Genomic DNA, 55,778 nt, shown 5'->3' on the forward strand with positions numbered 1-55,778 from the left:
GCCAGCGGCCTGTCGCGGGGTGCAAACCGCGGCAGGCCATTCCTCATGGAACAGGTCAAAGATAAACGATCGCGCTATTACAAGGGTGGGCAAAGCGCAGCGTGCTCACGCCTTGTTGCTCATGGACGGAGATCGTGGGCACGGCGCTACGCGCCTTTGCCCACCCTACGGCACTGCAGCTGGGATGTGCATTGGAGCATCGCGATGCCGCCCCTTGCTCCGTCATTGCGAGGAGCTCTTGCGACGAAGCAATCCAGAGTCTTTCGGAGGAATGACTGGATTGCTTCCGCCTTCGCCAAGGCTTCGGCGGACAAGTCGCTGCGCTCGCAATGACGGGCCGCGCGAAGAAAGCGCTCCAAAACAAAAAGCTGCAGCTTCGGCCCTGATTCGATCGGAACCGAAGCTGCAGCGAATGCCTTGTGCAGGCTTACTGCTTGATCTTCCCGTCCTTGTCGAACTGAGAGACATAGGCCCAGAGATTGTTGATCTCGGTCTCGTTCTTGATGCCGGCGAACGCCATCTTGGTGCCCGGGATCTTGGCCTTGGGGTCCTTGATGTATTCCTTGAACACGGCCTCGTCCCAGGTGATGCCGGAATTCTTGTTCGCGTCCGAGTAGCTGTAGCCCTCAGCCGTGCCCGACTTGCGGCCGTTGAGACCGTTGAGCTCGGGGCCGACCTTGTTCTTGGCGCCTTCGCCGATCGCGTGGCAGGCCAGGCATTTGTTGAACGATGTCTTGCCGGCCGCGACATCCTGCGCCATCGCGGCGGGTGCGGTGGCAATGACGGTGAGGATCGTCAGCGCGCCGAAAGTCAGTTTTGTCATAAGTGTGCTCTTCGTCTCTTCCCGGGTCAGATGGAGGGTCGTGGTTTTGGCAGGTTCGATGCAAGTGGACAAGCCGCGAAACTTTGACAGGTTTCCTGATAGCAGACTTGCCCCAGAGAGAACTTGCGCTGCAACAAAGCAATGAGACCTTCGGAGGACCTACCCAAAGACGGCAAGACATGATTGATTTGCCGAAACAATTCCATCCGTCGGACGAAGGCTCCATAAAATGGCCATCATGATGCCCGCAAGCGACCAGGCCGTGCTCGCGCGGCGTGCCGAGATCGTTGCTGCATTGCGCGCGATCGTGCCCGGCGAGGGGGTGATCGATACGCCTGCGGAGATGCGGGCCTATGAATCCGACGGGCTGACGGCCTATCGGCAGCCGCCGATGGTCGTGGTGCTGCCCGATACGACCGAGCAGGTCTCCCTCATCCTGAAATATTGTGCAGGGCAAGGTATCAAGGTGGTGCCGCGCGGCTCCGGCACATCGCTCTCAGGCGGGGCGCTGCCGCTCGAAGACGGCGTGCTGCTGGGGCTCGGCAAGTTCAAGCGCATCCGCGAGATCGATTTCGACAATCGCGTCGTCGTCACCGAGCCCGGCGTCACCAACCTCGCCATCAGCCAGGCGGTCGCTCATGCCGGCTTCTATTACGCGCCCGACCCGTCCTCGCAGATCGCCTGCTCGATCGGCGGCAATGTCGCGGAGAATTCGGGCGGCGTGCACTGCCTCAAATACGGCATGACCACCAACAACGTGCTCGGTTGCGAGATCGTGCTGATGAGCGGCGAGATCCTGCGCATCGGCGGCAAGGGGTGCGAGAACCCGGGCTACGATTTGATGGGCGTCATCACCGGCTCGGAAGGGCTGCTCGGCGTCATCACCGAGATCACGGTGCGCATCCTGCAGAAGCCGGAGACGGCGCGCGCGTTGATGGTCGGCTTCGCCGAGGTCGAGGCCGCCGGCGAATGCGTGGCGCGGATCATCGGCGCCGGCATCATTCCTGGCGGCATGGAGATGATGGACAAGCCCGCGATCCACGCCGCCGAGGCCTTCGTCCATGCCGGCTATCCGCTCGATGTCGAAGCGCTGCTCATCATCGAGCTCGACGGGCCCAAGATCGAGGTCGACGAGCTGATCACGCGCGTCGAGACCATTGCACGCGGCTGCGGCTCGGTAACGCTGCAGATCTCCAATTCGGAAGCCGAGCGCAATCTGTTCTGGGCCGGCCGCAAGGCTGCGTTCCCCGCCGTCGGCCGGATCTCGCCGGACTATCTCTGCATGGACGGCACCATTCCCCGCGGCGCGCTGCCGAACGCGCTGGCGCGCATCCGCGAGCTCGGCGAAAAATACCAGCTCGGCTGCGCCAACGTGTTCCACGCCGGTGACGGCAATCTGCACCCGCTGATCCTCTACGATGCCAACAAGCCCGGCGAGATCGAGCGCGCCGAGGCCTTCGGCGCCGATATCCTGCGCGCCTGCGTCGAGTTCGGCGGCGTGCTCACCGGCGAGCACGGCGTCGGCATCGAGAAGCGCGACCTGATGCCCGACATGTTCAGCGAGATCGACCTCAACCAGCAGCAGCGGCTGAAATGCGCCTTCGATTCGCAGGGCCTGCTCAATCCCGGAAAAGTGTTTCCGACCCTGCACCGCTGCGCCGAGCTCGGCCGCATGCATGTGCATGCCGGCAAGCTGGCGTTTCCGGATCTCCCGCGGTTCTAGTGTCGGTCGCTGCGCCTTCGCTGCAACCGCCAAATTTGCTTTCCGTTCTAAACTTGGATACCGGCTCAGTCGTGGATACGCTTAAGGTCAGAGACGCCAAAGACGTCGAAGAGGTGGTGCGCGCGGCGATTGCCAATGAGCAGCCGCTCGAGATTATCGGTCACGGCTCCAAGCGCGGCATCGGCCATGCCATGGCGACCAATGCCGTGCTCGACCTCTCCGCGCTGAACGCCGTCACCTCCTACGAGCCGAATGAGCTGATCATCACGCTCCAGGCCGGCGCGCCGCTGGCCGATGTGCTTGCGCTGATCGATACCAAGAACCAGCAATTCGCGTTCGAGCCTGTCAACACCGCGCCGCTGCTCGGCACGCCCGCGCTCGGAACCATCGGCGGCATGATCGCGGCCGGGCTGGCCGGGCCGCGGCGGATCAGGGCGGGCGGGGCGCGCGACCATCTGCTCGGGGCGCACGCCGTCTCGGGCTTCGGCGACAGCTTCAAGACCGGCGGCAAGGTGGTGAAGAACGTCACCGGCTACGACCTCTGCAAGCTGCTCGCGGGGTCCTGGGGCACGCTGTCCGTCATGACCGAGGTCACGCTGAAGGTGATGCCCAAGCCCGAGGCCGAGCGGACGCTACTGCTGCGCGGGTTAGATGATGCCGCCGCCAACAAGGCGATGACCGCGGCGCTCGGCTCGCCCTTCGACGTTTCCGGTGCCGCGCATCTGCCGAAATCGGCGTTCCGGACCAAGACCGACGGGCTTGGTGATCTCGCAGACCAGGACGAGTCGCTGACAGTGCTGCGGCTCGAGGGCATCACGGCCTCAGCCGCCCACCGCGCCAACTCGCTGCGGGAATTGCTGACGCCGTTCGGAACCGCGACGCTGATCGAGGACGCGGCGTCTGCCGCGCTGTGGGCCACGATCCGCGACGTGCTGCCGTTCGCGGCCAGCGGAGCGCTCGGCGCCTGGCCGGTCTGGCGGATCGTCTGCCCGCCGGCCTCAGGCGCTGCGCTCGGCTCGCAATTGGCGCGCGAGACCGGCGGCGACGTGATCTATGATTGGGGCGGCGGTCTGATCTGGGCGGCATTGCCGCCAAAGGGCGACGCGCATGCTCCGGCCGTTCGGATGCGTGCCAACGCCGTCGGCGGTCACGCCACGCTGATCCGGGCGGCCGAGGACGTCAGGCGCGAGGTCGACGTCTTTCATCCGCAGGCGCCGGGCATTGCCGCCCTGAGCGAGCGGGTGCGCGCCAGTTTCGATCCAAAGGCCATTCTCAACCGGGGCCGCTTGAGCCGAGGCGCTGTGGCATGAAGACCGAATTCTCACTCGCCCAGCTTGCCGATCCCGACATCGCGGAAGCCGACAAGATCCTGCGCGCCTGCGTCCATTGCGGCTTCTGCACCGCAACCTGTCCGACCTATGTGCTGCTCGGTGACGAGCTCGATAGTCCGCGCGGCCGCATCTACCTGATCAAGGAGATGCTGGAGAAGGACCAGGCGCCGACGGCGGAGGTGGTCAAGCACGTCGACCGCTGCCTGTCGTGCCTGGCCTGCATGACGACCTGCCCCTCAGGGGTGAACTACATGCATCTCGTCGACCAGGCCCGAGTCAGGATCGAGCAGCGCTATCAGCGGCCGCTGGCCGAGCGGCTGCTGCGCCAGGTGCTGGCCTTCGTCCTGCCGGATCCGCAGCGTTTCCGCATCAGCATGGTGCTGGCGCGGCTGGCCCGTCCGCTTGCCGTTTTCCTGCCGACGCCGCGGCCCTCGGCGACGCCCGGCCTGATCCAGCGCATCAAGGCGATGCTGGCGCTGGCCCCGCACCGGCTGCCGCCGCCGGGCCCCGCCGCGGGCAGCGTGTTCGCGGCGCTCGGCAAGAAGCGCGGCCGGGTCGCGCTGCTCCAGGGCTGCGCCCAGCAGGTCCTGGCGCCGCGCATTAACCAGGCGGCCATCAGTCTTCTCACCCGCCACGGCGTTGAGGTTGTCCTGGTCCGGGACGAGCAGTGCTGCGGCGCGCTGACCCATCACCTCGGCAACGATCAGGATGCATTGGCGCGGGCGCGAGCCAACGTTGCGGCGTGGCGGAAGGAAGCGGCCGGCGAGGGGCTCGACGCCATCCTGGTGACGGCGTCCGGCTGCGGCACAGTGATCAAGGACTACGGCTATCTGCTGCGCGAGGATGCTGCGTTCGCCGCCGATGCGGCGAGGGTGTCCGCGCTCGCCAAGGACATCACCGAATACATCGCCGGCCTCGCACTCGAGCCGACTGCGCGACATGACAACATCGTCGTCGCCTATCACTCGGCGTGTTCGTTGCAACATGGGCAGAAAATCACGGGCCTTCCGAAAGAATTGCTTTCCAAGAATGGATTCGTGGTGAAAGATGTACCCGAGAGCCATTTGTGTTGCGGCTCGGCGGGGACCTACAACATTCTCCAGCCCGAGCTTGCGGGCCGGTTGCGCGATCGCAAGGTCGCCAACATCGCAAGCGTCAAGCCGGACATGATTGCCGCGGGCAATATCGGCTGCATGGTGCAGATTGCCAGTGGCACGTCAGTTCCGGTCGTACACACGATTGAGCTTCTCGATTGGGCTACGGGCGGGTCGCGGCCGGCATTGAACGCGCAAGTTTGAGCTTTCAAGCCTGAGCTTTCCTCCGGAGGCGACGGTAGAACGACGCCCGATCGACCATTGTTCGTCGGCAACAGGAGGACCACGATGGCGAAAGCGAAGAAGAAAAAAAGCAAGAAGGCCAAAAAGGCGAAGAAGGCTGTAGCGGCGAAGAAGTCCGCGAAGAAGTCTGCCAAGAAATCCACGAAGAAAGCTGCCAGGAAAACTGCCAAGAAAGCTGGCAAGAAAGCTTCGAAGAAGGCCGCCCCAAAGAAGGCCGCCAAGAAGGCTGTGAAGAAGACAGCCAAGAAAGCAGCCAAGCCGGCTGCACCGAAGAAGGCCGCGAAGAAAGCGGCACCGAAGAAGGCGAAGGCAGCGCCCGCGCCGAAGCCGTCAGCGCCGGCGCCAGCTCCGGCTCCCGAGCCGGCCGCCGAGACGAGCTGGGCGATGCCTTCGTCTTCTGCGGAAGCGGCACCGGCCGAGGGGCAAAGCTAGCTCCCGTCCTGCGACCGCGATCGCCAACAGGGAAGGCCGCTGCGGTGACGCTGCGGCCTTTTTGCATCGCCGCAAGCACCTCCCCGAAGCCGTCTCTTCCCCCGCCAGCCTGATTCGTAGCCCGGTTGCCACGCTAGCTGCCTTCCCCGTACTTGCACGGTCCCTTCGTGCACTTTGGAATGCAAATAATGTGATCGAGAAGACACACCGGGCGATAACCTTTCGTGGAATCGTCAAAACGCCCAAAAAGTCGGCAGATGCCCGTGATTTTTGCTTCACGGTCCCCATCCCTCAATCCAGATTGTCGCAGTAACGCAATTTTGCAGACAAGTCGTTTGCCCCGGGGGGCTTCCGGGATCCGACTGGGTGAGAACTGACGATGGGGATCGAAATGAAGAAAGTGGCTTTGTTGGCAACGGCGCTGGCAATGGTGACAACGGGTTCGGCTTTCGCGGCAGACTTGCGCGTGAAGGCATTGAAGGCCCCGCCGCCACCCGCCTTCGACCCCTGGGATATCGCCTTCGGCGGCGCGATCATGAGCAACTACGTCTTCCGCGGTATCACCCAGTCGAACAACAAGCCGTCGGTCGCGGCTTATTTCGAGCCGCGCTACAACGTCACCAAGGACCTGCAGCTCTATGTCGGCGTGGCCGGTGAGAGCATCTCCTTCCCGAATCGCGCCGCGGCCGAGATCGACATCTACGGCGGTATCCGCCCGACCTTCGGTGCCTTCGCCTTCGACATCGGCGTCTGGGGTTACCTGTATCCGGGTGGGACCTGCTATTACGGCGCCGGCTTCGATACCGCCGGCAATCCGCTCAGCGCAGAATGCGCCGCCAACGCGTTGGCGAACGGAAACGTCATGAAGAAGGACGTCAGCTTCTTCGAAGTCTACGGCAAGATGACCTACACGGTGAACGACAATTGGGCGTTCGGCATCAACGAGTTCTATTCGCCGAACTTCCTCAACACCGGCGCCTGGGGCAACTACACCTCGGTCACGGCCAAGTGGACGGCGCCGAGCACGACGTTCGGTTCGAGCGGCGTCGGCATGTATGTGTCGGGTGAATTCGGCCGTCAGTGGTTCGGCACCTCCGACTCGTTCTACGGCACCGGCATCGCCAGCCCGCTCGGCGGCGGCCCGTTCCCGAACGGCATCAAATACGCTGACTACAACACCTGGAACGTCGGCGTCGGCTTCACCTACAAGGTGATGACCCTGGATCTCCGTTACTCCGACACTGACCTCTCGAAGGCTAACTGCAACGCCTTCACCAGCGACAACACCGCCACCTTCAGCAGCAGCTACAGCAGCATCAATCCGTCGGGCGTCGGCTCCAAGTGGTGCGGCGCGACCGGCATCGCCAAGCTCTCGTTCGACCTGACGGCGATGACCAACCTGAAGTAAGTTTGTTTCCCGAGACCATCTACGAGGGCGGCAGAGCAATCTGCCGCCCTTTTGCTTTGGGCCCGCGGGCCCGCCCTGGTAGTTCGAGATGCCGGCTGGCCCCTCAGCGCGCTGCGGTCGGCTCCGCCCGGGCCGGCTCGCCGGCTTTACCGAGGACGTGGATCTCGCCGTCCTCCACCAACGCCACCTTCCGGGTGTGGAAGGCGTCGAGCGTCGAGCGGTGGCCGATCGAGACGATGGTGGCCTGCGGCAGCTTCTCCGTCAGCAGCCGATAGAGCCGGTCCTCGGACGGCTCGTCCAGCGAGGCGGTCGCCTCGTCGAGGAAGAGATAGTCCGGCATGTGCAGCAGCGCACGAGCAAGCCCAAGGCGTTGCTGTTCGCCGAGCGACAATGTCCGGTTCCAGTGGCCGTGCTCGTCGAGCCGGTCCGCCAGCCGCGGCAGGCCGACGGCAATCAAGGCGTCGCGGATCTTCTCGGGCGGGACCGAGCCGTGCTCAGTCGGGTAGATGACGGCGTCGCCAAGCGCGCCGATCGGGAAATACGGCCGCTGCGGTAGCATCATCAGCTTCGACGTCTCGGGAATGGCGATCGTGCCGGTGCCGAACGGCCAGACGCCGGCGATGGCCCGGAACAGTGTCGACTTGCCGGAGCCCGACGGGCCGGTCACCAGCACCCGCTCCGACGGCTGGATCGTGAAGGCATCGGCTGCGACCAGAGGCGCGCCGTTCGGCAGTTTGACGAGCAATTGCTCGAGCGCGATGGCCTTGCCGTTCGCTGGTGCGATGTCGATGGACGGTTCGAGCGCTGCGCCGTGGGCGGCGGAGCTGACCGACATCTCGAAGCCATCGAGGCGGGCGATCACCGCGCGCCACTCTGCGAGCGAGCGATAGGCGGTGACGAAGAAGGACAGCGCATCCTGCACGCTGCCGAACGCCGAGCCGGTCTGCATCATGTCGCCGAGCTGGATGCGCTTGGCGAAGTAGGCAGGCGCCACCACCACATAGGGAAAGAGCGTCGCGGCCTGACCGTAGCTTGCCGTGAAGGCGGTCAGGCGCTTGGTCCGGCCCATGATCTCGTACCAATTGCCGATGACGAAGCCGAAGCGCCGCAGCAGATGCCCTCGCTCCGCGTTCTCGCCTTTCAAAAGGGCGATCTGCTCGGAATTTTCGCGCACGCGGATCAGGTTGAAGCGGAAGTCGGCCTCAAAGCGCTGCTGCTCGAAATTGAGATTGATGAGCGGGGCGCCGATCCAGTGGGTCAGCGCGGTACCCAGAATAGCGTAGGCCAGGGCGCACCAGACCAGAAAACCGGGCACGAGGATATCGGTGCCGTAAATGTACAAGGGGGCCTTGTAGGACAGGCCCCAGAGGATGACCACGAACGAGGCCAGCGTCACGATCGACGACAACAGGCCGAGGCCGATGGTCAGCGTTTGCTCGACGAAATTCTTGACGTCCTCGGTAATGCGCTGGTCCGGATTGTCGGCGGCATCGCCCTTGAGCTGCATGCGGTAATGCGTGGCGCCCTCGAGCCATTCGCCGAGATAGTGTTGCGTCAGCCATTGCCGCCAGCGGATCTGGAGCCACTGGTTCAGGTAGAGTTTGTAGACGGCCAGCGCGACGAAGGTGAAGGCAAGCCCAAGGAAGATCCAGACCTCCTTGACGAATTCGGGCAGATCGTAGGCCTGCAATGCGCTGTAGAACCGGTTCTGCCACTGATTGAGTAGCACGTTGATCGCGACCAGCACCAGCTCCATCGCGACGACGACGGCGAGCAGGCCGCGGCCGGCCCATTTGTCTTCCGACCGGAAATAGGGGACGGCGATTCGCCAGACGATCGCGAGCGTGGCGCTGATGTTCTTCACAGAGCGGGGTCTCCTAGGGGGATGTGCACAAATGCCCTGAGCCAACCACTTGAGGCAATGGCGAAAAGCGGCGCGCTTAGACTAAAGTCGCAAGGTCTGCAATTTGCGTTGTCTTGTCGCACCCCGCAACCCTAGCATGGGGTTCGACGGCGCGGGGTAGGGGTGCTCGGGGATTTCGCGAGCTTGTGAGCGGGACGGGAACCGCCGCATTCGCGAGGAATTCGCGTCCAGCTCGGGGTTATCGCTTCCAGCGTCAAGCAGGATCGGCTCTCCACGCGGGCCGTCTGCCGCAAACATGCGTGGGGAGGAAGACAATGTGGAATCAAGTCTATGATCCGCTGAACAGCCCGGTGCTGTCGACGATTGCGGCGGCGGTGCCCGTCGTCACGCTGCTGGTTCTGATCGCGAGCGGCCGCGTCCAGGCGCATATCGCGGCGGTCATCGCCGTGATCGTGGCCAATCTGATCACGATCTTCGTCTTCACCATGCCGGCGAACATGTCGATCCGCGCCTCGGTGCTGGGCATCGTCACCGGCTTTTTCCCGATCGGCTGGATCGTCCTCAACGTCATCTTCCTCTACCAGGTGACAGTGAGCACGGGACGCTTCGAATTGCTCAAGCGCGCCATCGGCGGCGTCACCGAGGACCGGCGGCTGCAATTGCTGCTGATCGCGTTCTCCTTCGGCGCGTTCTTCGAGGGCGCCTCGGGCTTCGGCACGCCGGTCGCCATCACCGGTGCCGTGCTGATCGGCCTCGGCTTCTCGCCGCTCGCGGCGTCTGGCCTGTCGCTGATCGCCAACACCGCGCCGGTCGCCTATGGCGCGCTGGGCACGCCGATCCAGGGCCTTGCCTCGGTCACCGGGCTCGATCCCTACATCCTCGGCGCCATGGTCGGCCGGCAATTGCCGGTCTTCTCGCTGATCGTGCCGTTCTGGGTGGTGTGGGCGTTCGCGGGCTGGAGGGGCATGAAGGATGTCTGGCCGGCGATCCTGGTCACCGGCGTGTCGTTCGCGATTCCGCAATTCGTGATCTCGAACTTCATCAACCCCTGGATCGTCGACATCGGTGCGTCGCTGATCTCGATGGGCGCGCTGATTCTGTTCCTCAAGGTCTGGCAGCCCAGGCAGCTCTGGCTGTCGCCGGCGCTGCGCGGCAGCGATGAATCGGCAGCCACCATGGCGGCGGCCAAACCGCTCGACAAGACGCCACTGACGCAGAGCGAACTGTTCGGCGCGCTGCTGCCGTGGATCATCGTCTGCATCGTGATGCTGATCTGGGGCAACGGGGCGTTCAAGGCCTGGGCGAATTCGATCTTCGTCTGGAACTATCCCGTGCCCGAGCTGCACCAGATGATCAACAAGATGCCGCCTGTCGCGCCAGCGCCGACGAAAGAGAGCGCGGTGTTCGGCTTCACCTACCTGTCCTTCACCGGCACCGGCATGCTGATCGCGGCGATCATCTCCGGTGTCCTGATGGGCGTCGGTCCCGGCAAGCTCGTAACCGAGTACGGCCGCACCATCCGGCTCTGCGCGATCTCGCTGATCACGATCTCGGCGATGCTGGCGATCGGCACCTTGACGCGGCTCTCCGGCGTCGACGCGACGCTCGGCCTCGCCTTCGCCGCAACCGGCGTGCTCTATCCCTTCTTCGGCACGCTGCTCGGTTGGCTGGGCGTGGCGCTGACGGGATCGGACACCGCCTCCAACGTGCTGTTCGGAAACCTGCAGAAGATCACCTCCGAGCAGCTCGGCCTGTCGCCGGTCCTGATGGCCGCGGCGAACTCGTCCGGCGGCGTGATGGGCAAGATGATCGACGCGCAGTCGATCGTGGTCGCCTCCACTGCCACCAACTGGTACGGCCACGAGGGCACGATCCTGCGCTTCGTGTTCTGGCACTCGATCGTGCTGGCCTGTCTCGTCGGCGTGCTCGTGACGTTGCAGGCCTATGTCTGGCCGTTCACGGCAATGGTCCTGAAGTAGCAGGCCAACTCCGGCTCGAAGGCAAATCCCCGCGAGGTTCCGCCCCGCGGGGATTTTTGCGCCCAATCAAATCTCATCGCGCTCCAGGTGGCGCGAACCTTCTCAATGGCGCCGCCGTCTTATAGAAGGTGCGGCAAATCAGGTCGGACGAGAGGTCTCATGGTTTCGCTCAAGCGATTGGTGTGTGCTGCGGTTGCAATGCTCGCGATGTCCGTTGTCGCGCGTGCCGAGGACGGCTTCCCGTTCGGCACCGAGATGACGCTGGAAGCGCTGCCGCAAGCAGGCTCGAAGCGAATTCCGAACATCGAGATCGGCGACCATGGCGAGGTCGTGCTCGAGCTCTGGTGCAAGGGCGGCAAGGGCCAGTTCTCGGTCGCCGGCAACACCGTGATCTTCGTCCCCGGCCAGATCCAGGATCGCTCCTGCCCGGCGGCAAGGGCGCAGGCCGACGACGATCTGGTCGCAGCACTGAGCAGCGTCGAGACCTGGAAACGTCAGGGCGACGTGCTCACGCTGATCGGCCCCAAGCCGCTGCGCTTTCGTACGACGGGGAATTAGCTCCGCTCTCGTGTCCCGGACGCGCTGCAGCGTGCAACGCTGCTGCGCAGAGCCGGGACTCAGACTCGATCGGCGACTGCGCGGGGCCTCTGGGCCCCGGCTCTGCAGCGCATCACTGACGTGCTGCGCAGCGTCCGGGGCACGAAAGCCTACTTCCACACCGATTTGTCGGCATCCCAGCGCTGGCCCCTAAGCTCCTTGGCGAGCGCCTCGACCGAACCGTTGTCGTCGGGCTGCTCGCCTTCCTCGTCGACCGACGTGTCGTCGGAGAGATTGAGCTTGGCGCCGCTGCTCTCGTCGGCGGTCGTCGTCGCGGGGCTGCCGATCCAGAGCATGAGCTTGTCGGTCGTGCCCGGCTTGTCGGGCGAGACGAGCCCTGCGACCTCGATCGTGTCGGTGAGATCGAGCGCGGGGAAGTCAGGGTTCGGCCGCTTGAAGACCAGCTTGAGCTTGCCCGTGGCGGGGTTGAAGCTCTGCGAGATCGGCTTTGCCGCGAGCGTCCGGCTCAAAACGTTCGAAACGGCCGCCGCGAGCTTGTCCTTGCTGATCTTGTCGCCGTCGCGCCAGTCGGCCGCGGCGAAGCGGATGGTGCGGTCCATCTCGGTCATGCCCGCAGTCCACCCCGCGGCGGTGACGCCCGGCGTCGCCTTGAATTTCGCCAGCAGCGCGCCGGCGCGCTCGGGATCGACCGACATGTTGATGGTCTGCTCGCCTGCGCGCAGGGCATCGCAGCCAACCGTGAGGCTCGCCAGCGTCACCTCGACCGCCTGGCCCTTCAGGCTCTTCAGGAAGTCGGTTGCAGCGTCGAGCTTGACCTTGACCGCGATCGCCTCCGGCGAGACGTCGGTGAAATCCTTCGGCTGCGGCGTGATGCCGTCGTCGGAGGTCTGGTTGTCCTGAAATTCCTTTTCGCTGAGATCGGAATTGTCGGGCGAGGTCACCTCGGTCACCACCTGGCCGATGCTGATCTGGCCGCGGAATTCGAAGGTGTCCCCGGCTTGCTTGCGCAGCAGCTTGACGCTGACGGGCGACTTCTCGCTGATGCTCTGCGTGGTGCCGGTCAGGGTCTGGCCCGCGACCTGCAGATTGACGACGAAGCGGTCCTTGCGGTCGGAATTCTTTGCGACGGGATAGCAGACGTCGAGCACGGCCGCCGTTACCGTCTTGCCCTGGCGCGTCTCCTTCAGGATCACGTCCGCATTGCCGTCCATCAGCCCGTCGATCGAGGTGAAATAGCGCGTCTCCGGACCGCCGGGCATCGTGGCCCTCGGCGACAGTTTCATCTGGGCGGAGGCGGGATGCGGAGAAGCTGCAAGCAGAGCCGCCAAAACGGCTGTCGAACAAACCAGAAGCGCACGCATCGATGAAATCCTCGCGCAACGGGCATGATCCGGAAAGGTGTGAAGCGGTTTTCCGAGAGGATCATGCCCAAACAATTCGAATCGGCGCGTCACCGTAGTGGGTTTTGGCCGACGGTTGAATCGGAAAGCGGAGGAGCAGGGTCGGCAAAAAAGAAGGCCGCCCGGAGGCGGCCTTCGCAACACTGTAACGGAACGGAGGCTTAGAAGCCGCCCATGCCGCCGCCGGCGGGCATCGCGGGCGGAGCTTCCTTCTTCGGCGTTTCGGCGACCATGGCCTCGGTGGTGACCAGCAGGCCGGCCACGGAGGAGGCGTCCTGGAGCGCGGTGCGCACCACCTTGGCGGGATCGATGATGCCCTTCTCGACCATGTCGACATAGTCCTCGTTCTGGGCGTCGAAGCCGAAGGTCTCGGACTTGTTCTCCAGGATCTTGCCGACGACGATCGAGCCTTCCACGCCCGCGTTCTCGGAGATCTGGCGGATCGGAGCTTCCAGCGCCTTCAGCACGATGTTGATGCCGGCCTGGACGTCGGCATTGGCGTTGGTGAGACGGCCCACCGCCTTCTTGGCGCGGAGCAGCGCGACGCCGCCGCCGGGGACGATGCCTTCCTGCACCGCGGCGCGGGTGGCGTTGAGGGCGTCCTCGACGCGGTCCTTCTTCTCCTTGACCTCGATCTCGGTGGCGCCGCCGACGCGGATCACCGCGACGCCGCCGGCCAGCTTGGCGAGGCGCTCCTGGAGCTTCTCACGGTCGTAGTCCGAGGTGGTCTCCTCGATCTGCGCCTTGATCTGGCCGACACGGGCCTCGATATCCGGCTTCTTGCCGGCGCCCTTGACGATCGTGGTGTTCTCCTTGTCGATCACGACCTTGCCGGCGCGGCCCAGCATCTTCACCGTGACGTTCTCGAGCTTCATGCCGAGGTCCTCGGAAATGAGCTGGCCGCCGGTGAGGATGGCGAGGTCCTCGAGCATGGCCTTGCGGCGATCGCCGAAGCCCGGCGCCTTGACGGCGGCGACCTTGAGGCCGCCGCGGAGGCGGTTGACGACCAGGGTGGCCAGCGCCTCGCCCTCGACGTCCTCGGCGATGATGACGAGCGGCTTGCCCGACTGCACCACGGCTTCCAGCACCGGAAGCATGGCCTGCAGGCCCGAGAGCTTCTTCTCGTGCAGGAGGATGTAGGCATCCTCGAGCTCGGCGGTCATCTTCTCGGGGTTGGTGACGAAGTAGGGGCTGAGATAGCCGCGGTCGAACTTCATGCCCTCGACGATGTCGACTTCGGTGTCGAGCGACTTGTTCTCTTCGACGGTGATGACGCCTTCGTTGCCGACCTTCTGCATCGCCTGGGCGATCATCTTGCCGATGGCGGCATCGCCGTTGGCCGAGATGGTGCCGACCTGGGCGACCTCGGAGGAGGCGGCGACCGGCTTGGCGCGCTTCTCGATGTCCTTGATGACCGCAGCAACCGCGCTGTCGATGCCGCGCTTGAGGTCCATCGGGTTCATGCCGGCGGCAACGGCCTTGGCGCCTTCGCGCACGATGGCCTGGGCCAGCACGGTGGCAGTGGTGGTGCCGTCACCGGCGAGGTCGTTGGTCTTGGAGGCGACCTCACGCACCATCTGGGCGCCCATGTTCTCGAACTTGTCCTCGAGCTCGATCTCCTTGGCGACGGTGACGCCGTCCTTGGTGATGCGGGGTGCGCCGAAGCTCTTCTCGATGACGACGTTGCGGCCCTTCGGGCCGAGCGTCACCTTGACGGCGTTGGCAAGAACGTCGACGCCGCGCAGCATGCGATCGCGCGCGTCTCCGGAAAACTTGACGTCTTTGGCAGCCATTTTAGCAATCCCTCGTGTGTGGTGATGTGTCTGCCGCTCGCCCGTCGCATCAATCCCGGATTCGTGGACCGAACCCGGCGGAATGATGGATGCCCGGATCGCCTGGATCCGGGCATGACATTCAGCGGCTGTTCAGGCGGATGGCCTTAGGCCAGTACGCCCATGATGTCCGACTCCTTCATGATCAGGAGCTCTTCGTTGTCTATCTTGACCTCGGTGCCCGACCATTTGCCGAACAGCACGCGGTCGCCGACCTTGAGGTCGATCGGGGTCAGCTTGCCGGTCTCGTCACGGCCGCCGGGGCCGACGGCGACGACCTCGCCCTGGGACGGCTTTTCCTTGGCGCTGTCCGGAATGATGATGCCGCCCTTGGTCTTTTCCTCGGCGTCGATACGTTTGACCACGACACGGTCATGCAGCGGACGAAATTTGGATTTAGCCATGACGTTTCCCTTTGGAGGCTCGCTTCGGAAGTAGTGAAGTGGGTGGGGCGGCGCTTCCGTCCGCCCCCTATCCCGAGGATCGAACGGCGTGCTTAGCAATCGGGCTTTCCGAGTGCTAATAGTGGGCCCGGAAATATGGCTTGGCCGCGATCCTGTCAAGCAAAGGTGGTTAAGCGATTGGTGAGGCGGATATAGGATGGTGGCACTGGAAACTTGTTCGGGGCGCCGACGTATTAAAGGACGTCATTGCTCCGGCAGCGGTTTTGCGCTTGGCTGCAGGAGGGGTGCGGCCATGGTCTTGTTCGGGGGAATGCCATGATCAGTTCAGCTCACGCGCGCACGGTTGCCAATCTGGCCGCCGCCTCTTGTCTGGCGCTGCTGCTGGGCGCCTGCGGCGGCGGCATGAGCCTGCCGTCCTTCTCGTCGTCCTCGCCGCCGCCCGAAGCTGAGCCGGGCGTCGCGCCCGAAATGCCTGCGACCATTCGCGCCGACGAGATCGTCGGACGCTGGGGCCTCGCCTCGTTCCAGAACCCGGCCGACCGCGCCCGCACCGAGGCTGCCGCCCGGGCCCAGTGCAAAAATCCCTACGTGATCACCGCCGGCTCCTCCGGCGGCGTGATCATGCATCTGGCCGACCAGGCGACGCCGCAGGAGCTGCGGCTGAAGGGCTCGCCGAGCGGCAAGAACTACATCGGACCGGCCGGTCCGACCCCCGGCGAGCAGGACCGCGAAATCATCTCCTTCGACGGCCGCGTCCTGATCACCCGCTTCATCGACAAGGACGCCGCCACCCGCTACGGCAACATGGTCTACGTCCGCTGCGCGCCGCGGGCGTAGCTTCTCGCCTACGTCATGCTCCGCGACAGCGGGGCATCCAGTACGCCGCGGCTTCTCGGTTCAATCACTGCTGCCTCTGGAATACTGGATCGTCCGGTCAAGCCGGACGATGACAGCGGAGAGGATGGTCCCAAAAAGCAAAAACGCCGGCCAAAGGCCGGCGTTTTGTTTTTCTCTATCTGGCGTCCGCTCAGTCGAACAGCGCGTCGATGTCGTCCTGCGAGGCGTGGCCGACGTCGCCGGCGAGCTTGGGGCCGTTGAGAAGCTTGTCGTCCTCGCTGCGATTGTCGACCGGCGGCACGACGTGCGACTTGATCGCGTCGACGCCGCCCCAGATCTCCATCATCGCATTGATGTGCTGCTCGATGAACTTCATCGTGGTCATGACCTTGCTGATGCGCTGGCCGGTCAGGTCCTGGAAGTTGCAGGCCTCGAAGATCGAGATGACGCGTTCCTGGATGTCGTCGGCGAGCCGCTTCTGCTGGTCGATCGAGTCCACCTTGGACATTGCGCTGGCGGCCTGGTCGATCGATTCCGCGGCTTCGAGGATCTGCTGGGTCGCCTGCTCGGTGCCGCCGACCACCGCGCCGAGCTCGCCATTGACCTTGGCCATTTCGCCGCCGTCAAAGCTCTTGCCGTGCAGCGTCGCGATTTCGCGCTTGGTGCGGTCGATGGCGTCATGGATGAGGTCGAGCTCGACCTTCAGCTTTTCGCACTGCTCGATCTGGGCCCGATAGGTTTCGAGCATGGTACGAGCCTCGGAGAGCTCGTGGGCGGTGGAGGCGTCGATCGCCGCCATGGCTGCGCTGCCGGACAAGGGCAAGGGCGCAGCGCCTTTCGCCATCTGTGCACGGATCGCACGTAGCTCGGCCATGATCTCGCTATGCATCGGGATTGCCTCTTCGGTTACGTCCAAAATCGGCATCTCGCCACCAGCGATATCCTCGACGCGAAAACGTTTGCGGTGAACAGCCATCAGGATACTCCCCCCCACCTCACTCACGCGTCTTTGTAGGCAGAAGCGATTTAACACGAAGTTCACGGCAGGAACTGTTGTGCGGCTGCGCGCGACGGCGCGCAAAGAAGCGATTAACCATGCGCGCGCGGCGTTCATCGAAAATAAACGCTGATCGCCAAATTGCGCCGCTGCTGACGACGTGGTGAATCCAAACGCCGTTTCTGTTTACCAAACAAAACGGCTTTTGCCTTTTATTGACCACGTCGAGGGGCGCGGACCAGCCATCAGCTCTCCACGGCGCATGTGATCTAGACGAAACAGTACAGAGTACGTCGATGTTCAAGAAAATGTCTGTCGCGCTGCTCGGCAGCGCTTGCACCTTCATTGCCGGCGCAAACAGTGCCAGCGCCTTCGACAATTCGGTGCCGAACGATCCGCCCGCGGTGCTCTACCAGCCGCAGGTGCCGCCGGCGCCGGTGCGCGTCGCCTCCAATGCGAACATGGGCGGCGGCTTCATCGAGTTCCTGTTCGGCGACGGTCCCGGCCGCGGTCCGGCCTACGCGCCCGAGCGGCCGGTCTATCAACAGCAGCCCGGCTATTACGACCAGCGCCGCCTGCCGCCGATGGGCGAGCCGCAGCAGGGTGGATATCAGCAAGGCGCGGTTCAGCAGGAGACGGTCGACCCGCGGCAGCGTCCGTTCGATCCGAGGTTCGAGAAGCAATCTGTTGACTATAGCGGCAAGGAAAGTCCCGGCACCATCGTGGTCGATACCCCGAACAAGTTCCTCTATCTCGTTGAGGGCAATGGCAGGGCGATGCGCTACGGTATTGGCGTCGGGCGTCCCGGCTTCACCTGGTCCGGCGTGAAGGCGATCACGGCCAAGCGCGAATGGCCGGACTGGACGCCGCCGGCCGAAATGCTCGCCCGCCGCCCCGATCTGCCCCGGCACATGGAAGGCGGCCCGGAGAACCCGCTCGGCGCCCGCGCGATGTATCTGGGCTCGACGCTGTACCGCATCCACGGCTCCAACGAGCCCTGGACCATCGGCACCAACGTCTCCTCCGGCTGCATCCGCATGCGCAACGAAGACGTCATCGACCTCTACGGCCGCGTCAATGTCGGCACCAAGGTCGTGGTGATGTAGCCCGGCGCTCGCTGCGAGCCGTCAACTCCGCGTGTCGCGCCGGCTCGCGACGCGCGGCATCGAAGGCGTTGCGTGCCGCCGGCGTACGTCCTCCGGCTAAGGTCTAGGCTGGCCGACGATGCCCCGTCGAAGCGAGACGAGGGGCAACAGAGCAGCGACGACGAGTTGATGAATGGGAAAGCGATGCGCGAGCGGAGCGCTTCAATCGCCGCGCCGACAGCTCGGCCTTCTTGACGAGCTCGTGCAGTCCCTCCAACTCCGACAACTCGGTGATGAGATGAGTTGTCACGTTGGTCAGGGTGGCGATGCGCTGCTGAAGTGGACTCATTTTTAAAACCCCGACTATAACCAAGAGAGGCAACCACATCGGTGTGTGGCATGAGCAACGTGTTCTTCCAGTTGAACACCCATGTCCGCATTTGGAAATCCGGGAGTCTACGGCTGCGCGTGTCAGATGCCGATTTGATTTGTCATGGTGAATTCAGGCGCGTCGGGTAACGTTCAGCCAGTCCAATGACGCTGCACATTAGTCATACTATATCGAACGTCCCAGCGGCTTGCCGTCGCACAAAAGGCGCTCGGGGCACGCTCTAAAGAAAACGGCCGCCGAGAGGCGGCCGTCCGCATCTTTCGGGCGAATTGCTCACGCGTAATCGCTGCCGCCATCGTCGTCGCCGCCGAAATCGCTGTCGTCGGCCACGTCCATATTGCCGTCGTCGTTGTTGTCGCCGTAGTTCTGGTCGTTGTCGTTACGATCGTTGTTCGCCTGGTCGGAGAAGCTCTGGCGAGACTCGCGGTTCGAGCCGATGTCGTTGAGGCCGGCATCGCGCGCGAGCGAGCCGCCGGACTGATCGCTGCCGCCCCAAGGACTTCCACCAGCGCCGCGGTCGCCGAGGGCATTGGTGTCGCCAAAGGCCTGCTGATGCGATCCGCCCATCATGCCGCGGATGCTCGAGAGCAGCAGCGAGCCACCGACGACGCCGGCGGCAGCTGCCGCCGCGGTGCCGAGGAACGAGCCGCCGCCACCGCCCATCGGCGGTGCGCCATAACCCTGGCCCGGGCCCTGACCTGGACCTTGGCCGTAAGGGGGCTGACCGTAGCCCGGTTGCGTCTGCTGCATCGCTCCGCCGCTGTTCCAGACCGGCCGCGCGTCACGCGGCGGCACGTTCGGAACCGAGCCGCGCGAGGGGCCTCCACCGAACAGCGTGTCGCGCATGGTGTCGAGGAAGCCGCCGGACTGCGCCTGCTCAGGCGCGTGGGCCGCTTCCAGCTCCTGGATGCGGTTATGGGCGCGCTTCAGCGCTTCGTCCTGCAGCAGCGTGGTCTGCACCAGCGCATAGATCGCGCCGGGTGCCTTGCGCAGCCCGTCCGAGATCGCGGCGATCGCGTCGGGATCGCGCGGTGCGTTTTCCAGTTTCGAAAGCCGGTCGAAAAGGTCGTCGACGAGCTGGCGTTCCTGCGGCGTCATGATCAGTCTCCCTCGCGCAAAACAAGCGCGAAGCAGATGTAGGGTTCCATTGTGGCCCCAACAGTGCCGGCCGGATTAAATTTCGGTATGCGACAAGCTGCCCCGCGGCTTGCTGTCATCCCAGCGTGGCGCGGCTGTCCGCCAGCAGACGCGCGAAGGCGTCGCCGGCCAGATAGGCGTGCTCGCGTTCGCGGACATCGGTCATCGGATCGAGGCCGGCGAGGACATCGTCGACGAAGCCGGGATGGCACATCACGAGGCCGCCATCCGGCAAGCCTTCCAGGAATTGCCGCATCAGCTCGCCAAAATCGGCCGCCCGCGTGAAGTCATAGGCGCCGGCAAAGCCCGGGTTGAAGCTGAGTCCGGCGCTGCCGGCACGGCGGCGGAATTGGGCGCTGAGGATGTCGAGCACGATGGCCTTGGGTGAGGCCAGCCGCTGCCTGAGCGGCAGGTCGCGGCCGCCCTGGCGCACCCAGGCGTTCGGCGCGCCTTCGCTGACCGCATCGACGAAGCCGTCGCGCACCTGCGGATAGAGCTGCACATGCTGATGGCCGTCGACGAAGTCAGGCGCGCACCCGAACGCTTCGGCAAAGGCGGCGAGCTGCGCCTTCACCTCGTTGCGGACGAATTCGCGGTCGAGCCGCCGCAAAATGCCCGCGCGCAGCAGCTTCGGAAACGGCATGAACATGTCGCCGTCGAGCGGACGAAAATGCATGGTGAGGGGGCGGAACGGCGCCGACAGCGTCACGTGCAATCCGATCGCGCAGCGCGGACTCGTCTTCGCCGAGGCCTGGAGCGCCTCGACCTCGCTGCGCGCGATCGCAGGCCCCACCATCATCACCGAGGTGGCGTTGAGACGGCCGCGTTCGATCAGGTCGCGGATGGCGCGGTTGACACCCGGGCTGATGCCGTAATCGTCGGCACAGAGCCAGATCCGCCGCAGGCCCGCGGCCGCGCTCATTCGGCGGCCGTCCTCTTCGCGGCATCGTCGGCTTCGAAGTGCTTTTCACTATGCTCGGCGACGAAGTAGATCGGGCGCGCCTTCAGCTCGGACAGGATCTTGCCGATATATTCGCCGACGATGCCGATCATGATGAGCTGCACGCCGCCGATCGTCATCAGGCCGATCACGAGCGAGGGATAGCCGGGCACCTGCTTGCCGGTCGTGAACACCTCCCAGAGGATCGAAAGGCCGAACAGGAAGGCGCCACCGGCGAGAATGACGCCGAGCAGGCTGGCAAAGCGCAGGGGGGCGACCGAAAACGAGGTCAGGCCCTCGATCGACAGGCCGAGCAGGCTTGCGGCGTTGAAGGTGGTGACGCCGTGGGCGCGCGCGGCAGGCTCGTAGTCGACGCGGATCTGGCGGAAGCCGATCCAGCTGGCGAGGCCCTTGAAGAACCGGTTGCGCTCGGGCAGCTGCCTGAGCGCTGTGACCGCGCGCGGTGACAGCAGGCGGAAGTCGCCGGCGTCCTCGGGAATCTTCTGCCGGGCCCCCCAATTGATCAGCGCATAGAAGCCGTGCACGGCGACCCGGCGCAGGAAGGTCTCGTTGTCGCGATGCGCCTTGGCGGTGTAGACGACGTCATAGCCGTCATCGATCCAGTGCCGCACCAGCTGTTCGATCAGCGCCGGCGGATGCTGGCCGTCGCCGTCCATGAACATGACGGCGCCGAGCCGGGCATGGTCGAGGCCGGCCATCAGCGCCGCCTCCTTGCCGAAATTGCGCGACAGCGACACCACCTGGACGTCGATCGCGTCGGCCGGCAGCGAGCGGGCGATCGCCAGCGTCGCATCCTTGCTGCCGTCGTCGACATAGACGACCTCGCAAGCCAGCCGATAGCGCTCCCGCAAGGTCTTTGCGAGATCGCAGATGCGCTGGTGCAGGGCGGCGAGGCCCGCCGCCTCGTTGTAGACGGGGACGACGATCGACAGTCCCTTCGCGGCTGCGGTGCCTGCGGTCGTCGTCATGCCGGAAACGTCAGAGCCCAGCGTCATCGATCAAGGTTCCAGAAGCGTTCAAAGTCATCTCAACAGCATATGGTAGCCGCCATTTGCTGTCGCAAAGCTGAACGAAAAGCCGAACGTCCCCGGGCTCACCGCCGCAGGAACGCCTCGAGCTTGGCGAACAGCGGGTTCTCCCGGTCGAACACGTAGTCGAGCGAAACCACCGAGACGGTTTCGGCGCCATGCTCGCGCAGGAAGCTTGCCAGCGCATAGAGCTGCCCCGGTGGGCAGTGCAGCGTCAGCATGCCTGACGAGGTCGGCCCGCCGAACGGAGCCTCGACGCCATACCGGCTGTGGGCTTCGCCGAGCAGGGCGGCGTCGCATTGCCGGAAGCGGGTGCGGACCTCGCGATATTTGTTGGCCCGCGCCCTTGCTGCGATGTGATCGAGGATGACGCGTGCGGTCTCCCGCGCCTGCGGCGTCCAGTCGGCCTCTTTCGAGGCGACCAGATTGGCCTGGCTGCGCAGGATCACGCCATCGTCGAGCACACGCAAGCCGTTGGCGGCAAGCGTCGCGCCCGTGGTGGTGATGTCGACGATCAGCTCGGCGCTGCCGGCCGCCGGCGCGCCTTCGGTCGCGCCGCTACTTTCGACGATGCGGTAATCGGTGATGCCGTGGCTCTGGAAGAAGGTGCGGGTGAGGTTGATGAACTTGGTCGCGACCCGCATCCGCATGTGATGCTGCTCGCGGAAGCCGGTGGTGACGTCGTCGAGGTCGGCCATGGTGCGAACGTCGATCCAGGCCTGCGGCACCGCGACGACGACGTCGGCATAGCCGAAGCCGAGCCCATCGATCAGCGACACGCGCTTGTCGGCGTCCGCGATGTTCTCGCGCACCAGGTCTTCGCCGGTGACGCCGAGATGCGCAAGACCGCGCGACAGTTGCGAGGCGATCTCGCTCGCCGAGAGATAGGCGACCTCGACATGGTCGAGGCCTGCAAGCGTGCCGCGATAGTCGCGGGCGCCGCCGGCCTTCGACAGCTTGAGGCCGGCACGGGCGAAGAAGGCTTCGGTATTTTCCTGAAGGCGACCCTTGGAGGGAACGGCCAGAACGAATGGCGCGCTCATGACTTAAGCTCCCACCTTGCGGCCGATCTTCGTCAGCGCGTCCACCCAGACCGAGAAGCCGACCGCGGGAATCGGTTCAGTCGATCCAAGCTGGGTCATCAGCCCGTCATAGCGGCCGCCGGCAACCAGCGGCTCGGCGCCGTTGCCCCGGTGATGCAGCTCGAATTCGAAGCCGGTGTAATAGTCGAGCCCGCGCCCGAACGCGGTCGAGAAGCGCGTCTGCTTCACGTCGATGCCGCGCGCCGCCATGAAGCCGACCCGGCTCTCGAACTGGTCGATCGCTGCCGTGAGGTCGAGCTTGGCGTCGGCAGTGAGCGCGCGCAGCTCGGCGATGGCGTCGTCGGGATTGCCTGCAATCGTCAGGAAGCGCTTGAGCACGGTGATCGCCTCGCGCGGCAATGCGCCGCCCTTCAGCGTCGATTGCTCGAGGAAGCGATCGGCGATCTCGGCCGTGGTGCGTCCCCCCACATTGGTGGTGCCGGCGATCGACATCAGATCGGTGACGAAGGCGAGCGCCGCCTTGCGGTCGGAGCCGGCGAGGGCGGCGAGCACGCCCTCATATTCGCTGCGGGTCGCGGTGGTCGCGGCCGCGAGCCGTTCCAGATCCTTTTCCAGGCTGATCTTGCGGTTGAAGTCCTTGACCAGGCGGCGGCGCCAGACCGGATAGAGGTCGAGCGCATCGAGCAGCGCATTGAACAGCGCCACGTCGCCGGTGCGGATCTCGACGTCGCGGACACCGAAGGCCGCGGTCGCTTCGAGCCCGAGCGCCAACGTCTCGGCGTCGGCCGCGGCACGGTCCTGGCGGCCGAATGATTCGATGCCGGCCTGCAGGAATTCGCTGGCCTGGCCGCTGCGGTAGCGGAACACCGGGCCGAGATAGCTGAACCCGGCCGGCTGGCCGGCACGACCGGAGCTCAGGTAGTCGCGCGCCACCGGAATGGTCAGGTCCGGGCGCAGGCACAGCTCCTCGCCCGTGAGGTCCGTCGTCAGGTATAGGCTCTTGCGGATGTCCTCGCCGGAGAGGTCCAGGAACGGCTCGGCCGGCTGCAGGATGGCGGGCTCGGCCCTGACGTAACCGGCCTGCGCGAACGACAACAGCAGCGTATCCGCCCAGGCGGCGGAGCCGGCAGCATTTGAGGTGGCAGTCGCGATCATAACTGGGGTCCATCGTCCCGGTGGAACCGGGCAGGCAAGGGGAGGCAAGCGAATTGCGCAGCCCTTAGCATGGTCGATGCGCGGTTTCGACCTCCAAAGGATCAATCGCTTAACAGGCGGGCAATGGACGTTCTCGACGCGCGAGGGGAGCCACCTGGGCCGCCGCGGGCTCGCTCAACCTCTCCCGCTTGCGGGGGAGGTCGGCGCGAAGCGCCGGGTGGGGGCTCTTTCCGCTAGGAGAATTTCTCCCTAAGCCTCAGACAATCCCGACGCGGAGGCACCCCCACCCCAACCCTCCCCCGCAAGCGGGAGAGGGGGCGCGTCTCCCCTGCGGCTGCCAATCGAGCCTTGTCAGGTGCCGGTCTTGCCACCCCAATCACCCAGCACCGCCTGCGCCAGCGCCAGCGCGGCGACGGCGGCGGTATCGGCCCGCATGATCCGCGGGCCGAGCGCCAGCCGGAGGATCCTGGGCTGCCGCAACAGCAGGGCGCGCTCCTCTTCGGCAAAGCCGCCTTCGGGGCCGATCAGCACGTCGATCCCCTGTCCGGCCTCGCGGGCGTTTTGCAGGCTTTGAACCGGGTTTTGCAGCTCCGCCGCCTCGTCGCAGAAGATCAGCAGGCGGCCCGCGGGGCGCTGACTGAGATACCGCTCCAGCGGCACCGGCTCGGCGACCGTGGCGATGCTCAGGATGCCGCATTGCTCGGCCGCCTCGACGACATTGGCGCGCATCCGCTCGGTGTTGACCCGGGAGGCCTGGGTGAACCGGGTCAGGACCGGCTGCAGGCCGGCGGCGCCCATCTCGATGGCCTTCTGGACCATGTAATCCAGCCTGGCATGCTTGAGCGGGGCGAAAACGTAGGCGACGTCCGGCAGCTTGTCCTGGGGCCGGGTCTGCTGCAGGATCACGAGGCCGTCCGGCCGCTTGCGACCTTCGATGGCGGCCTGCCACTCGCCGTCGCGGCCGTTGAAGGCCAAAACCTCGGCCCCGGCGGCAAGCCGCAGCACATTGCCGAGATAATTGCTCTGGTCGCGGTCGAGCGGGATCCTGGCGTCCTGGGCAAGGGGAGCGTCGACGAACAGGCGGGGAGCGCGAAAATCGTGGGAGGGCATCGTTCAGGAGTCCGATTTGGGGCCGTTCTTAACCGAAAGCAGCCTTTCCGGGGGTAAATATTGCCGAAACGGTGCGTCCCCGCGCCGCGCTATTGCCCTATTCAACGGGTTGTTAAGCGCCGGCGGGAATCGTAAAAACGCGAACACGCTGGTTGCGCTTCAATTGGGAAGACGCTGAACCCCGTAGCTCCTGCCGGAGAGACTATCTTGATGATCCGTCATTTGATGGTTCCGATCACTGCCGCCATGGTCACCCTGAGCACCGCGGGCGCCTATGCGCAAAGCGCCTTCCCGGCGCCGCTGCCGAACCAGGCCGCCACCAGTTCCGCGTTTCCCCCGGTGAACGGCTCGGCGCCGACCGCTTCGGTCGGCACGGCACCGCAATCGTCCTTTCCCGTGAACGGCGCCGCGCCCGTCGGCGGCGCTGGCGCGTTCAGCGCGGCCCCGCCGACCCAGGGCGGCCCCGGCGAGGACTGCATGAAGGCTTTCATTCCTCTGCGCGAGGAAGCCGAGAAGCGCGGCAAGCTGATCAAGGCCGCGAGCGACCGTCATGCGCCGCCGGACGAAGCCTGCAAGCTGATCCGCAATTTCAGCCAGGCTGAGACCAAGATGATCAAGTACATCGAGTCCCACGCCGCCAAATGCGGAATCCCGCCGCAGATCGGCGCGCAGATGAAGGACGGTCACAAGAATACCGAGGCCATGGCGACGAAGGTCTGCAACGTCGCGCAGCAGATGCAGAACCAGCCGCGCGGTCCGGCCGGCCCGTCGTTGAGCGAGGTGCTAGGTTCAGGCTCGGCGCCTGAGGCCAATGCCGGCAAGAAGGGCGGCAGCACCTTCGACACGCTCAACGGCAACGTCCTGACCCGATGATACACGTGCCGCCGATTTGAAGTTCCTACGGTGTTTGCCGCGAGATCCTCATGAGAACTTCAAATCGATAAGCGGCACGTGAATTATAGTTTCTTGCTAGTGCCCTTGTAGTTTTCGAAGTTCGTACCGGGATACGCCGCGATGGAATACGAACTTCGAAAACTGGACACTAGCACATCCGCCCGCGTTGCCGATTCCACCGGCAACTGGGTTGATACGCTCGCGCCGCCATGGGCGCGGCCCTATTTGCGATTGTCCCGCTTCGATCGTCCGATCGGCTCCTGGCTGCTGTTGATGCCGTGCTGGTGGTCGGCGGCGCTCGCGAGCGGCATGGCGCATGACGTCCGCGGACTGCCGCTCACCATCGTGCTGTTCTTCATCGGCGCCTTCGTGATGCGCGGAGCGGGCTGCACCTGGAATGACATCACCGACCGCGACCTCGACGACAAGGTCGAGCGCACCCGCTCGCGGCCGCTGCCGTCGGGGCAGGTGAGCACGAAGCAGGCGCTGGCTTGGATGGTCGTGCAGGCGCTGATCGGCCTTATCGTGTTGCTGCAGTTCAACCGCTTCGCGATTGCGACAGGCATCGCCTCGCTCCTGATCGTCGCGATCTACCCCTTCATGAAGCGCATCACCTGGTGGCCGCAGATCGTGCTCGGTCTTGCCTTCTCCTGGGGCGCCCTGATGGGATTTGCCGTCACCTTCGGCCGCATCGACGTCACCGCGCTGGTGCTCTATGCCGGCGCGATTTCATGGGTGATTGGCTATGACACGATCTACGCGCATCAGGACGCCGACGACGACGCGCTGATCGGCATCAAGTCCACCGCGCGCCTGTTCGGCGCGCATACGCACCAGGCGCTGATCCTGTTCTACGGGCTCGCTGTGATGCTGATCGGTGTCGCGCTGGCCTCAGGCGATGCGCGCTGGCCGGCCTGGCTCGGGCTTGCCGCCTTCGCCGCGCACCTGGCCTCGCAGATCGTGCGCTTGCGGATTGATGATCCCGAGCTGTGTCTGCGCTTGTTCAAGTCGAACAGGGATGCGGGTCTGTTGCTGTTTGCAGGATTGCTCGCCGACGCGGTGATGCGGGCGTAGCTCCCGTAGGGTGGGCAAAGGCGCCCTTGCGCCGTGCCCACGAGCTCTCAATGATCGACAAAGAACGTGGGCACGCTTGCGCTTTGCCCACCCTACGGCACCTTCAATTCCTCGCGATGATCTCGCGTTCTTCGCGATGAACCGACAGCTCCCGCGCGATGCCGGTGCGGCGGCGCATCAGGAATTTCGGACGGCGGGCGCGGATCGCATTGGCGCGGCGGCGGCGGGCCGCGGGCTTGCGCGCGCCTTCGTCGAGCTGCGGAAGCGCGAACAGCTCGCTCCAGATCGCCAAGGCCTCGACGAGCTCCTCGCCGTCGGCGCCGACGAGCAGCGGAACGGAGAGCGAGGGATCGCGATGCACCAGGACGATGGCCTGCGCTTCGTCATTGCCGCGCAGTGCGACGCCTGTGAAGTCGCTGACGCGGACGTTGATCGCCATCTGCATGCCGCGAACGGCACGGCGAAGCACGACGCGTTCGCGATGAAGCTCGATCTGCCTGACATGTCCGTCGGCGCGCGGATCGTGCGCATCGAAGCGGACCGGAAGGGAAAGGGGGTCGAGCCGCAGAGAGCGGCTCGACCCGGCGGGAGCGACCCCGCATGTTGCTGTTTGACGCCTCACGGCTTTAGTTCTCCCCGCCGGGATTATGTTCCCGGTCGATGCGAGGACCTTAGCGCGCCGCTTTCCGAAACCGCTTAAAAAGGCTGGTTAACCCACCGTCACTGCTGCTCATGATTGACAAGACCTTGGCGCGCATGATTGACGAGACGTTGCGCCAAAGGTGCGAATCTGAGCTTTTGGCGGGCTGAAAATGCTTGAAGTCCGCGCGATCAGGGCACATCTGTGGGTTCCGGTCCCGAACCCCCGCCCCAACAGGATTTCGTTCGTGAACTCTTCACCATCCGCAAGCTCGACGCTTTCGTCCAAGGATTCCTCCAAGGGGTCAAAGGCCAGCCGCGACCTGTTCGACCAGTCCGCTTTGTCGGATCTGGCGCAGCGGCTGGTGGAGGCGGCCAAGCGCGCCGGCGCGGATGCGGCCGACGCGGTCGCGGTGCGCGGCGTCTCGCAAGGCGTCGAGGTGCGCGACGGACGCGTCGAGGAATCCGAGCGCTCCGAGGGTGACGACGTCGGCCTGCGGGTACTGGTCGGCCAGCGCCAGGCGGTGGTCTCGACCAACGACGTCAGCGGCGATGCCGTGACCAAGCTCGCCGAACGCGCGGTCGCGATGGCGCGCGTTGCGCCCGACGACAAATATGTCGGGCTCGCCGATCCCGCGCTGCTCGCGCGCGACTTCCCCGATCTTGATCTGCTTGATCCCGATGTGCCTGCCACCAGCGAGCTCGAGCGCCGCGCACTCGCGGCCGAAGCTGCCGCGCTCGCCGTGAAGGGCGTCACCAAATCCGGCGGTGCCTCGGCCTCCGCGGGCATGGGCGGCATGGTGCTGGTCACCTCGACCGGCTTCCACGGCTCCTATTTGCGCTCCAGCCAGGGCATCTCGGCCACCGCCATCTCGGGCGAAGGCACCGGCATGGAGCGCGATTACGACTTCACCTCGGCGCCGCATGGTGCGGACCTGTTGTCGCCGGAAATCGTCGGCCGTTCCGCCGGCGAGCGCACCGTGGCGCGCTCCAATCCGCGCAAGGTCGAGACCTGCAAGGTGCCTGTCGTGTTCGATCCGCGCGTCGCCGGCTCCCTGGTCGGCCACGTCGTCGGCGCCATCAACGGCGCCTCGATCGCGCGCAAGACCAGCTTCCTCAAGGACAAGCTCGGCCAGCAGCTGTTTGCGAAGAACATCCGCATCATCGACGATCCCCTGCGCAAGCGCGGCCTGCGCTCGCAGACCTTCGACGCCGAAGGCGTTGCCGTGAAGAAGATCGCGCTGATCGACGAGGGCGTGCTGACGACCTGGCTGCTCGACTGCGCCACTGCGCGCGAGCTCGGCCTTGCCACCACCGGCCATGCCCATCGCGGCGTCTCCTCTTCGCCTTCACCCGGGCCGTACAATCTGCATCTCGAGCCCGGCACACCGAGCCCGGCCGAGCTGATCGCCGACATCAAGCAGGGCTTCTACGTCACCGATCTGATCGGCTCCGGCGTGAACGGCGTCACCGGCGATTACAGCCGCGGCGCCTCCGGCTTCTGGATCGAGAACGGCGAGATCACCTATCCCGTCAGCGAGGTGACGATCGCCGGCCATCTGTTCGAGATCTTCAAGTCGATGCAGCCCGCGAACAATCTCGAGTTCCGCTACGGCATCAATGCGCCGACGGTGCGCATCGAGGGATTGACGCTTGGCGGACGTTGAGGCGAACGCGCCGGGCGAAACCATCCTGACGCGCGATGCGGCGCTGCTGCAAGACACGGTGCGCGAGGCGGGTGCGCTGGCGCAGTCGATGTTTCGCACCGAACTGAAGAAGTGGACCAAGGGCACATCCTCGCCGGTCTCCGAAGCCGACATTGCCGTCAACGACCTGCTCGAAGCGCGCCTGCGCAGCGCGACGCCGGATTACGGCTGGCTCTCGGAGGAGAGCGCCGACGATGCGGCGCGGCTGTCGCGGCGGCTGACCTGGATCGTCGATCCCATCGACGGCACGCGCAACTACCTCAATGGCCACGACGATTGGTGCGTCAGCGTCGCGCTGGTCGAGGATGCCGCGCCGGTGCTGGCCGCGGTATTCGCGCCGACGAGCGGCGAGTTCTTCTTCGCCGCACGCGGCCAGGGCACCACGCTCAACGGCGCAGCCGTGCAGGCTTCGCCCGGATCCGCGCTCGACTTCTCCCGCATCGCAGGCCCGAAACCGATGGTCGAGCGGCTCAACAGATCAGGCGGCGAGATCAAGCTGCATCCGCGAATCGGCTCGCTCGCGCTGCGCCTGTGCCGGGTCGCCCATGGCGCGCTGGATGCGGCTTTTGCGGGGGGCAACAGCCATGATTGGGACCTTGCGGCGGCCGATTTGATCGTGCAGGAAGCCGATGGTAGGATGAGCGACCTCTCCGGAGAACCCATCCTCTATAACCGCCGGGAAGTGGCGCACGGGGTGCTGGTGGCAGCGGGACGCGATCGTCATGCGGGCATTGTCGCGCATTTTCGAAACCGCCCCTTGGCCTAAAGCGCGTGCGCTGTGCTTTGTCGACCACTGCTGCCGGGCAGTCCGCTAGAAAGAGAACCCATGCCAGATAGTGCCCCGCAACAACTGCTTCACCTCGTCATCGGCGGCGAACTCGTCGATCTCGAGCACAACACCTTCAAGAATCTCGACGACGTCGAGATCGTCGGCCTCTATCCGAATTACGCGACCGCCCATGCCGCCTGGCGGGCCAAGGCGCAGAGCACGGTCGACAACGCGCAGATGCGCTATTTCATCGTCCACCTCCACCGGTTGCTCGACCCGAATCAAGAACCGGCGCGTTGAAAAAACTGCTTCGCAATACGCTGCGAAGCAGCTTCGTTCAGCGTGCCGTCGGGGTCCTGGCGGCCGAATATCTGCGTCTGGTCTGGCGGACCAACAAATTCACGTTGGATCCGCCCGACGTCTATGCGCAGGTTGAGCCGCAGCTGCCTGCGATCTTCGCGTTCTGGCACGGCCAGCATTTCCTCACGCCCTTCATCAAGAACCAGAACAAGGCTTCCTATCGCGCCAAGGTCCTGATCTCCCGCCACCGCGACGGCGAGTTCAATGCGATCGCCGTCGAGCGGCTCGGTATCGGCACCATCCGCGGTTCCGGCGATCATGGCGGTGCCTTCCACCGCAAGGGCGGGGTCGGCGCCTTCAAGGAAATGGTGCGCACGCTCCAGGACGGTTGTAATGTCGCGCTGACCGCCGATGTTCCCAAGCGCGCGCGCGTGGCCGGGCTCGGCATCATCATGCTGGCACGGGAATCGGGGCGGCCGATCATGCCTTTCGCGATGGCGACCAGCCGCTTCATCCGGCTGAAGAACTGGGACCGCACCACCATCAATCTGCCCTTCGGGCGGGGCGTATTGGTCGGCATCAAGGAGATCCACGTTCCCGCAGATGCCGACGCCGCCATGATGGAAGCGTTGCGGCAGGAGCTGGAAGACACGTTGAACGAGGCGACCCGCCGCGCCTATGCGCAACTCGGCCGCCCGGGACCGGAAGATGCCTAATTCGTTGCCGATGACGCTGCGGATGTATCAGCGGCTGGCCTCCGGCCTGGTGCCGCTTGCGCCGGCGCTGATCAAGCGGCGGCTGAAGCAGGGCAAGGAGGATCCCGCGCGCGTCGGCGAGCGGCGCGGCCTGTCCAGGGACGTGCGGCCGCATGGTCCGCTGGTCTGGATCCACGGCGCCAGTGTCGGCGAGGTGCTGGCCGCTGCGGCGCTGGTCGAGCGGTTGCGCGATCTCAATCTGCGCATCCTGCTCACCTCGGGCACCGTCACCTCGGCCGCCGTGGTCGCAAAACGGTTTCCGCCCGACGTCATCCATCAATACGTGCCGTATGATTCCCCGCGCTATGTCGCGCGCTTCCTCGATCATTGGAAGCCGTCGCTGGCGCTGTTCATCGAATCCGATCTGTGGCCGAACCTGATCCTGGCGGGCGCTACCCGCCGGGTGCCGATGGTGCTGATCAACGGGCGGATGTCGCCGCGCTCCTTTCCGCGCTGGCGCCGCATGCACGGCACCATCTCGGCGCTGCTGTCGCGTTTCGACATCTGCCTGGCGCAGTCGAAGACCGATGCCGAGCGTTTCTCCGCGCTCGGCGGCCGCGACGTCGTCACGACAGGCAATCTCAAGCTCGACGTGCCGGCACCGCCGGCCGATCCCGCCAAGCTCGAACGGCTGATGGCGATGACGCGCGGGCGCCCCATCATCGTCGCGGCCTCGACCCACCCGGGCGAGGACGAGATGCTGGTCGCGGCGCATCGCAGCCTCGCCGGCTTCTTCCCGCAGCTCCTCAGCGTGATCGTGCCGCGCCATCCCGATCGCGGCTCCTCGATCGCAGGCCTGATCACGGCGTCCGGCCTGAAGCCGGCGCTGCGCTCGCGCGAGGAGCTGCCGACCGCGACCACCGACATCTATGTCGCCGACACCATGGGCGAGCTCGGCCTGTTCTACCGGCTGTCGCCGATCGTGTTCATGGGCGGATCGCTGATCCGTCATGGCGGGCAGAACCCGATCGAGGCGATCAAGCTCGGTGCCGCGATCGTCCATGGTCCGCACGTCTTCAACTTCGCCGATGTCTATGAGGCGCTCGACGGCAGCGGCGGTGCGCGCCAGGCCGACACGCCGGAGGCGCTGGTCAAGCAGCTCGGCCAGCTGCTGGCCGATCCCACCTTGCGCGACAAGATGCAGCGCGCGGGCAGCGGCGTGGTCGAGGAGCTCGGCGGCGCGCTCGATCGCACCATGATCGCGCTCGAGCCGTATCTGCTGCAGTTGCGGATCGAGATGGGAGCCGCCAATGCGTGAGCCGGCCTTCTGGTACCGGCCACGTTCCCTCCAGTCGTACGCGTTGTGGCCGCTCGGAGCGCTCTACGGCGCAATCACCGAACGGCGCATGCTGCGCAAGGGCGTGGATGCCGGCATCCCCGTGATCTGCGTCGGCAATTATCATGTCGGCGGCGCCGGCAAGACACCGACCGTGTTGGCGCTGACGAAGCTCTTGCGCGAGCTCGGCGAGACCCCGGTGGTGCTCAGTCGCGGCTATGGCGGACGCCTGCAGGGCCCGGTCATGGTCGACCCCGCGCGCCACACCGCGTCCGACATCGGCGATGAGCCCTTGATGATGTCGCGCGACGTCCCGGTCGCGGTCGCGCGGGATCGCCTCGAGGGTGTCGCGCTGGCGAAGTCGCAAGGCGCCACCGTCATCCTGATGGACGACGGTTTCCAGAACCCGCGCCTGGTCAAGGACACCTCGCTGATCGTGATCGACAGCGAACGTGGCCTCGGCAATGGCAAGGTGTTTCCGGCCGGCCCGCTGCGCGCGCCGCTGAAGGCGCAGCTCGCGCGCACCGATGCGCTGGTGCTGATCGGCGACGGTCGTGCCGCCAACGATGTCGCGGCCGAGCTTGCCAAGCGCGACAAGCCGGAGCTGCGCGCGCGTCTGAGGCCGGACGCCGGGTCGGTCGCAAGACTGTTGGGCAAGCCGGTGTTCGCATTCGCGGGCATTGGCGATCCCGAACGATTCTTCCGCAGCTTGCGCGCCTGTGGCATCGAGGTCGCGCGCACGCGCGCCTTCGCCGATCATCACATGTTTTCAAACGACGAGATCGCAGCTCTCGCAGCGGAGGCGCAGCGCGAGCAGCACACGCTGGTGACGACGGAAAAGGATCTCGCGCGCCTCCGCGGCCGCGAGGGCCTGCCTGCTAGCATCGTGCCGTTCGCTGTGCAGCTCGAATTCGATGATCCGACAGCGCTCCGGCAATTGATCAGCGATCATCTCTACAAGGCGCGCGAGCGGCGGTTCAGCAGGCGATGATCTCGTTTGGTGGGTAAGCTAGTCCGCCGTAGCCAAAGAGCGGAGGATGGAAAAACAATTCATCCATCGCCATGCGGTATTCGACAACTGATCGGGCGACATGTCGCGGCTGATGAATTCTCTTCCGCACGTTCGGGAGTTGATGTAGCCTTTGATGAGAGCCGTCACCGGGACGTGCCGACCTCCCGGAAATCATCGACGGCGTTTATGCCCACGGCGGGCAGTACCTTCATCACTTCAGATGCAGCGGCCGTAACGATCAGTTCGGAACGGCAGGGAAAATCATTGCCAAAAACCAGAGGAGAACATGCCATGCATTTTTGCCTCACCGGACAGTACACCCCACGCGCTCTCAATGCCATTTTGGAGAATCCCACCACCGATCGCCAGGAGGCGGCACGAAAGCTCATCGAAGCGGCCGGCGGAAAGCTGCTTTCGATGTACAGCGTTGCGGCCGACGGCCCAGGCGTTTTGGTGATTTTCGATGTGCCTGATCCGGGTGCGGCGCCGGCCATTTCCGGCCTGACCGTCACCGCAGGCACCCTGCAGAATGTGAAACTGACCAGGTTGTTCACGCAGGACGAGATCAAGCAGGTCCGCCAGAACGCGGCGAAGCTGCGTTCTTCGTATACCCCGCCCGGAAGCTGACATCAGGATCTGAAGCGCGATGCGATGAGGATGAATCGTCGTCGCGCTTTAGGTTGTTGTGTAAGCATGATCTTTTCGGAAAACCGCTGCGCACTTTTCCGGATCATGCTTTAGAGCTTCGGTTCTGATTGAAGCAGAGCCGGAGCTCTGGATTCCCGTTCTTGGCGCGGCGTCTTCACGCGTACCGGTATCGCAATTCAGCAATCAGTCGTGCTCACCACGCCCCGACGGCCATTAATCCAATAATGGTCAGGCACGAGACGCAGGCTACCGCGACGGTATAGCATTCGGGTGTATTCATTGCTCACTCCCAAACTGTTGCCAATTGCTTGGTCACTGCTACGCGGGAGAGATCGCCGGTCGCGGGCCACTTCAATGCGGCAGGCCGTGAACGGTCTTGCGATGTGCGTCCGTCCTCTCATCGTCAACCTGATCCGCAGGATGACGAAGCGCTTCGAGAGCTTCGGAGCGTTCAGCTGCGATCAGAAGCTGTTTGCGCATTTCAGCGAGACGGGCGCGACAATATTCACGATAGAGCAAGTCCAATATGGTGGGCATGATCACCCCCATCGTTTGACTCTCGATTTACAGATATTCCACCGCAAATTTTCGAGGTGATCGTAGCCCGTCGGATGGCTCTTTCGATATGAGCCCGTTCACAGACTGCGCCAATTCCAAAGCTCGATGGCTGTTTGGTTGACTTGATTGTCTGTGCGATAAAAGGAACAGGGCCAGTTACCTAACGAACACTGTAGCAGCTCTCTGTTTCAACAAGACTTCGTCAAACAACTTAAGGGCGCCGGATTGCAACAAAGAATCCAACCACAACGCGAAATGACTAACTACGGAGTGCAAGTATTCTTCGATGCAACGCGGATCGGCACCACGGAGATCTTTTCTCCGTGAGACTCGCGGCTCAGGTGCACGCGAACATCGTCTCCATCCCCATGACGCGAAAAAAGCTGCACCGCTCGTGCCAGGCCGCACTGCTGCGCTTTGCCGCCCGCAGCAGCCTGCCATTCAGGCGACATTCATCGCAAAACGCCTATCGGTTCCCGACGATCAGGAGAATTCGATGAAACTGCCGTCTGCGACCGTTGCCGCCAGCCTTGTGTGTCTGATCGTTGCGCCCGTCTTCGCGCAAACTCCCGCGCCGACAGCAAGCCCGACCGTCACCGTGCCGGTTCCTGCGACCAAGCGCGTGACGTGCCTTGCGACGACCGCGAGCCTGAAAGGACAGGACAAGCGCGACCAGCTGCAGCTCTGCATGGCGCAGGCGCGGCTCGATTGCCTGAAGCAGGCGATCGATCAGAAGGTCGTCGGCGAAGCCAGGAAGAGCGCGATCAAGACTTGTGTGGGTGCGGATGGTCCCGAGCAGCAATAGCAGAACGACGCCACGAACTCGCTGTCGTAGGGTGCGCAAAGCAACGCGTGCCCACGTTGCTCGTCGCGGTCATGGAGAGATGGTGGGCACGGCGCTTAGCGCCTTTGCCCACCCTAGGAGAGCGGAAAGCTCATTGCTGCGGTTTCGGCGCGCCGGGGAAATGCCGCTGCAGCACGGCGGCGGGTGTGGCGTAGGCCTCCTGCAAATCCACGCTCCAGTATTTCAGCTCGTCGAGCGGAATCCGCGTGTCGGTGATGGCACAGCGCACGAAGGTCCCCGGCGAGATCACGCGGAAGTCGCCGTCGAGATATTGCACTTGCGCTTCGCCATGGCCCGAGGGGCCGAACTTGTTCAGCACGGTCGAAAGTCTCCGTGGAAGGCCGCTCCGTGGAAACCCTGGAGGGCGATGTGTTGGACGGGATGTAGCATAGATAGGGCGGCTTGTCCGCCCGGTAAACCCACCGGTTTGTGATGTTTTGCCGCCGTTTCCGCGTGATAGTGCTTGGGCGAAGGATCGCTGGTTCCGGCATCTCCTGTGGCAGAGTCCGATGCGCCTTCGACTGACCGCCCTGTTTCTGACGCTGCTGATGTCCGCCGCGCATGCCGCGCCGGCGCCGCAGCCGGTCGACATTCCGCTGGCGTCCGGCGTGCTGCATGCGCAGCTCTACAAGCCTGAAGGGGCGGGGCCATTTCCGGCCGTGATCGCGCTGCACGGTTGCGACGGCCTCAGCAGCCATTCCGATTCCGTGCTGCCGCGCTACCGCGATTGGGCCGAGCGCCTGCTCAGGGCAGGCAATGCCGTGCTGCTGCCCGACAGCTACGGCTCGCGTGAGCTCGGGCCGCAATGCCGCGTCAAGGAGATGCACGTCAAGGCGCGGCGTGAGCGCGTCACCGACGTCGCGGCATCGCGCGCCTGGCTGATGAAGCAGTCCTGGGTGGCGCGCGATCGCGTCAGCCTGATGGGCTGGGCCAACGGCGCGAGCGCGCTGCTGTGGGCCGTGCGGCCGCAGAGCGCGGCGCGCGACCTGGCGCCCGATTTCCGCGCCGCGATCGCGTTCTATCCGGACTGCCGGATCTCCGCCGGTCTCGGCTGGAGCACGCGGGTGCCGACCCTGGTGCTGATCGGCGCCAATGACGACGTCTCCTCGCCGCCGGCCTGCCGCCAGATGGTCGAGGGCGCGCATGGCCGCAGCGCGCTCGCACGCATCGTGGTCTATCCCGACGCCTATCACGATTTCGACCGCGCCAACACACCGCTGCACGCCGCCGGCGGCAGCAACGATGCCGCCGTGCCCGAGCGCGGCCATCTCGGCACGGATGCCGAGGCGCGCGCGGAGTCGCAAAAGGACGTCGCGCAGTGGCTGGCGCGGTAAAGGAAGTCCCGTAGCCCGGATGGAGCGCAGCGCAATCCGGGACAGCGCAGCGCGTGGCACGAACCCGGATTACGCTTTCGCTCCACCCGGGCTATGGGTCCCGTCCGAGGAACAAATTCAGGCGGACAGCCCCGCATCGACCACCGCCCTGCACGGACTTGATGGCCGACCCGGAATCTACGGATCGCACGCGGCGCCGGTTTCAGCAGGTGAGGGCGCCTTAGTTCGACCACGATGTCGATTAAACGCAGTCCTCATGCGCATCGTCCTCTTCGCCTCCGCACTGGCCGTCTTCACCGTCGCGATCTTCCTGTACGAGGCCCAAGCCGGCGCCCCACAGCGCGCGCCGGAGCATTGCGGCTTCTGGACCACGATCGACGCGGGATTGTCGTGTAGGTGAAGTACATCAGTCCAACACCGTCACCCTGAGGCGGCCGCTTCTTCAGCGGCCCTCGAAGGGCGACGGCCCGGCTGCATCGCGGCCGTACATCCTTCGAGGCTCACCTTGCGATGCGTCCGCATCGCAAGCCTCGCACCTCAGGATGACGGGTTGGCATTGGGAGTGCTGCGATCGCAGAGGCGCCTCACACCTCAGAACAAGCTGCCCTGATCCACCGGCTTGGCCACACGCTTCGGCGCGGGCTTTGTGTCCGCCGCAGCCGACTTTGGCTGCGCGGGCGTGCGCTTGGCCGTTGGCGCCGGGCGATCCGCATCCGCGGTCGCGCCCACGCGTCCATCCGCAAACTCGATCTCGAGCCGCGCATTCGGCCCGATGCTGTCGGCCGCATGCAGCGGATGCCCCGCCTCGTCCCGCACCAGCGCGAAGCCGCGCGCGAGCACGCTGCGGTAGGACAGTGCGGACAGCAGCTTGCCGCTGTTCTCGACGCGGGCCTCCAGCCGCTGCAGCAACGTGACGAGCGCGCGGCCGGCGCGCTCGCTGAGGCGATGCGTGCGCTCGCGCTGGCGGGCGATCGTGTTGCGCTGTGCCTGCGCATTGGAGAGCTTTGAGGCGCGCAAGCGAACCTCGAGTCCGGCAAAGCGGTCGCGCCGCCGCCGCAGCAGCGAGCGCGCGGACAGGCCAAGCCGTTCGCCGCACACGGTGAGGCGGTGGTCGGCCTGAGAGATCTGGCCGTGCAGCACCCGCAGCGTCAGCTTTGAGCTTGCGGCGGTAAACCGGCGGAAATGCGCATGCGTGTTGGCCTTGAGACAGCGGGGCAGGGATGCGCCCGCCGAATCCAGCCGCTGCCGCGGGATCGCCAGCAGATCGCCGGCCGCCGGCAGCGCGCGTGCGGCGGCGCGCAGCTCGCTGCGACGGCTTTCCTGGGCGCGCTGCCAATAGGCGCGGGTGCGGCGTCCGAGATCGGCGACCTCGACGAACAATTCGCTGCGCACCGGCACCGCCATCTCGGCCGCCGCCGTCGGCGTTGGCGCGCGCTTGTCGGCGACAAAGTCGATCAGCGTGATGTCGGTCTCGTGCCCCACCGCCGAGATCAGCGGGATCATGCTCTCGGCTGCCGCCCGCACCACGATCTCCTCGTTGAACGACCAGAGGTCTTCCAGCGAGCCGCCGCCGCGCGCGACGATCAGCACATCGGGGCGCGGAATCTTGCCGCCCGGGGCAATCGCGTTGAAGCCGCGGATGGCGGCCGCGACCTGCTCGGCCGAGCCGTCGCCCTGCACCTTGACTGGCCACACCAGCACGCGGCGGGGGAAGCGGTCCTCCAGCCGGTGCAGGATGTCGCGGATCACCGCGCCGGTCGGCGAGGTCACGACGCCGATCACCTCCGGCAGCCACGGCAGCAGCTGCTTGCGCGCTTCGTCGAACAACCCTTCCGCGGCGAGCTTCTTCTTGCGCTCCTCCATCAGCGCCATCAGCGCGCCGATGCCGGCCGGCTCCAGCGCCTCGATCACGATCTGGTATTTCGAGGAGCCCGGATAGGTCGTGAGCTTGCCGGTGGCGATGACCTCGAGCCCTTCCTGGGGCTTGAAGCGCATCCGGCCGTGCACGCCCTTCCAGATCACCGCCTCGATCTTGGCGCTTTCGTCCTTGAGCGCGAAATAGCAATGGCCGGAGGAGTGCGCGCCGCGGAACCCCGAGATCTCACCGCGGACCCGGACATGGCCATAGGTATCCTCCACCGTCCGCTTCAGGGATTGGGAGAGCTCGGAGACGGTGAATTCAAAGGCGTTGTTCAGTTGTTCCGCAGGCGGCATCGGCAAACGATTCGGCATTTTGGGGTCAGACCCGACGTTAAGGATTTTCGCCGCGCGGCGCCAATCGAGGAATTGATTGGGAGAGTACTCTGTATTATAGAGTTCTCTATTGATTGATGAGTTTGAGGGAGGTAAGCCATGGCGATCCGGTTGCTGCGCGGCGTCTTGAGCGGTCTGAAATGGGCCCTGTGTGCGGTCGGCGGCGTGGCGCTGATCCTGACCGCGATGATCGCAACGCCGCTGCAGCGGCCACCCGAGATGCGGTCGGTCTCCGACTCCGCCAAGGGGATCGACTGGACCACGCTGCCGCCGCTGGAGCGCTTCCAGGCCCGCGACGGCACCTGGATCGGCTATCGCCACTATGCGGCCAAAGCGTTTTCAAGCGAAGTGGAAGCCGGTTCGCGTGAAGAAAACGCGTCAAAACAAGAATCCGGAGCCCGATCCCATCGGAACGGAAATGGCTCCGGGGGCCCGGCGGCGGGCCGCGGCGCGATCTTCATCCATGGCTCGTCCGGCTCCAGCGGCACCGTTAACCACGCGCTGACACACGCGATCGCCGCGCGCGGGGTGGAGACCTGGGCGCTCGACATCCGCGGTCATGGCGGCTCCGGCACCCGCGGCGATATCGGCTATGTCGGCCAGCTCGAGGACGACCTCGTCGATTTCGTTGCCGAAGTTCGCAAGACCGCGCCGGATCTGCCGCTCACTCTGATCGGCCATTCGGCCGGCGCCGGTTTCTCGCTGCGCGTCGCCGCGACGCCGATCATGCAGGACATGTTCGTGCGCACCGTGTTGCTCGCGCCCTATCTCGGCTATGACGCACCGACCAACCGGCCGAACGCGGGCGGCTGGGCCAATTTCAATGTCCCGCGCTTCTTCGGTCTGACGGCGCTGCGCAAGCTCGGCATCGACTGCTGTTCGCAGCTTCCTGTGCTGGCCCTGGCGGTGCCGCCGAGCTCGGCGAAGTACCTCGTCTCGACCTATTCCGATCGCCTGACGCGCAATTTCGCGACGCGCGGCTATCGCGTCGATCTGCCGGCAACCACGCGTCCGATCACCATCTTCGGCGGCACTGATGACGAGATGATGATCTCGGACAAATATGCGCAGACCGTGCAGGCGGTGAAGCCGTCGGTCGACGTCAAGGTCATTGACGGCATCAATCATATGGGCATCGTCACCCATCCGAAGGCGATCTCGGTGATCGCCGAGGACGTGGCAACGCGCGGGGCAGGGCAGTCGTGATCGACAGCAGGGAGGCGTCCGCAGCGCTGGCCGATATCGACGATATCGTCCAGCGCGTGAAGCAATCGCAGCTCTATGAGCTGGCGAGCCTCGCAGCGGTCTGGTGGGGCGTGCTGGTGTTCGCAGCCAATCTCGTGACCTGGCTTTGGCCGATCTACGCGGTCTACGCCTGGGTTGCCGCGGATGTTTTCGGCGTCGGCGGTCTGATTGCACTTCGCGTGCTCGATCCGAAAAGCCACCCCTTTGGCGCCGGCGTTGGCATCAGGCTGTTCCTGATATTCGCGCTGTTCTTCGCGTTCGGTTATTTCGTCACCAACGTCGTCGGTCATTTTGGTCCGCGCCAGCTGGGAACGTTCTGGCCGATCTATTTCATGCTGTTCTACACACTCGCCGGGCTGTGGTTCGGCTACGCCTTCGTGGCGATCGGCCTCGGCATCACGGCGCTGACGCTGTTCGGCTTCTTCTATATCGGCGAGGCGTTCCCGCTGTGGATGGCCTTCGTCAATGGCGGTGGCCTGATCCTCGGCGGCCTCTGGATGCGGCGGATCTAGCGCATGTCCGGGCTCGACGACATCGTTCCCCAGCCTGCATCCAACGCCCGAGAAGGAGCGAGCCCGTGATCGACAGTCATCAGGCTCCTGAAGCACTGAACGCCAATGAGCATGCCGTTCGTCGTGGGCAGCGGTCGCAGGTCTACCTGGTCGCGGGTCTCGTCCTGCTGATATGGGCCGTGATGCCGTTTGCCGACGATGTCCTGATGTGGTTCTGGCCGCGCTACGGGGCCTATTATTGGAACAGCTGGTTCGTGGTGAATGACGGGCTGTATTTCTGGTTTGCACTCTACGTCGTCTCGGCTCTCGGCCTCGTTGCTCTCGGCGCCTATCATCTTTCGAGAAACGGCATCCGCCTGTCCGACAGGCGCAGTCTGCTGGCGCTCCTGCTGATCGCCGCCTTTGGCCTCGTCTGCTGTCATTTCGGCAGGTTCTCGCCGCGCCAGCAAACGGTGTTTTGGGAGGTCTACATCACGCTGGTCTACCTGACGGCGGGGCTTCGGTTCGGCTACGCCTTTGCACCGCTCGGCGCGACCATCATCGCGCTAACGCTGATCGGATATTTTTGTATCCCGGGTGTACCGCTGTTGCCGTGGATGGCAGCCGTCAATGGCGGCGCGCTGATCGCGGGTATCTTCTGGATGCGGCGAGGCTAGCCGTGGCGGAGCTCGACGACATCATCCACCAGCCGCTGCGGCTGAAGATCATGGCGGCGCTGAACGCGCTGCCCGCGACAGCCGGACTGGAGTTCTCGCGGCTGAAGAAGCTGACCGGCGCCACCGACGGCAATCTCGGCGCGCATATCGAGACCCTGGCGAAGGCGGGCTATGTGTCGGTGGAGAAGGCGTTCGTGGGGAAGAAGCCGCAGACGACGGTGACTGCCACTGCGGCGGGGCGCGGGGCGTTCGCGCGGCATGTGGCGACGTTGCAGGAGATTATTGCGGGGAAGCAGGTGTAGGTTGGCCGGTCATTCCGGGGCGCCCTCTTGGGCGCGAGCCCGGAATCCATACTCACGATGGTGGTTATGGATCCCGGGCTCGCGGCTTCGCCGCGCCCGGAATGTCACCGTAGTTATGGATGATTTCTTCACGATGACGGTCGATTTGGCCGCGCATTCGCTCGATCTCGGAGCGGAGGTACTCAAGGGGTGGGCATGGGCGAATCTGGGATTTTGCCCCCAAGTCGGGGATAGGTCGGATAAACGGAACAAAAAAGCAACTTCCCCTTGCCCGGAACTCTCAACCCATGGATACACAATGGGTAAGAGACAACGTGTGATTCGCCCCTTTAGTTTGGAAACAGAGTAATGGCAAAGAATACCACTGTAAGAAGTTCGGGACCGGCCCGCGTCCGCTTGGTCGTCCTTGATGCTGAGATCCCGGACGGCGATCTATCCTCTTTCAACCAAGTTCTTCAGAACGCCTTGCGCGGGCCAGGCACGACGATCGTGCAGCAGCGGCTCAACGGCAGCGCTGCGAAGACCATCACGCACCAACCCGCGGCTGACGTGGAAGGTCAGGCAGAAGAAGTCGTTGATGATGTGGTCGAGGAGGAAGAGATTGTATCTCAGCCGGCGAAACCGCGCGCGAAGCGGTCTCAGCCGAAGAGCCCGAGCGTCGTCCCCATGGACATGCACGCTCCAGTTTCTCTGGCGACTTTTGCGCAGGGAAAGGACTCGAAGAAGCAGATCAACAAGTACATGATCGCGGCGGCTTGGTTGAAGGAGTGCCGGGGCATCGACGCCGTGAACGGCGACCATATGTTTACGTGCTTCAAGTCGATCGGTTGGTCCACCAACATCCCGGACTTCACCCAGCCACTGCGGCTCCTGAAGGCCAAGAACAAATATTTCGATAAGTCTGACAAGGGTTACGAAATCAACCACATCGGGCTCGACTTCGTAAACAAGCTCGGCGGCAGCAATGGAGCTGCGTGACCTGGTCGATCAGGTCCCCGGTTTTGATGCAGCGGCTCCGAAAGAGAAGATCAAGCTCTTTGCCTGGTGGGTTCACACCCACGGAGGCAAAGAGTTCTTCGGCCCTGCGGAAATCCGATGGTGCTACGACACGCTTCACATCGACGAGCCCGCGGCGCTCGCCACCTACATATCCAGGCTCGCTGACGCGAAAGAAGTGATCGCGGAGAAGGGCAAATATAAACTTGCCCGCTCCGTTCGGTCAGACCTCGATAAGAAGTATGGCGTTCATCACAGCGTGGTGGCGGTGAGCAAGATCCTGACGGACCTCCCCAGCAAGGTGCCCACCGTAGAGGAACGCGCATTCCTGCAAGAAGCGTTGAAGTGCTACCGCATCGAGGCCTATCGGTCTTGCATCGTTATGGTCTGGAACCTCGCCTACGCTCATTTGCTCGATTGGATTCTCAACGATGCGAAGAGGCTTGAAGATTTCAATGCCACGACGCCGAAGCGTTACCCTTCCCTCAAAAACATCCAGGTGACCAAATACGACGACTTCCGCGATGAATTTCAAGAGCGCCAGGTGGTCGATATCGCGAGCAGCGCAGGCCTTATCAATGACGACATCTACAAGATCATGAAGGCTAAGCTGGATCGTCGAAACATCGTCGCCCACCCGTCCACCGTTGTGGTGACCCAATCACAGGCCGACGATATGGTGACCGACCTCATCAACAACGTGGTGCTTGCTCTGACGTGAGGTAGAGCTGCTTCACCGCGTCACGCCTCAGCCGCACCTAATACTTGGGTCCAAAACAGCTCCCGGATTACGGTGACAGTGCACTAAACCATGTCGACTGATTACCTTGGCTTGAGTTTAGTGCACTGTCACCGTAATTCTTACGCAGGTCACCGGTATTGCGTGACCCCGCCCTTGAAGTCCCGCCCGCAATTCGGGCAGTTGTAGTGCTGTGGACGGTGTGACTTGGTTAGCCGATGGAGTTTACCTTCCTGCTCACACCGTTGGCAGAACGCAAAGCCTGTCGGCTTTCCATCTGGGCCCTTTTCGTACTTATAGCCCCGCACCTCGATCAGCGTCTCCTTGAATTCGAAATTCTTCTGTAGTGCAGCGACCTCCGCGTTTTTTGCGCGCAACTGTTCCTCGGCATCGGATAGCGCGGTCTTTGCCTTCGCGAGGGATTCGTTTAGGCTTGCGATCTTGAGTTTTAGATCGGCGTCCTCGTAGATCTTTTTTAGAGCGAGTAGATCTTTCGCAAAGTTCAATCCGGCCGATGCGGCGGCCAAGCCTTCTGCAATCGTAACCATCGTCCCGCCTCCACTTGCGTTAGCCCAAAGCTACGACCTCAGCGGGTGTACGAGTCCAGCAGTAATTCGCGATTTCCACCGGCTCTTTCTCGTTAGAGACACCGGGAATCCGGATTACGGTGACGGTGCACTAAACCATGTCAACTGATGCTTTGGCTTTGGAATTTAGTGCACTGTCACTGTAATTCCCAATCGATAGTGAAGCGATTACTGCAAGTGGAGGTGAGCGGGCCCCTAACGAGTTTCAGTGATCCCCGGAAGTCGCCACCCCTCATCCATTGGAAAGTCCCAGCGACCACCTCCCGCAACTCCATGCGACGCGCTCGCACCGATGGCTGCATCTATAGTTCGGTCCAGATGCGAGAACGCAGAGAAAATCGTGCGCAGGTCTTCCGTCCAGTATGTGACGTTGCGTTTCATATAGCGATACTCAAACTCTTTGTGATGCTTGGCCAACAGACCGACCAGCATGTCCATTCCGCTATGGTGCAGCCCCTCGGACAAACAAAGAGAGCGGAGCTTGAGTAGGTCGTGGCCTATCTCTCGCTTCCTCAAATCGCGCTCATTGTGGCCCTTGTGAATGAGGAATGCTTTCAAATAGAGCTCCGTAGCGAATCCGCATAGCATGTGAAACGCCATAAAAAGTGAGATGTCGTCCGGCAGCTGCAAACGATGCGGATTGGTCATCATTGCATATGCCGATTGAACATAGCCCTTCGCTACGCTGTATGGCTCCTCAGGAGTGAGTGTCACGGCTGGGAGCCCTGCAGTCGGCTTGATCCGGCGCTTTTAGTGAGTTCACGCTCAGCGATCCGGAGGACAGCTACTATCCTTCGGAACACTCGGTTGCTCTCGATGCTAGCCGGATCAATAAGGATGTCATGGAGGCCATCGTATCGTAGAAGATGCCGTGAATAGAAGTTGTTCAATGCCTGCACTTCTTGGGCGAGATTTGGGCGCATCGGGTGCAACCCAAATGCCTTGATGGCAACTGCCACCACGCGATTAAGGTCATGCCCGTGTCGTCGCTGTTGCTTGATATATTTTTCGTAGTCCAAGAGAAGCAATAGGGCTTTCAGAATTATCTCGGCGCCTTGGCAGAGAAGGTGCAGCACAACGTACCTGTCAGCGCCCAGTTGTCGTTCAAGCAAGACCGCCGCTCCGATGAAGCTCTTGCCGCGCCGATACAGGGCCAACGCCATAAGCCGTTTACCGTGCTTCGTTGCGTTTTCCTTGGTGAACGTTACTGACGCCTTCATTTCAGTCTCGGGCTTGATCGGCTGCGAGCCATGCAAAACGGAATCGTTGGGATTCCAGAATGATCATACACGCCGTATCAGGACCAGCGTTACAAATTGATCTAACGTTCGCTGCGATGTCCGGCTTCGGCAATGTTCGTCATTCCGCCGAAAGCGGAGATAAATTCCGGAGCGTCGCGAACCGCTCCGTGCATGGTGGGCCCGATAGAATTCCGGGCTCGCGGCTTCGCCGCACCCCGGAATGGAGGGGACTTCGCCGTAAGCCCCTTGAGCCCCACCCCGATTCGTGCGACTTCCGCCCCCAGCAAAACCCCTCATTTCGAGCCCTCGATGCACATTCTCCTGCTCGGTTCCGGCGGCCGCGAACATGCCCTGGCGTGGAAGATCGCGGCCTCCCCCCTGGTGACCAAGTTCTGGTGCGCGCCCGGCAATGCCGGCATCGCGCGGGAGGCGGAATGCGTGGCGCTCGATGTCGCCGACCACGCCGCGGTGATCGACTTCTGCAAGACGAACAAGGTCGAGCTCGTGGTGGTCGGGCCGGAGACGCCGCTGGCGGCCGGCATCGTCGACGATCTCGCCGCCGCCGGCATCAAGGCGTTCGGGCCGAGCAAGATCCCCGCCCAGCTCGAAAGCTCCAAGGGCTTTACCAAGGCGCTGTGCACCGAATTCGGCATTCCGACCGGCGCCTACAAGCGCTTCACCAACGCCAAGGATGCGCGCGACTACGTTGGCAGCCAGGGCGCGCCGATCGTGGTGAAGGCCGACGGGCTCGCCGCCGGCAAGGGCGTCGTCGTCGCCAAGACAGTGGGCGAGGCCGAAGACGCCATCGCCATGATGTTCGAGGGCGCGTTCGGCGAGGCCGGCACTGAAGTCGTGATCGAGGAGTTTTTGCCGGGCCGCGAGATCAGCTTCTTTGCGCTGTGCGACGGCGAGACCGCCATTCCGCTGGCCTCCGCCCAGGACCACAAGCGGGTGTTCGACCACGACGTCGGCCCGAACACCGGCGGCATGGGCGCCTATTCGCCGACGCCTTTGGTGACGCCCGCGATCCACGACGCGATCATGGCGAAGATCATCTTGCCGACGGTATCAGGCATGAAGCAGCGCGGCACGCCGTTCCGCGGCATTCTCTACGCCGGCATCATGCTGACGACGCAGGGGCCAAAACTGTTCGAGTTCAACGTCCGCTTCGGCGATCCCGAGTGCCAGGTGCTGATGCTGCGCATGATGTCGGACATCGTGCCGGCGTTCCTCGCCGCCTGCGACGGCCAGCTGAAGAATTTCGATCTGCGCTGGCATCCGGACTCCGCGCTCACGGTGGTGATGGCGGCGAAGGGTTATCCCGGCGACTACCAGAAGGGCACGCGGATCGACGGGCTCGATGACGCCGCGAAGGTGGACACCGTCGAGATCTTCCACGCCGGCACGGTCGAGAAGGACGGCGCGATCCTCGCCAATGGCGGCCGTGTGCTCAATGTCTGCGCGCTCGGCAAGACCGTGACGGAGGCGCAAGTGCGCGCCTATCAGGCCGTCGACCGCATCAACTGGCCCGAGGGCTTCTGCCGCCGCGACATCGGCTGGCAGGCGGTGGAGGCGGAGAAGGCCAGGGGCTGACAAGCAGCTGACAAGAACCGGCTCGCGATCCCGGACGGCGCGTAAAGCGCGCCAATCCGAGAATCTCGAGGGCTTGTGTCACCGCGCCGCCATATCGACATTCCAGAATGTGCAATCAGCTGTTGGGGTTAGTAGCCCCGCCGATGATACCGCTACTGTGCATGGGGTTGTTTTAGCAATTTTAGGTGTCGGGGCCGGCCCCGACTGACCCTTTAAAGGATGCAGAAAGATGTCCGATCTCGCCGACCTCTATCCGGATTTTGCTGCCGAATGGATCAATACCTCCTTCGGCCGCATCTTCGCCCGCGTCGGCGGCAGCGGGCCGCCGCTGCTGCTCCTGCACGGCTTCTCCGAGACCCATGTGATGTGGCACCAGGTCGCGCCCGAGCTGGCCAGGCACTTCACGCTGATCATCGCCGATTTGCCGGGCTACGGCTGGTCCGACATGCCCGAGAGCGATGCGCTGCACATCCCCTACAGCAAGCGCGCGATGGCCAAGGCGATGGTGGAAGTGATGGAGCGGCTCGGTCACGTGCACTTCGCGCTCGCCGGCCACGACCGCGGCGGCCGCGTCTCCTACCGCCTCGCGCTCGACCATCCCGGCCGGCTGTCGAAGCTCGCGGTGCTCGATATCCTGCCGACCTATAATTACTGGGAGCGGATGAATCGCGCCTACGCGCTGAAGATCTATCACTGGACCTTCCTGGCGCAGCCCTATCCGCTGCCGGAGACGCTGATCTCTGGCAATGGCGAGTTCTTCTTGCGCTTCAAGATGGCGAGCCAGACCAAGTCGAGGACGTTGGACGCCATCGACCCGCGCGCGCTCGAGCATTACCTCGCCCCGTTCCGCGATCCCGCCCGCGTGCATGCGATGTGCGAGGATTACCGCGCCGGCGCCTATTTCGACTACGACCTCGACAAGGCCGATTTCGAAGCCGGCAAGAAGATCACCATTCCCATGCTGGCGCTGTGGGGCAATGCCGGCGTGGCGCAAGCCGCGGCGACGCCGCTCGACACCTGGCAGCAATGGGCGACGAACGTTGTGGGCATGCCGGTGGATTCCGGGCACTTCCTGACCGAGGAGAATCCCGACGTGACGGCAGAGGCGCTGCGCGAGTTCTTTTCGGGCTGACGATCTTGTAGCCCGGATGGAGCGAAGCGAAATCCGGGTCTGTCAACGCCGCGACACTGCCCCGGATTGCGCTTCGCTCCATCCGGGCTACGACGGCCCTACCTTCGCTCCCGAAAGAACTCCTTGAGCAGCCGCGCCGCCTCGCTCTCGCCGACCCCGGAATAGACGTCCGGGGCGTGGTGGCAGGTCGGCGAGGCGAAGAACCGCACGCCGGATTCCACCGCGCCGCCCTTGGGATCGGCGGCGCCGTAATAGAGGCGCCTCACCCTTGCAAACGAGATCGCGCCCGCACACATGGTGCAGGGCTCCAGTGTCACGTAGAGGTCGCAGTCGACGAGGCGCTCGCTGCCGATCTTTTTCGCCGCCTCGCGCAGCGCGACAAGTTCGGCATGGGCCGTGGGGTCATGGTCGGTCAGCGTCCGGTTCGCCGCGGTGGCGATGACCTCGTAATTGCGGACCACCACGCAACCGATCGGAACTTCGCCCGCTTTTCCGGCATTTTCGGCCGTTTTGAGCGCCAAATCCATGAAGGAGGGGGCTTTCAAGCCTCGTATCATCCGAAGAAACCTGCTAGTAGCTGCGCCTTCAGCAGAAGTGCTTACCGGTTTTGCCTGGGCATGCGGCTCGGAACGAGCGCGCACAATGCCTAATGGCCACCCCCTTGAGTGAGATCATTCATGCCTCGCGACAGCGACAAAGACAACGATTCCCGCGGCCGGCGAGGCCCGCCCAAAGGCGGCCGTTCCGGCAAGGCGCGCGGCCCCGAGAAGAAGTTCGCCAAGCGCGGTTTTGAGGGCAGGAGCGAAGGGAGGGGCGATCGCGACAGCCGCCCGCCGCGTGGCGACCGTGACAGCCGCGCGCCGCGCGAGGGGAAACCGTTCCGCCGCCGCGAGGAGGGCGATGCCCCGCGCCGCGATTTTTCCGACCGTCCCCGCTTCAAGCGCGAGGACCGCGGCAGCGAGGGTCGCGGCGAGCGCAGCTTCAAGCCGCGCGGCGACCGTCCGTTCTCCGATCGCTCCTCGCGCGATGGCGAGAAGCGCCCATTCAAGCCGCGTGGTGATCGCCCGTCCTATGGCCGTGACGACCGTCCGCCGCGCAGCCGGGACCGTGACGATTCCCGTCCCGCCGGCCGGTCAGGCGACAGGAAATTCGGTGACAAACGGCCCTACGCGCCGCGTGGCGATCGTCCGGAACGCAAGTTCGACGGCGAGCGGAAGTTTTCGCGGGGCGGTCCTGATCGCGACCGCGGCGAGCGCGGTGATTCCAAGCCGTGGCAGAAGCGCGACGACCGTCCGCGTGGCGATCGTCCGCCGCGCAAGGATTTTGGCAAAGGCCCGCGCAAGGATTTCGGCGGCCGTGATCGCGGCGAGGACAAGCCGTGGCAGAAGCGCGAAGGCGGCGAGGACCGTCCGCGCTTCTCGCGCTCCCGCGACGATCGTGCCTCGGGTGACCGTCCGTTCCGCGAGCGGCCCAAATTCGATCGGGCGCGCGAGGATCGTCCGAAGTTCGATCGGCCCCGCCGCGACGGCGATGGCGACCGCGGCGGGCGTGGCGGCGACCGGCCGAAATTCAATCGTCCGCGCGAGCGCTCGGAAGGCCGTTCCGATTGGCACGAGCATCCGCGCAGCGAAGGTCGTTTCGGCGATCGCCCGCGCCGTGACAACGAGGATGACAGCAGGATTTTCGAGAAGCGTCCCGCTTTCGGCGGCCGCGGCGCCTATCGCGAGCGGGACCGCGATTTCGACCGCCGTCCGCGCCGCGAAGAAGCGCCGAAGCCGAAGAAGGCCGGCGAGCGCATCGCCAAGGCGCTGGCCCGCGCGGGGCTTGCCTCGCGCCGCGATGCCGAGGAAATGGTCACGCAGGGCCGCGTCACCGTCAACGGCCGCGTCATCAACTCGCCGGCGCTCGACATTACGAAGAACGACGTCGTCCTGGTCGACGGCAAGCCGTTGCCGGAGCGCGAGCGCACGCGGCTGTTCCTCTATCACAAGCCGCGCGGGCTGATGACCACGCATGACGATCCCGAGGGTCGTCCGACCGTGTTCGACAACCTGCCCGAAGGCCTGCCGCGCCTGATCTCGATCGGCCGGCTCGACTTCAACACCGAAGGCCTGCTGCTGCTGACCAACGACGGCGGGCTCGCGCGCACGCTCGAGCTGCCCGACACCGGCTGGCTGCGCCGCTATCGCGTTCGCGCCCATGGCGACGTCACCCAGGCGCAGCTCGACGAGCTCAAGAACGGCATCGAGGTCGAGGGCGTCAAATACGGTCCGATCGAAGCGACGCTGGAGCGCGATCAGGGCGCCAATGTCTGGCTGGTGTTCGCGATCCGCGAAGGCAAGAACCGCGAGGTGCGCAATGTCTGCGCCCATCTCGGGCTCGAGGTGAATCGCCTGATCCGGGTTTCCTACGGTCCGTTCCAGCTCGGCGAGGTGCCCGAAGGTCAGGTCGAGGAGATCCGCTCGCGCGTGCTGCGCGACCAGCTCGGCGACAAGGTGATCGAGAAGTCGGGTGCGCAGTTCGACGTGCCGCAGAAATCTTCTGCGGGTGATGACGAGAAGAAGCCCACCAGCAAGCGTGCCGTCATCAACGACCGCAAGGGCCGCCGCGTGCTGGTGCAGCGCACCGGCAGCGAGGAGGCGCGCGAGCGCAACGAGGAAGAGGCCAACGGCTACGGCCCGCCGCGCCGTCCCAAGCGCGGCTATCACGGCAAGCGCGACCTGACGCCGCGGGAGGATTGAGAGTGAGGAGCTCTTCGTCGCTCGGCACTCTCTCGTTCCCTCCCCCCTTGTGGGGGAGGGTTAGGGAGGGGGGTACCCCACGAGAGGTCGCTGCTTGTGGCACCCCCTTCCCCAACCCTTCCCCACAAGGGGGAAGGGAGCTCTCCTTCCGTGCCTTTACTATTCGAGTCTCATAATGCGCGTCGTCGGCGGCAGGTTGAAGGGGCGCAATCTCGCCTCACCGTCCTCGCGCGACATCCGCCCGACGGCGGACCGCCTGCGCGAGTCCGTCTTCAACATCCTCGTGCACGCCTATGATGATCCGATTGCGGACGCGCGCGTGCTCGATCTCTTCGCCGGTACCGGGGCGCTCGGCATCGAGGCGTCGTCGCGCGGCGCGAAGTTCACGCTGTTCGTCGACAATGGCGCGGAGGCGCGGGCGCTGCTGCGCAACAATGTGGAATCGCTCGGCCTCGGCGGCGTGAGCAAGGTCTACCGCCGCGATGCCACCGATCTCGGGCCCGCGCATCCCGTCGAGCCGTTCTCGCTGGTGTTCCTCGATCCACCCTATGGCAAGGGTTTTGCGGAGAAGGCGCTGGCGAGCTTGCGCGACGGAGGCTGGCTCACGCCCGGCGCGCTGCTGGTGGTGGAGGAGGCGAAGGCCGCGCAGTTCGTGACGCCGGAAGGGTACGAGGAATTGGAGCGGCGGGCCTATGACGATACGGAGTTTGTGTTTTTGAAGCGGCCGTAGCCGCGCTGCCGTAGGGTGGGCAAAGGCGCGTCGCGCCGTGCCCACGCACTTTGCACAATCGCGATGGGTGGTGGGTACGCTTCGCTTTGCCCACCCTACGGCATCGGCGCCGCGGCACTGTCACCGCCGCCCGAACAGCTTCTCCACATCGCTGAGCTTCAGCTCGACATAGGTCGGCCGGCCGTGATTGCACTGGCCCGAGTTCGGGGTGTCCTCCATCTCGCGGAGCAGGGCGTTCATCTCTTCCGGCCGCAGCCTTCGGCCGGCGCGCACCGAACCGTGGCAGGCCATGGTCGCCGCGACGTGCATCAGGCGGCGCTCGAGCGGCAGCGCCTCGTCCCATTCGGCCATGTGCTCCGAGAGATCGCGCAAGAGGCCGCCGGCATTGGTCTTGCCGAGCAGCGAGGGCGTCTCGCGCACCGCGACCGCACCGGGGCCGAAGGATTCGATGGCGAGGCCGAACGATGCGAGCTCCTCGCTGCGCTCCAGGAGGCGCTCCACCGTCGCCTCGTCCATCTCGACGATCTCAGGGATGAGAAGGATCTGCCGCTGCACACCGTTTGCAGCCAGCGAGGCCTTCAGCCGCTCATAGACGATGCGCTCATGCGCGGCATGCTGGTCGACGATGATCAATCCGTCGCGGGTCTGCGAGACGATATAGGTCTCGTGGATCTGCGTGCGCGCGGCGCCAAGCGGACGATCGATGAGGTCAGCGACCGGTTGCGTCTCGAACCGCACGTCCGCGCTGGGCGCACCGACGTCGAAGGCGGCCTGCGCGCGCTCGGCGAAAGCGGGTGCGGCCGATCCTTCGAAGGACGGCATCGGCGCGACTGGGGCGGATGGCGAGGCCCGCCAGTCCCAGCTTGCGGGACGCGGCGACGTGAAGGCCGGCCGGAACGAAGACAACGCGCTCTCGCCGCTGTTGGCGGCGGTGCGACGCCCCTCACGCGCGAGACCTTCCTTCAGCCCGTGCACGATCAGCGCGCGGACCAGGCCGGCGTTGCGGAAGCGCACTTCGGTCTTGGCCGGATGGACGTTGGCATCGACCTCGCGTGGGTCGAGCGTAACGAAAAGCGCCAGCACGGGATGCCGGTCGCGCGGGAGATAGTCGGCATAGGCTCCGCGCACCGCCCCCAGGATCAGCTTGTCGCGGACCGGGCGGCCGTTGACGAAGAGATATTGCCCGAGCGCATTGGCCTTGGTCAGTGCAGGTGCAGCGGCATAGCCGGCGACGACGACGCCCTCGCGCTCGGCATGGACCTCGAAGGCATGGCTGCGAAACTCAGCGCCCAGGATGTCGCCGAGCCGCGTCAGGCGGCCGGCGGCGCCGGGCAGCGCGGCAGCCCAGGTCACTGGTGCGCGCTCCTCGCCCGCCAGCGTGAAGGCGATATCGGGCCGCGCCATCGCGAGGCGCCGCACCACCTCGCGGATCGCTTCCGCCTCGGTGCGGTCGGTCTTCAGGAATTTGAGCCGGGCCGGCGTCGCATAGAAGAGGTCGCCAACTTCGACGCGGGTGCCATGTGCCAGCGCCGCCGGCATGATCTCGGACTTCTCGCCGCCCTCGACCGTGAGCGCCCAGGCGTGCGGCTCGCTGGCGTGGCGTGTGGTGATGGACAGTCGTGCCACCGAGCCGATCGAGGGCAGCGCCTCGCCGCGGAACCCGAGCGTGCGGATCTGGAGCAGATCCTCGTCGTCGAGCTTGGAGGTGGCGTGGCGCTCGACCGCGAGCGCGAGGTCTTTCGCGGTAATGCCGCCGCCATCGTCGGTGATGCCGATCCGCCGCCGCCCGCCGCCGTCGGTGAAGACGTCGATCCGGCTGGCGCCGGCATCGATGGCGTTTTCGACCAGCTCCTTGACCACGCTCGCCGGACGCTCGACCACCTCGCCGGCGGCGATGCGGTTGACGACCTGTTCTGGAAGCTGGCGGACGGGCATGAGGTTCTGATCTGGATTCGCGGACAGCGCTATTCTAGGCCGTGTTGCGTCAAAAGCATGTGTTGGGCAACAGCCGTGTGGCCGCCTGGGGAAGAGGGCTACCTATCGCATTGAAGACATTGAGCGTTCGAGAAAATTGCGCAGGCCGGCACCTGCCGACATCCGACGACGGTCCGGATTGTGAGGCGTCGGGCAGCGGTGTAGCATCGTGAAAAAATGGCAACAGGACGGGAGGACGCCATGTGCCATCTCTTCGCGCATCAGCCCCAACGCGATTACGAATCCCAGACCCGTTCTTTAAGGATCGATGGCCATTGCACCTCGATCCGGCTGGAAATGGCGTTCTGGGACACGCTGGAGGAGATCGCGGCCAGGGAGGCCATGAGCCTCGGCAAGTTCCTGACGACGCTCTACAACGAGGTGCTCGACCATCACGGCGAGGTCAACAATTTCGCCTCGCTGCTGCGCTGCTCGTGTCTGATCTATCGCTCGAAGAGCATGGCGACGGTGCCGGAGTTCAAGGCCACGGTGGCGCCGATTCTCGATGCGGCGGAGTAGCTTCCGCACCTTCGGTGTCGTCCCGGCCTAGTGCGCAATTGCGCACGGGCGCCGGGACCCACACCGCGTGATCTAACGATTGCGGAAGGTCGGAGTACCGAACGACTAATCTCCGCCAAACTAGGCCCTGTGGTTATGGGTCCCGGCGTTCGCCGGGACGACACCTTGAGTGTGGATACGCAATCCCTCCTCAACGTCGTCCTGGCGAGCGACGCCAACGTACGATCAAATCTCCTTCTTCTGCATCGCGCCCGCGATGTAGTCCGCCTGCCGGATCGCCAGCGCGACGATGGTCAGGGTCGGGTTGCAGGCCGCACCGCTGGTGAACTGGCTGCCGTCCGAGACGAACAGGTTCTTGACGTCGTGGCTCTGCCCGAACTTGTTGACGACGCCATCCCTGGGCTTCTCGCTCATCCGGTTGGTGCCGAGATTGTGGGTGCTCGGATAGGGCGGCGTCGGATAGGTCACGGTGGCGCCGACGGCGTCGTAGACCGCAGCGCCCTGCTTGTAGGCGTGCGCGCGCATCGCGAGATCGTTGGGATGATCGTCGAAATGCACACTCGCGACCGGCTGCCCGAACTTGTCCTTCACGCGAGGGTCGAGCGTGATGCGGTTGGTCTCCTGCGGCATGTCCTCGCCGACCAGCCACATGCCGGCCATCCTGGGATAGCCGTCGAGCGCCGCGGTGAACGGACGGCCCCAGGCGCCGGGATTGAGGAACGCCGCCATGAACGGCAGCCCGATCGATAGCGTCTCCATCTCGTAGCCGCCGACGAAGCCGCGCTTCGGGTTGTTGGCGGCTTCATCGCGGATGATGCCGGCCATGGTGGTGCCGCGATACATGTGCACGGACTTCTCGAACACGGCATAGACGCTGCCGGTCATGTGCCGCATGTAGTTGCGGCCGACCTGGCCCGATGAATTGCCAAGGCCGTCGGGGAACATGGTCGAGGCGCTGTTGAGCAGCAGCCGCGGGCTCTCGATCGAGTTGCCGGCGACCGCGACGATGCGCGCCTTCTGGCGCTGCATCGCGCCGCTCTCGTCGGCGTAGACCACGCCGGTCACCTTGCCGCCGGCATCATGCTCGATCTTGATCGCCATGCTGCTCGGTCGCACTTCGAGATTGCCGGTCGCCTCGCCCTTCGGGATCTCGGTGTAGAGTGTCGACCATTTCGCGCCGGATTTGCAGCCCTGGAAGCAGAAGCCGATCTGCTGGCAGGCGCCGCGGCCGTCGCGCGGCTGGCTGTTGATCGCCATATTGCCGGTGTGCACCGTCTTGTAACCGAGCTTCTTGGCGCCGGCTTCCAGCACCTTGAAATTATTGTTGCCGGGAAGGCCGGGAATGCCGTTGGTGCGGGTCACGCCCATCTTGTTCTCGGCCTTGGCGTACCACGGCTCCATCTCGGCGAGCGTGACCGGCCAGTCCAGGAGATTGGCGCCGGGAAGGTTGCCGTAGGTGCTCTTCACCCTGAACTCGTGCTCATCGAAGCGCAGCGAGGCGCCGGCCCAATGGGTCGTCGAGCCGCCGACCGCCTTGACGATCCAGGCGGGAAGGCCGGAAAAATCCTTGGCGACGCGCCACGTCCCCGAGGTGGTGCGCGCATCGGTCCAGGCAAGCTGGGAAAAACTCTCCCACTCGTCGTTGACGAAGTCGTGGTTCTCGATGCGGGGACCCGCTTCGAGAATGACCACCTTGACGCCCTTCTGCGCGAGCTCGTTGCCCAGCGTGCCGCCGCCGGCACCGGAGCCGACGATCACCACAACGCTGGAGTCGTTCAGATCGAATTTTGCCATATGCGTTCTCCTGAACCGTTGGGGTGGGTCTCAAGCCTTCGGCAGCCAGTCGATGTCGGCGAAGCCACGGTTGATGTAGCCGCCGTGCTCGGCGGAGGAGCCCTCGTAGCCGAACCGCGG

55 protein-coding genes (1 of these 55 running past the window's edge) are annotated in these 55,778 nt (G+C 64.6%); 32 read left to right on the plus strand and 23 right to left on the minus strand.

The window, feature by feature from the left end; genetic code table 11:
- Positions 1-427 precede the first annotated feature (427 nt).
- Complete coding sequence (gene cycA / locus GGD66_RS37040) at positions 428-823, minus strand: cytochrome c-550 CycA (protein ID WP_018321894.1); 396 nt, start codon at positions 821-823, stop codon at positions 428-430.
- A gap of 229 nt (positions 824-1,052) precedes the next feature.
- Between cycA and GGD66_RS37045 the strand changes: the two genes are divergently transcribed.
- The 5 genes from GGD66_RS37045 (at position 1,053) to GGD66_RS37065 (ending at position 7,054) form a co-directional block, all read left to right on the plus strand.
- On the plus strand, positions 1,053-2,546 hold the full coding sequence (locus GGD66_RS37045; protein ID WP_183261600.1) for an FAD-linked oxidase C-terminal domain-containing protein: 1,494 nt from the start codon (positions 1,053-1,055) through the stop codon (positions 2,544-2,546).
- A 71-nt stretch (positions 2,547-2,617) separates the two neighbouring features.
- Complete coding sequence (locus GGD66_RS37050; protein WP_183261603.1) at positions 2,618-3,856, plus strand: FAD-binding protein; 1,239 nt, start codon at positions 2,618-2,620, stop codon at positions 3,854-3,856.
- Positions 3,853-5,175, plus strand: coding sequence for a glycolate oxidase subunit GlcF (gene glcF, locus GGD66_RS37055; protein WP_092255312.1), 1,323 nt, complete (start codon positions 3,853-3,855; stop codon positions 5,173-5,175). Before GGD66_RS37050 ends, glcF begins: the two co-directional genes overlap by 4 nt.
- An 84-nt stretch (positions 5,176-5,259) precedes the next feature.
- Entirely contained in the window at positions 5,260-5,646 is a 387-nt protein-coding gene (locus tag GGD66_RS37060; RefSeq protein ID WP_092255309.1) for a histone, read from the plus strand.
- A 391-nt stretch (positions 5,647-6,037) separates the two neighbouring features.
- Entirely contained in the window at positions 6,038-7,054 is a 1,017-nt protein-coding gene (locus GGD66_RS37065) for a TorF family putative porin (protein WP_026202635.1), read from the plus strand.
- Positions 7,055-7,157: 103 nt separating this feature from the next.
- Here GGD66_RS37065 and GGD66_RS37070 read toward each other — a convergent pair whose 3' ends face one another.
- Positions 7,158-8,918 (minus strand): ABC transporter ATP-binding protein/permease, encoded by a 1,761-nt coding sequence (locus GGD66_RS37070; RefSeq protein ID WP_183261605.1) that lies wholly within the window; start codon positions 8,916-8,918, stop codon positions 7,158-7,160.
- A 314-nt stretch (positions 8,919-9,232) separates the two neighbouring features.
- Between GGD66_RS37070 and GGD66_RS37075 the strand changes: the two genes are divergently transcribed.
- On the plus strand, positions 9,233-10,897 hold the full coding sequence (locus tag GGD66_RS37075) for an L-lactate permease (RefSeq protein ID WP_183236779.1): 1,665 nt from the start codon (positions 9,233-9,235) through the stop codon (positions 10,895-10,897).
- 159 nt (positions 10,898-11,056) lie between these two features.
- Entirely contained in the window at positions 11,057-11,455 is a 399-nt protein-coding gene (locus GGD66_RS37080; protein WP_183261607.1) for an META domain-containing protein, read from the plus strand.
- 149 nt (positions 11,456-11,604) lie between these two features.
- Here GGD66_RS37080 and GGD66_RS37085 read toward each other — a convergent pair whose 3' ends face one another.
- From GGD66_RS37085 to groES, 3 genes are all read right to left on the minus strand, one after another.
- Complete coding sequence (locus GGD66_RS37085; RefSeq protein WP_183261610.1) at positions 11,605-12,816, minus strand: hypothetical protein; 1,212 nt, start codon at positions 12,814-12,816, stop codon at positions 11,605-11,607.
- 200 nt (positions 12,817-13,016) lie between these two features.
- Complete coding sequence (gene groL / locus GGD66_RS37090; RefSeq protein WP_018321904.1) at positions 13,017-14,648, minus strand: chaperonin GroEL; 1,632 nt, start codon at positions 14,646-14,648, stop codon at positions 13,017-13,019.
- A gap of 146 nt (positions 14,649-14,794) precedes the next feature.
- The gene (gene groES / locus GGD66_RS37095; RefSeq protein ID WP_018321905.1) at positions 14,795-15,091 is read right to left on the minus strand and encodes a co-chaperone GroES; all 297 of its coding nucleotides are present in this window, start codon (positions 15,089-15,091) and stop codon (positions 14,795-14,797) included.
- 315 nt (positions 15,092-15,406) lie between these two features.
- Here groES and GGD66_RS37100 point away from each other — a divergent pair, with 315 nt between their 5' ends.
- Positions 15,407-15,928, plus strand: coding sequence for a hypothetical protein (locus GGD66_RS37100; protein WP_026202636.1), 522 nt, complete (start codon positions 15,407-15,409; stop codon positions 15,926-15,928).
- 190 nt (positions 15,929-16,118) lie between these two features.
- Here GGD66_RS37100 and GGD66_RS37105 read toward each other — a convergent pair whose 3' ends face one another.
- A complete protein-coding gene (locus GGD66_RS37105; protein WP_026202637.1) occupies positions 16,119-16,904 on the minus strand; it encodes a protein phosphatase CheZ in 786 nt (261 codons plus the stop codon).
- A gap of 317 nt (positions 16,905-17,221) precedes the next feature.
- On the opposite strand from GGD66_RS37105, the gene GGD66_RS37110 reads away from it, so the two are divergent.
- On the plus strand, positions 17,222-18,031 hold the full coding sequence (locus GGD66_RS37110; protein ID WP_092255294.1) for a L,D-transpeptidase: 810 nt from the start codon (positions 17,222-17,224) through the stop codon (positions 18,029-18,031).
- A gap of 643 nt (positions 18,032-18,674) precedes the next feature.
- Here the strand turns inward: GGD66_RS37110 and GGD66_RS37115 are convergent.
- The 6 genes from GGD66_RS37115 to GGD66_RS37140 all read right to left on the minus strand — a co-directional run bounded on the left by GGD66_RS37115 (position 18,675) and on the right by GGD66_RS37140 (position 24,835).
- A complete protein-coding gene (locus tag GGD66_RS37115; protein ID WP_183261612.1) occupies positions 18,675-19,499 on the minus strand; it encodes a DUF2076 domain-containing protein in 825 nt (274 codons plus the stop codon).
- A gap of 115 nt (positions 19,500-19,614) precedes the next feature.
- Positions 19,615-20,460 (minus strand): ChbG/HpnK family deacetylase, encoded by an 846-nt coding sequence (locus GGD66_RS37120; protein ID WP_183236784.1) that lies wholly within the window; start codon positions 20,458-20,460, stop codon positions 19,615-19,617.
- Positions 20,457-21,494 (minus strand): glycosyltransferase family 2 protein, encoded by a 1,038-nt coding sequence (locus tag GGD66_RS37125; protein ID WP_018321909.1) that lies wholly within the window; start codon positions 21,492-21,494, stop codon positions 20,457-20,459. Before GGD66_RS37125 ends, GGD66_RS37120 begins: the two co-directional genes overlap by 4 nt.
- A gap of 98 nt (positions 21,495-21,592) precedes the next feature.
- Positions 21,593-22,570, minus strand: a complete 978-nt coding sequence (gene hisG / locus GGD66_RS37130; protein ID WP_018321910.1) for an ATP phosphoribosyltransferase — start codon at positions 22,568-22,570, stop codon at positions 21,593-21,595.
- 3 nt (positions 22,571-22,573) lie between these two features.
- Positions 22,574-23,725: an ATP phosphoribosyltransferase regulatory subunit gene (locus tag GGD66_RS37135; RefSeq protein ID WP_183261614.1), complete on the minus strand. Its 1,152-nt coding sequence runs from the start codon at positions 23,723-23,725 to the stop codon at positions 22,574-22,576.
- 351 nt (positions 23,726-24,076) lie between these two features.
- A complete protein-coding gene (locus GGD66_RS37140) occupies positions 24,077-24,835 on the minus strand; it encodes a 16S rRNA (uracil(1498)-N(3))-methyltransferase (protein ID WP_183261616.1) in 759 nt (252 codons plus the stop codon).
- Positions 24,836-25,045: 210 nt separating this feature from the next.
- On the opposite strand from GGD66_RS37140, the gene GGD66_RS37145 reads away from it, so the two are divergent.
- Both GGD66_RS37145 and ubiA read left to right on the plus strand, forming a co-directional pair.
- Positions 25,046-25,708: a hypothetical protein gene (locus GGD66_RS37145; RefSeq protein ID WP_018321914.1), complete on the plus strand. Its 663-nt coding sequence runs from the start codon at positions 25,046-25,048 to the stop codon at positions 25,706-25,708.
- Positions 25,709-25,849: 141 nt separating this feature from the next.
- Positions 25,850-26,803 carry a 4-hydroxybenzoate octaprenyltransferase gene (gene ubiA / locus GGD66_RS37150; protein WP_092255282.1) on the plus strand — a complete coding sequence of 318 codons (954 nt, stop codon included), beginning with the start codon at positions 25,850-25,852 and terminating at the stop codon, positions 26,801-26,803.
- Positions 26,804-26,906: 103 nt separating this feature from the next.
- Here the strand turns inward: ubiA and GGD66_RS37155 are convergent, their stop codons facing one another.
- The gene (locus GGD66_RS37155) at positions 26,907-27,425 is read right to left on the minus strand and encodes a DUF6101 family protein (RefSeq protein WP_183261618.1); all 519 of its coding nucleotides are present in this window, start codon (positions 27,423-27,425) and stop codon (positions 26,907-26,909) included.
- 265 nt (positions 27,426-27,690) lie between these two features.
- On the opposite strand from GGD66_RS37155, the gene GGD66_RS37160 reads away from it, so the two are divergent.
- Genes GGD66_RS37160 through GGD66_RS42300 form a run of 7 tightly spaced genes read left to right on the plus strand, consistent with a single transcriptional unit; the run spans position 27,691 to position 33,887 of the window.
- Positions 27,691-29,109: a TldD/PmbA family protein gene (locus GGD66_RS37160; protein WP_177237061.1), complete on the plus strand. Its 1,419-nt coding sequence runs from the start codon at positions 27,691-27,693 to the stop codon at positions 29,107-29,109.
- The gene (locus tag GGD66_RS37165; RefSeq protein WP_183261620.1) at positions 29,096-29,914 is read left to right on the plus strand and encodes a 3'(2'),5'-bisphosphate nucleotidase CysQ; all 819 of its coding nucleotides are present in this window, start codon (positions 29,096-29,098) and stop codon (positions 29,912-29,914) included. The genes GGD66_RS37160 and GGD66_RS37165 overlap by 14 nt, the downstream gene beginning before the upstream one ends.
- A 60-nt stretch (positions 29,915-29,974) precedes the next feature.
- Positions 29,975-30,217: a DUF4170 domain-containing protein gene (locus GGD66_RS37170; protein ID WP_018648410.1), complete on the plus strand. Its 243-nt coding sequence runs from the start codon at positions 29,975-29,977 to the stop codon at positions 30,215-30,217.
- Positions 30,214-30,933, plus strand: a complete 720-nt coding sequence (locus GGD66_RS37175) for a lysophospholipid acyltransferase family protein (protein ID WP_183261622.1) — start codon at positions 30,214-30,216, stop codon at positions 30,931-30,933. The genes GGD66_RS37170 and GGD66_RS37175 overlap by 4 nt, the downstream gene beginning before the upstream one ends.
- The gene (locus GGD66_RS37180) at positions 30,896-32,230 is read left to right on the plus strand and encodes a 3-deoxy-D-manno-octulosonic acid transferase (protein ID WP_183261624.1); all 1,335 of its coding nucleotides are present in this window, start codon (positions 30,896-30,898) and stop codon (positions 32,228-32,230) included. The genes GGD66_RS37175 and GGD66_RS37180 overlap by 38 nt, the downstream gene beginning before the upstream one ends.
- On the plus strand, positions 32,223-33,239 hold the full coding sequence (gene lpxK, locus GGD66_RS37185) for a tetraacyldisaccharide 4'-kinase (protein ID WP_183261626.1): 1,017 nt from the start codon (positions 32,223-32,225) through the stop codon (positions 33,237-33,239). Before GGD66_RS37180 ends, lpxK begins: the two co-directional genes overlap by 8 nt.
- Before the next feature lie 9 nt (positions 33,240-33,248).
- Positions 33,249-33,887 carry a GYD domain-containing protein gene (locus GGD66_RS42300; RefSeq protein WP_245283343.1) on the plus strand — a complete coding sequence of 213 codons (639 nt, stop codon included), beginning with the start codon at positions 33,249-33,251 and terminating at the stop codon, positions 33,885-33,887.
- A 372-nt stretch (positions 33,888-34,259) separates the two neighbouring features.
- On the opposite strand, the gene GGD66_RS37195 is transcribed toward GGD66_RS42300, so the two are convergent.
- The gene (locus tag GGD66_RS37195; protein ID WP_084674967.1) at positions 34,260-34,457 is read right to left on the minus strand and encodes a hypothetical protein; all 198 of its coding nucleotides are present in this window, start codon (positions 34,455-34,457) and stop codon (positions 34,260-34,262) included.
- A 505-nt stretch (positions 34,458-34,962) separates the two neighbouring features.
- On the opposite strand from GGD66_RS37195, the gene GGD66_RS37200 reads away from it, so the two are divergent.
- Positions 34,963-35,271 carry a hypothetical protein gene (locus GGD66_RS37200; protein ID WP_026202638.1) on the plus strand — a complete coding sequence of 103 codons (309 nt, stop codon included), beginning with the start codon at positions 34,963-34,965 and terminating at the stop codon, positions 35,269-35,271.
- 130 nt (positions 35,272-35,401) lie between these two features.
- Here GGD66_RS37200 and GGD66_RS37205 read toward each other — a convergent pair whose 3' ends face one another.
- Positions 35,402-35,629, minus strand: a complete 228-nt coding sequence (locus tag GGD66_RS37205; protein ID WP_018321926.1) for a DUF2093 domain-containing protein — start codon at positions 35,627-35,629, stop codon at positions 35,402-35,404.
- Between the two features lie 190 nt (positions 35,630-35,819).
- Here GGD66_RS37205 and GGD66_RS37210 point away from each other — a divergent pair, with 190 nt between their 5' ends.
- Positions 35,820-36,644 carry a dienelactone hydrolase family protein gene (locus GGD66_RS37210; RefSeq protein ID WP_183261628.1) on the plus strand — a complete coding sequence of 275 codons (825 nt, stop codon included), beginning with the start codon at positions 35,820-35,822 and terminating at the stop codon, positions 36,642-36,644.
- A gap of 256 nt (positions 36,645-36,900) precedes the next feature.
- Positions 36,901-37,044 (plus strand): hypothetical protein, encoded by a 144-nt coding sequence (locus tag GGD66_RS37215; RefSeq protein ID WP_179731649.1) that lies wholly within the window; start codon positions 36,901-36,903, stop codon positions 37,042-37,044.
- 191 nt (positions 37,045-37,235) lie between these two features.
- Here GGD66_RS37215 and xseA read toward each other — a convergent pair whose 3' ends face one another.
- A complete protein-coding gene (gene xseA / locus GGD66_RS37220; RefSeq protein WP_183261750.1) occupies positions 37,236-38,858 on the minus strand; it encodes an exodeoxyribonuclease VII large subunit in 1,623 nt (540 codons plus the stop codon).
- A gap of 138 nt (positions 38,859-38,996) precedes the next feature.
- On the opposite strand from xseA, the gene GGD66_RS37225 reads away from it, so the two are divergent.
- The 6 genes from GGD66_RS37225 to GGD66_RS37250 all read left to right on the plus strand — a co-directional run bounded on the left by GGD66_RS37225 (position 38,997) and on the right by GGD66_RS37250 (position 43,329).
- Positions 38,997-40,103: an alpha/beta hydrolase gene (locus GGD66_RS37225; protein WP_183261630.1), complete on the plus strand. Its 1,107-nt coding sequence runs from the start codon at positions 38,997-38,999 to the stop codon at positions 40,101-40,103.
- Positions 40,100-40,654: a hypothetical protein gene (locus GGD66_RS37230; protein WP_183261632.1), complete on the plus strand. Its 555-nt coding sequence runs from the start codon at positions 40,100-40,102 to the stop codon at positions 40,652-40,654. The genes GGD66_RS37225 and GGD66_RS37230 overlap by 4 nt, the downstream gene beginning before the upstream one ends.
- Positions 40,655-40,719: 65 nt before the next feature.
- The gene (locus GGD66_RS37235) at positions 40,720-41,310 is read left to right on the plus strand and encodes a hypothetical protein (protein WP_183261634.1); all 591 of its coding nucleotides are present in this window, start codon (positions 40,720-40,722) and stop codon (positions 41,308-41,310) included.
- A 2-nt stretch (positions 41,311-41,312) separates the two neighbouring features.
- The gene (locus tag GGD66_RS37240; protein WP_011090236.1) at positions 41,313-41,612 is read left to right on the plus strand and encodes a transcriptional regulator; all 300 of its coding nucleotides are present in this window, start codon (positions 41,313-41,315) and stop codon (positions 41,610-41,612) included.
- A 348-nt stretch (positions 41,613-41,960) separates the two neighbouring features.
- On the plus strand, positions 41,961-42,590 hold the full coding sequence (locus GGD66_RS37245; RefSeq protein ID WP_183261636.1) for a hypothetical protein: 630 nt from the start codon (positions 41,961-41,963) through the stop codon (positions 42,588-42,590).
- On the plus strand, positions 42,577-43,329 hold the full coding sequence (locus tag GGD66_RS37250) for a hypothetical protein (protein WP_183261639.1): 753 nt from the start codon (positions 42,577-42,579) through the stop codon (positions 43,327-43,329). The genes GGD66_RS37245 and GGD66_RS37250 overlap by 14 nt, the downstream gene beginning before the upstream one ends.
- Positions 43,330-43,478: 149 nt before the next feature.
- Here GGD66_RS37250 and GGD66_RS37255 read toward each other — a convergent pair whose 3' ends face one another.
- The 3 genes from GGD66_RS37255 to GGD66_RS37265 all read right to left on the minus strand — a co-directional run bounded on the left by GGD66_RS37255 (position 43,479) and on the right by GGD66_RS37265 (position 45,154).
- On the minus strand, positions 43,479-43,895 hold the full coding sequence (locus GGD66_RS37255) for a hypothetical protein (protein ID WP_183261641.1): 417 nt from the start codon (positions 43,893-43,895) through the stop codon (positions 43,479-43,481).
- A gap of 234 nt (positions 43,896-44,129) precedes the next feature.
- Positions 44,130-44,585: a hypothetical protein gene (locus tag GGD66_RS37260; RefSeq protein WP_183261643.1), complete on the minus strand. Its 456-nt coding sequence runs from the start codon at positions 44,583-44,585 to the stop codon at positions 44,130-44,132.
- A 59-nt stretch (positions 44,586-44,644) separates the two neighbouring features.
- Positions 44,645-45,154 (minus strand): hypothetical protein, encoded by a 510-nt coding sequence (locus tag GGD66_RS37265; protein WP_183261645.1) that lies wholly within the window; start codon positions 45,152-45,154, stop codon positions 44,645-44,647.
- Positions 45,155-45,484: 330 nt separating this feature from the next.
- On the opposite strand from GGD66_RS37265, the gene purD reads away from it, so the two are divergent.
- Together purD and GGD66_RS37275 are read left to right on the plus strand one after the other, a co-directional pair.
- Positions 45,485-46,768, plus strand: a complete 1,284-nt coding sequence (gene purD / locus GGD66_RS37270; RefSeq protein ID WP_183261647.1) for a phosphoribosylamine--glycine ligase — start codon at positions 45,485-45,487, stop codon at positions 46,766-46,768.
- Between the two features lie 229 nt (positions 46,769-46,997).
- A complete protein-coding gene (locus GGD66_RS37275; protein ID WP_179731629.1) occupies positions 46,998-47,900 on the plus strand; it encodes an alpha/beta fold hydrolase in 903 nt (300 codons plus the stop codon).
- Positions 47,901-47,998: 98 nt separating this feature from the next.
- On the opposite strand, the gene GGD66_RS37280 is transcribed toward GGD66_RS37275, so the two are convergent.
- The gene (locus GGD66_RS37280; protein ID WP_092255233.1) at positions 47,999-48,457 is read right to left on the minus strand and encodes a nucleoside deaminase; all 459 of its coding nucleotides are present in this window, start codon (positions 48,455-48,457) and stop codon (positions 47,999-48,001) included.
- 120 nt (positions 48,458-48,577) lie between these two features.
- On the opposite strand from GGD66_RS37280, the gene GGD66_RS37285 reads away from it, so the two are divergent.
- The gene (locus GGD66_RS37285; RefSeq protein WP_183261651.1) at positions 48,578-50,641 is read left to right on the plus strand and encodes a pseudouridine synthase; all 2,064 of its coding nucleotides are present in this window, start codon (positions 48,578-48,580) and stop codon (positions 50,639-50,641) included.
- Positions 50,642-50,816: 175 nt separating this feature from the next.
- Positions 50,817-51,371 (plus strand): 16S rRNA (guanine(966)-N(2))-methyltransferase RsmD, encoded by a 555-nt coding sequence (gene rsmD / locus GGD66_RS37290; RefSeq protein ID WP_092255227.1) that lies wholly within the window; start codon positions 50,817-50,819, stop codon positions 51,369-51,371.
- A 120-nt stretch (positions 51,372-51,491) separates the two neighbouring features.
- Here the strand turns inward: rsmD and mutL are convergent, their stop codons facing one another.
- Positions 51,492-53,306 (minus strand): DNA mismatch repair endonuclease MutL, encoded by a 1,815-nt coding sequence (gene mutL, locus GGD66_RS37295; protein WP_183261653.1) that lies wholly within the window; start codon positions 53,304-53,306, stop codon positions 51,492-51,494.
- Between the two features lie 240 nt (positions 53,307-53,546).
- Here mutL and GGD66_RS37300 point away from each other — a divergent pair, with 240 nt between their 5' ends.
- Positions 53,547-53,864 carry a ribbon-helix-helix domain-containing protein gene (locus GGD66_RS37300; RefSeq protein WP_018321943.1) on the plus strand — a complete coding sequence of 106 codons (318 nt, stop codon included), beginning with the start codon at positions 53,547-53,549 and terminating at the stop codon, positions 53,862-53,864.
- 225 nt (positions 53,865-54,089) lie between these two features.
- Here GGD66_RS37300 and GGD66_RS37305 read toward each other — a convergent pair whose 3' ends face one another.
- Both GGD66_RS37305 and GGD66_RS37310 read right to left on the minus strand, forming a co-directional pair.
- Entirely contained in the window at positions 54,090-55,658 is a 1,569-nt protein-coding gene (locus tag GGD66_RS37305; protein WP_092255222.1) for a GMC family oxidoreductase, read from the minus strand.
- A 30-nt stretch (positions 55,659-55,688) separates the two neighbouring features.
- Positions 55,689-55,778: the final stretch of a Twin-arginine translocation pathway signal gene (locus tag GGD66_RS37310; protein ID WP_092255219.1), read on the minus strand. The gene runs 459 nt beyond the window's last position; only the last 90 of its 549 coding nucleotides appear in the window; its start codon lies beyond the right edge, outside the window; its stop codon occupies positions 55,689-55,691.

Source organism: Bradyrhizobium sp. CIR48, assembly GCF_014198315.1.
Classification (GTDB): domain Bacteria; phylum Pseudomonadota; class Alphaproteobacteria; order Rhizobiales; family Xanthobacteraceae; genus Bradyrhizobium.

Bases quoted from the DNA above. Each gene is read 5' to 3' on its own strand.
- purD (WP_183261647.1), top strand. From the start codon at position 45,485: ATGCACATTCTCCTGCTCGGTTCCGGCGGCCGCGAACATGCCCTGGCG.
- GGD66_RS37225 (WP_183261630.1), top strand. From the start codon at position 38,997: ATGGCGATCCGGTTGCTGCGCGGCGTCTTGAGCGGTCTGAAATGGGCC.
- GGD66_RS37075 (WP_183236779.1), top strand. From the start codon at position 9,233: ATGTGGAATCAAGTCTATGATCCGCTGAACAGCCCGGTGCTGTCGACG.
- GGD66_RS37135 (WP_183261614.1), bottom strand. From the start codon at position 23,725: ATGATCGCGACTGCCACCTCAAATGCTGCCGGCTCCGCCGCCTGGGCG.
- GGD66_RS37045 (WP_183261600.1), top strand. From the start codon at position 1,053: ATGGCCATCATGATGCCCGCAAGCGACCAGGCCGTGCTCGCGCGGCGT.
- cycA (WP_018321894.1), bottom strand. From the start codon at position 823: ATGACAAAACTGACTTTCGGCGCGCTGACGATCCTCACCGTCATTGCC.
- GGD66_RS37300 (WP_018321943.1), top strand. From the start codon at position 53,547: ATGTGCCATCTCTTCGCGCATCAGCCCCAACGCGATTACGAATCCCAG.
- GGD66_RS37215 (WP_179731649.1), top strand. From the start codon at position 36,901: ATGCGCATCGTCCTCTTCGCCTCCGCACTGGCCGTCTTCACCGTCGCG.
- GGD66_RS37275 (WP_179731629.1), top strand. From the start codon at position 46,998: ATGTCCGATCTCGCCGACCTCTATCCGGATTTTGCTGCCGAATGGATC.
- GGD66_RS37195 (WP_084674967.1), bottom strand. From the start codon at position 34,457: ATGGGGGTGATCATGCCCACCATATTGGACTTGCTCTATCGTGAATAT.
- GGD66_RS37145 (WP_018321914.1), top strand. From the start codon at position 25,046: ATGATCCGTCATTTGATGGTTCCGATCACTGCCGCCATGGTCACCCTG.
- GGD66_RS37260 (WP_183261643.1), bottom strand. From the start codon at position 44,585: ATGATGACCAATCCGCATCGTTTGCAGCTGCCGGACGACATCTCACTT.
- GGD66_RS37280 (WP_092255233.1), bottom strand. From the start codon at position 48,457: ATGATACGAGGCTTGAAAGCCCCCTCCTTCATGGATTTGGCGCTCAAA.
- GGD66_RS37250 (WP_183261639.1), top strand. From the start codon at position 42,577: ATGGAGCTGCGTGACCTGGTCGATCAGGTCCCCGGTTTTGATGCAGCG.
- hisG (WP_018321910.1), bottom strand. From the start codon at position 22,570: ATGAGCGCGCCATTCGTTCTGGCCGTTCCCTCCAAGGGTCGCCTTCAG.
- GGD66_RS37105 (WP_026202637.1), bottom strand. From the start codon at position 16,904: ATGGCTGTTCACCGCAAACGTTTTCGCGTCGAGGATATCGCTGGTGGC.
- GGD66_RS37125 (WP_018321909.1), bottom strand. From the start codon at position 21,494: ATGACGCTGGGCTCTGACGTTTCCGGCATGACGACGACCGCAGGCACC.
- GGD66_RS37180 (WP_183261624.1), top strand. From the start codon at position 30,896: ATGCGCAACTCGGCCGCCCGGGACCGGAAGATGCCTAATTCGTTGCCG.
- lpxK (WP_183261626.1), top strand. From the start codon at position 32,223: ATGCGTGAGCCGGCCTTCTGGTACCGGCCACGTTCCCTCCAGTCGTAC.
- groES (WP_018321905.1), bottom strand. From the start codon at position 15,091: ATGGCTAAATCCAAATTTCGTCCGCTGCATGACCGTGTCGTGGTCAAA.
- groL (WP_018321904.1), bottom strand. From the start codon at position 14,648: ATGGCTGCCAAAGACGTCAAGTTTTCCGGAGACGCGCGCGATCGCATG.
- GGD66_RS37065 (WP_026202635.1), top strand. From the start codon at position 6,038: ATGAAGAAAGTGGCTTTGTTGGCAACGGCGCTGGCAATGGTGACAACG.
- mutL (WP_183261653.1), bottom strand. From the start codon at position 53,306: ATGCCCGTCCGCCAGCTTCCAGAACAGGTCGTCAACCGCATCGCCGCC.
- GGD66_RS37305 (WP_092255222.1), bottom strand. From the start codon at position 55,658: ATGGCAAAATTCGATCTGAACGACTCCAGCGTTGTGGTGATCGTCGGC.
- GGD66_RS37265 (WP_183261645.1), bottom strand. From the start codon at position 45,154: ATGAAGGCGTCAGTAACGTTCACCAAGGAAAACGCAACGAAGCACGGT.
- GGD66_RS37255 (WP_183261641.1), bottom strand. From the start codon at position 43,895: ATGGTTACGATTGCAGAAGGCTTGGCCGCCGCATCGGCCGGATTGAAC.
- GGD66_RS37170 (WP_018648410.1), top strand. From the start codon at position 29,975: ATGCCAGATAGTGCCCCGCAACAACTGCTTCACCTCGTCATCGGCGGC.
- GGD66_RS37120 (WP_183236784.1), bottom strand. From the start codon at position 20,460: ATGAGCGCGGCCGCGGGCCTGCGGCGGATCTGGCTCTGTGCCGACGAT.
- GGD66_RS37200 (WP_026202638.1), top strand. From the start codon at position 34,963: ATGAAACTGCCGTCTGCGACCGTTGCCGCCAGCCTTGTGTGTCTGATC.
- xseA (WP_183261750.1), bottom strand. From the start codon at position 38,858: ATGCCGCCTGCGGAACAACTGAACAACGCCTTTGAATTCACCGTCTCC.
- GGD66_RS37285 (WP_183261651.1), top strand. From the start codon at position 48,578: ATGCCTCGCGACAGCGACAAAGACAACGATTCCCGCGGCCGGCGAGGC.
- ubiA (WP_092255282.1), top strand. From the start codon at position 25,850: ATGGAATACGAACTTCGAAAACTGGACACTAGCACATCCGCCCGCGTT.
- glcF (WP_092255312.1), top strand. From the start codon at position 3,853: ATGAAGACCGAATTCTCACTCGCCCAGCTTGCCGATCCCGACATCGCG.
- GGD66_RS37115 (WP_183261612.1), bottom strand. From the start codon at position 19,499: ATGACGCCGCAGGAACGCCAGCTCGTCGACGACCTTTTCGACCGGCTT.
- GGD66_RS37060 (WP_092255309.1), top strand. From the start codon at position 5,260: ATGGCGAAAGCGAAGAAGAAAAAAAGCAAGAAGGCCAAAAAGGCGAAG.
- GGD66_RS37210 (WP_183261628.1), top strand. From the start codon at position 35,820: ATGCGCCTTCGACTGACCGCCCTGTTTCTGACGCTGCTGATGTCCGCC.
- GGD66_RS37245 (WP_183261636.1), top strand. From the start codon at position 41,961: ATGGCAAAGAATACCACTGTAAGAAGTTCGGGACCGGCCCGCGTCCGC.
- GGD66_RS37080 (WP_183261607.1), top strand. From the start codon at position 11,057: ATGGTTTCGCTCAAGCGATTGGTGTGTGCTGCGGTTGCAATGCTCGCG.
- rsmD (WP_092255227.1), top strand. From the start codon at position 50,817: ATGCGCGTCGTCGGCGGCAGGTTGAAGGGGCGCAATCTCGCCTCACCG.
- GGD66_RS37110 (WP_092255294.1), top strand. From the start codon at position 17,222: ATGTTCAAGAAAATGTCTGTCGCGCTGCTCGGCAGCGCTTGCACCTTC.
- GGD66_RS37100 (WP_026202636.1), top strand. From the start codon at position 15,407: ATGATCAGTTCAGCTCACGCGCGCACGGTTGCCAATCTGGCCGCCGCC.
- GGD66_RS37140 (WP_183261616.1), bottom strand. From the start codon at position 24,835: ATGCCCTCCCACGATTTTCGCGCTCCCCGCCTGTTCGTCGACGCTCCC.
- GGD66_RS37085 (WP_183261610.1), bottom strand. From the start codon at position 12,816: ATGCGTGCGCTTCTGGTTTGTTCGACAGCCGTTTTGGCGGCTCTGCTT.